General features: G+C 61.1%; 62 protein-coding genes, 1 tRNA gene and 2 pseudogenes (2 of these 65 cut by a window edge). 32 read left to right on the plus strand and 33 right to left on the minus strand.

What is annotated here, in order from left to right:
- From ACEXP3_RS06025 to ACEXP3_RS06045, 5 genes are all read left to right on the plus strand, one after another.
- Positions 1-600, plus strand: the end of a protein-coding gene (locus ACEXP3_RS06025) for a circularly permuted type 2 ATP-grasp protein (protein WP_210104334.1). The gene continues 810 nt to the left of window position 1, outside the view; the window shows 600 of its 1,410 coding nt (coding positions 811-1,410); its start codon lies off the left edge, out of view; it ends in the stop codon at positions 598-600.
- A 12-nt stretch (positions 601-612) separates the two neighbouring features.
- Positions 613-1,554: an alpha-E domain-containing protein gene (locus ACEXP3_RS06030; protein WP_377296441.1), complete on the plus strand. Its 942-nt coding sequence runs from the start codon at positions 613-615 to the stop codon at positions 1,552-1,554.
- Between the two features lie 24 nt (positions 1,555-1,578).
- On the plus strand, positions 1,579-2,445 hold the full coding sequence (locus ACEXP3_RS06035) for a transglutaminase family protein (protein WP_377296442.1): 867 nt from the start codon (positions 1,579-1,581) through the stop codon (positions 2,443-2,445).
- Between the two features lie 172 nt (positions 2,446-2,617).
- Positions 2,618-3,088 (plus strand): hypothetical protein, encoded by a 471-nt coding sequence (locus ACEXP3_RS06040; RefSeq protein ID WP_377296443.1) that lies wholly within the window; start codon positions 2,618-2,620, stop codon positions 3,086-3,088.
- A gap of 215 nt (positions 3,089-3,303) precedes the next feature.
- Positions 3,304-3,380 (plus strand) — tRNA-Arg (locus ACEXP3_RS06045).
- A gap of 266 nt (positions 3,381-3,646) precedes the next feature.
- Here the strand turns inward: ACEXP3_RS06045 and ACEXP3_RS06050 are convergent.
- Positions 3,647-3,847: a hypothetical protein gene (locus tag ACEXP3_RS06050; RefSeq protein WP_377296444.1), complete on the minus strand. Its 201-nt coding sequence runs from the start codon at positions 3,845-3,847 to the stop codon at positions 3,647-3,649.
- A gap of 300 nt (positions 3,848-4,147) precedes the next feature.
- On the opposite strand from ACEXP3_RS06050, the gene ACEXP3_RS06055 reads away from it, so the two are divergent.
- Positions 4,148-4,717 (plus strand): peroxiredoxin, encoded by a 570-nt coding sequence (locus tag ACEXP3_RS06055; protein WP_377296445.1) that lies wholly within the window; start codon positions 4,148-4,150, stop codon positions 4,715-4,717.
- 467 nt (positions 4,718-5,184) lie between these two features.
- Here the strand turns inward: ACEXP3_RS06055 and ACEXP3_RS06060 are convergent, their stop codons facing one another.
- Positions 5,185-5,781, minus strand: coding sequence for a hypothetical protein (locus tag ACEXP3_RS06060; protein ID WP_377296446.1), 597 nt, complete (start codon positions 5,779-5,781; stop codon positions 5,185-5,187).
- Between the two features lie 176 nt (positions 5,782-5,957).
- Here ACEXP3_RS06060 and ACEXP3_RS06065 point away from each other — a divergent pair, with 176 nt between their 5' ends.
- Positions 5,958-6,698 (plus strand): DUF7946 domain-containing protein, encoded by a 741-nt coding sequence (locus tag ACEXP3_RS06065; RefSeq protein WP_377296447.1) that lies wholly within the window; start codon positions 5,958-5,960, stop codon positions 6,696-6,698.
- Between the two features lie 97 nt (positions 6,699-6,795).
- On the opposite strand, the pseudogene ACEXP3_RS06070 reads toward ACEXP3_RS06065, so the two are convergent.
- Positions 6,796-6,915: pseudogene (locus tag ACEXP3_RS06070) on the minus strand (transposase domain-containing protein); the annotation flags it as partial.
- An 84-nt stretch (positions 6,916-6,999) separates the two neighbouring features.
- On the opposite strand from ACEXP3_RS06070, the gene ACEXP3_RS06075 reads away from it, so the two are divergent.
- The 3 genes from ACEXP3_RS06075 to ACEXP3_RS06085 all read left to right on the plus strand — a co-directional run bounded on the left by ACEXP3_RS06075 (position 7,000) and on the right by ACEXP3_RS06085 (position 10,205).
- On the plus strand, positions 7,000-8,217 hold the full coding sequence (locus tag ACEXP3_RS06075) for a DUF3644 domain-containing protein (protein ID WP_377296448.1): 1,218 nt from the start codon (positions 7,000-7,002) through the stop codon (positions 8,215-8,217).
- A 137-nt stretch (positions 8,218-8,354) separates the two neighbouring features.
- Positions 8,355-9,442 (plus strand): IS3 family transposase gene (locus ACEXP3_RS06080; RefSeq protein WP_377296449.1). Its coding sequence is split into 2 segments (ribosomal slippage): positions 8,355-8,616 and positions 8,616-9,442, totalling 1,089 coding nucleotides; the frame shifts between segments, so codons are not numbered across the junction.
- A gap of 25 nt (positions 9,443-9,467) precedes the next feature.
- Entirely contained in the window at positions 9,468-10,205 is a 738-nt protein-coding gene (locus ACEXP3_RS06085; RefSeq protein ID WP_377296450.1) for a hypothetical protein, read from the plus strand.
- A gap of 208 nt (positions 10,206-10,413) precedes the next feature.
- Here ACEXP3_RS06085 and ACEXP3_RS06090 read toward each other — a convergent pair whose 3' ends face one another.
- Entirely contained in the window at positions 10,414-11,316 is a 903-nt protein-coding gene (locus ACEXP3_RS06090; protein WP_377296451.1) for a LysR substrate-binding domain-containing protein, read from the minus strand.
- 107 nt (positions 11,317-11,423) lie between these two features.
- On the opposite strand from ACEXP3_RS06090, the gene ACEXP3_RS06095 reads away from it, so the two are divergent.
- The 3 genes from ACEXP3_RS06095 to ACEXP3_RS06105 are packed head-to-tail and all read left to right on the plus strand — an operon-like array spanning position 11,424 to position 12,819.
- Positions 11,424-11,828 carry a tautomerase family protein gene (locus tag ACEXP3_RS06095; RefSeq protein WP_377296452.1) on the plus strand — a complete coding sequence of 135 codons (405 nt, stop codon included), beginning with the start codon at positions 11,424-11,426 and terminating at the stop codon, positions 11,826-11,828.
- Positions 11,825-12,259 (plus strand): cupin domain-containing protein, encoded by a 435-nt coding sequence (locus ACEXP3_RS06100; protein WP_377296453.1) that lies wholly within the window; start codon positions 11,825-11,827, stop codon positions 12,257-12,259. Before ACEXP3_RS06095 ends, ACEXP3_RS06100 begins: the two co-directional genes overlap by 4 nt.
- On the plus strand, positions 12,256-12,819 hold the full coding sequence (locus ACEXP3_RS06105) for a DUF4865 family protein (protein ID WP_377296454.1): 564 nt from the start codon (positions 12,256-12,258) through the stop codon (positions 12,817-12,819). The genes ACEXP3_RS06100 and ACEXP3_RS06105 overlap by 4 nt, the downstream gene beginning before the upstream one ends.
- A gap of 210 nt (positions 12,820-13,029) precedes the next feature.
- Here the strand turns inward: ACEXP3_RS06105 and ACEXP3_RS06110 are convergent, their stop codons facing one another.
- The gene (locus ACEXP3_RS06110) at positions 13,030-14,220 is read right to left on the minus strand and encodes an MFS transporter (RefSeq protein WP_377296455.1); all 1,191 of its coding nucleotides are present in this window, start codon (positions 14,218-14,220) and stop codon (positions 13,030-13,032) included.
- A gap of 48 nt (positions 14,221-14,268) precedes the next feature.
- Positions 14,269-14,919, minus strand: coding sequence for a TetR/AcrR family transcriptional regulator (locus ACEXP3_RS06115; RefSeq protein WP_377296456.1), 651 nt, complete (start codon positions 14,917-14,919; stop codon positions 14,269-14,271).
- 224 nt (positions 14,920-15,143) lie between these two features.
- Between ACEXP3_RS06115 and ACEXP3_RS06120 the strand changes: the two genes are divergently transcribed.
- Genes ACEXP3_RS06120 through ACEXP3_RS06130 form a run of 3 tightly spaced genes read left to right on the plus strand, consistent with a single transcriptional unit; the run spans position 15,144 to position 16,764 of the window.
- Positions 15,144-15,299, plus strand: coding sequence for a DUF2256 domain-containing protein (locus tag ACEXP3_RS06120; protein ID WP_210104329.1), 156 nt, complete (start codon positions 15,144-15,146; stop codon positions 15,297-15,299).
- A complete protein-coding gene (locus ACEXP3_RS06125; protein ID WP_377296457.1) occupies positions 15,296-16,345 on the plus strand; it encodes an NAD(P)/FAD-dependent oxidoreductase in 1,050 nt (349 codons plus the stop codon). The genes ACEXP3_RS06120 and ACEXP3_RS06125 overlap by 4 nt, the downstream gene beginning before the upstream one ends.
- Positions 16,345-16,764, plus strand: a complete 420-nt coding sequence (locus tag ACEXP3_RS06130; protein WP_377296458.1) for a DUF3429 domain-containing protein — start codon at positions 16,345-16,347, stop codon at positions 16,762-16,764. Before ACEXP3_RS06125 ends, ACEXP3_RS06130 begins: the two co-directional genes overlap by 1 nt.
- 15 nt (positions 16,765-16,779) lie before the next feature.
- On the opposite strand, the gene ACEXP3_RS06135 is transcribed toward ACEXP3_RS06130, so the two are convergent.
- The 5 genes and pseudogenes from ACEXP3_RS06135 to ACEXP3_RS06155 all read right to left on the minus strand — a co-directional run.
- Complete coding sequence (locus ACEXP3_RS06135; protein ID WP_377296459.1) at positions 16,780-17,469, minus strand: SDR family NAD(P)-dependent oxidoreductase; 690 nt, start codon at positions 17,467-17,469, stop codon at positions 16,780-16,782.
- 78 nt (positions 17,470-17,547) lie between these two features.
- On the minus strand, positions 17,548-19,086 hold the full coding sequence (locus ACEXP3_RS06140) for a cryptochrome/photolyase family protein (RefSeq protein WP_377296460.1): 1,539 nt from the start codon (positions 19,084-19,086) through the stop codon (positions 17,548-17,550).
- 102 nt (positions 19,087-19,188) lie between these two features.
- Positions 19,189-19,545 carry a hypothetical protein gene (locus tag ACEXP3_RS06145; RefSeq protein WP_377296461.1) on the minus strand — a complete coding sequence of 119 codons (357 nt, stop codon included), beginning with the start codon at positions 19,543-19,545 and terminating at the stop codon, positions 19,189-19,191.
- Positions 19,546-19,676: 131 nt separating this feature from the next.
- Positions 19,677-19,913 (minus strand): hypothetical protein, encoded by a 237-nt coding sequence (locus ACEXP3_RS06150; protein ID WP_377296462.1) that lies wholly within the window; start codon positions 19,911-19,913, stop codon positions 19,677-19,679.
- Positions 19,910-20,227: pseudogene (locus ACEXP3_RS06155) on the minus strand (DUF2325 domain-containing protein); the annotation flags it as partial. The gene ACEXP3_RS06150 and the pseudogene ACEXP3_RS06155, both read right to left, overlap by 4 nt.
- 340 nt (positions 20,228-20,567) lie before the next feature.
- On the opposite strand from ACEXP3_RS06155, the gene ACEXP3_RS06160 reads away from it, so the two are divergent.
- The 5 genes from ACEXP3_RS06160 (at position 20,568) to ACEXP3_RS06180 (ending at position 24,420) form a co-directional block, all read left to right on the plus strand.
- A complete protein-coding gene (locus ACEXP3_RS06160; protein ID WP_377296463.1) occupies positions 20,568-21,929 on the plus strand; it encodes an NAD(P)-dependent oxidoreductase in 1,362 nt (453 codons plus the stop codon).
- An 18-nt stretch (positions 21,930-21,947) separates the two neighbouring features.
- Positions 21,948-23,261: an NAD-dependent dihydropyrimidine dehydrogenase subunit PreA gene (preA, locus tag ACEXP3_RS06165; RefSeq protein ID WP_377296464.1), complete on the plus strand. Its 1,314-nt coding sequence runs from the start codon at positions 21,948-21,950 to the stop codon at positions 23,259-23,261.
- Between the two features lie 232 nt (positions 23,262-23,493).
- Positions 23,494-23,694, plus strand: a complete 201-nt coding sequence (locus ACEXP3_RS06170; RefSeq protein ID WP_377296465.1) for a type II toxin-antitoxin system VapB family antitoxin — start codon at positions 23,494-23,496, stop codon at positions 23,692-23,694.
- Positions 23,691-24,074, plus strand: coding sequence for a type II toxin-antitoxin system VapC family toxin (locus tag ACEXP3_RS06175; RefSeq protein ID WP_377296466.1), 384 nt, complete (start codon positions 23,691-23,693; stop codon positions 24,072-24,074). Before ACEXP3_RS06170 ends, ACEXP3_RS06175 begins: the two co-directional genes overlap by 4 nt.
- Positions 24,075-24,219: 145 nt before the next feature.
- Positions 24,220-24,420 carry a hypothetical protein gene (locus ACEXP3_RS06180; protein WP_377296467.1) on the plus strand — a complete coding sequence of 67 codons (201 nt, stop codon included), beginning with the start codon at positions 24,220-24,222 and terminating at the stop codon, positions 24,418-24,420.
- A gap of 4 nt (positions 24,421-24,424) precedes the next feature.
- On the opposite strand, the gene ACEXP3_RS06185 is transcribed toward ACEXP3_RS06180, so the two are convergent.
- Positions 24,425-25,066, minus strand: a complete 642-nt coding sequence (locus tag ACEXP3_RS06185; protein WP_377296468.1) for a TetR family transcriptional regulator C-terminal domain-containing protein — start codon at positions 25,064-25,066, stop codon at positions 24,425-24,427.
- 290 nt (positions 25,067-25,356) lie between these two features.
- On the opposite strand from ACEXP3_RS06185, the gene ACEXP3_RS06190 reads away from it, so the two are divergent.
- From ACEXP3_RS06190 to ACEXP3_RS06225, 8 genes are all read left to right on the plus strand, one after another.
- A complete protein-coding gene (locus ACEXP3_RS06190; protein WP_377296469.1) occupies positions 25,357-26,610 on the plus strand; it encodes a Zn-dependent hydrolase in 1,254 nt (417 codons plus the stop codon).
- 40 nt (positions 26,611-26,650) lie between these two features.
- Positions 26,651-26,878, plus strand: coding sequence for a hypothetical protein (locus ACEXP3_RS06195; protein WP_377296470.1), 228 nt, complete (start codon positions 26,651-26,653; stop codon positions 26,876-26,878).
- Positions 26,879-26,980: 102 nt separating this feature from the next.
- Positions 26,981-28,435: a dihydropyrimidinase gene (gene hydA / locus ACEXP3_RS06200; RefSeq protein ID WP_377296471.1), complete on the plus strand. Its 1,455-nt coding sequence runs from the start codon at positions 26,981-26,983 to the stop codon at positions 28,433-28,435.
- Positions 28,436-28,525: 90 nt separating this feature from the next.
- On the plus strand, positions 28,526-29,317 hold the full coding sequence (locus ACEXP3_RS06205) for an ABC transporter ATP-binding protein (protein WP_377296472.1): 792 nt from the start codon (positions 28,526-28,528) through the stop codon (positions 29,315-29,317).
- Positions 29,318-29,777: 460 nt separating this feature from the next.
- On the plus strand, positions 29,778-30,161 hold the full coding sequence (locus tag ACEXP3_RS06210) for an endonuclease domain-containing protein (protein WP_377296473.1): 384 nt from the start codon (positions 29,778-29,780) through the stop codon (positions 30,159-30,161).
- Positions 30,158-31,036, plus strand: a complete 879-nt coding sequence (locus ACEXP3_RS06215; protein ID WP_377296474.1) for an ABC transporter permease — start codon at positions 30,158-30,160, stop codon at positions 31,034-31,036. The genes ACEXP3_RS06210 and ACEXP3_RS06215 overlap by 4 nt, the downstream gene beginning before the upstream one ends.
- Positions 31,033-31,899: an ABC transporter permease gene (locus ACEXP3_RS06220; protein WP_210104311.1), complete on the plus strand. Its 867-nt coding sequence runs from the start codon at positions 31,033-31,035 to the stop codon at positions 31,897-31,899. The genes ACEXP3_RS06215 and ACEXP3_RS06220 overlap by 4 nt, the downstream gene beginning before the upstream one ends.
- Before the next feature lie 38 nt (positions 31,900-31,937).
- Positions 31,938-32,930, plus strand: coding sequence for an ABC transporter substrate-binding protein (locus tag ACEXP3_RS06225; RefSeq protein ID WP_377296475.1), 993 nt, complete (start codon positions 31,938-31,940; stop codon positions 32,928-32,930).
- 17 nt (positions 32,931-32,947) lie between these two features.
- Here ACEXP3_RS06225 and ACEXP3_RS06230 read toward each other — a convergent pair whose 3' ends face one another.
- Positions 32,948-33,214: a hypothetical protein gene (locus ACEXP3_RS06230; RefSeq protein ID WP_377296476.1), complete on the minus strand. Its 267-nt coding sequence runs from the start codon at positions 33,212-33,214 to the stop codon at positions 32,948-32,950.
- A gap of 71 nt (positions 33,215-33,285) precedes the next feature.
- On the opposite strand from ACEXP3_RS06230, the gene ACEXP3_RS06235 reads away from it, so the two are divergent.
- The 3 genes from ACEXP3_RS06235 to ACEXP3_RS06245 all read left to right on the plus strand — a co-directional run bounded on the left by ACEXP3_RS06235 (position 33,286) and on the right by ACEXP3_RS06245 (position 38,658).
- Positions 33,286-34,500 carry an efflux RND transporter periplasmic adaptor subunit gene (locus ACEXP3_RS06235; RefSeq protein ID WP_377296477.1) on the plus strand — a complete coding sequence of 405 codons (1,215 nt, stop codon included), beginning with the start codon at positions 33,286-33,288 and terminating at the stop codon, positions 34,498-34,500.
- Entirely contained in the window at positions 34,497-37,820 is a 3,324-nt protein-coding gene (locus ACEXP3_RS06240; RefSeq protein WP_377296478.1) for an efflux RND transporter permease subunit, read from the plus strand. Before ACEXP3_RS06235 ends, ACEXP3_RS06240 begins: the two co-directional genes overlap by 4 nt.
- 151 nt (positions 37,821-37,971) lie before the next feature.
- Positions 37,972-38,658 (plus strand): Crp/Fnr family transcriptional regulator, encoded by a 687-nt coding sequence (locus tag ACEXP3_RS06245; protein WP_377296479.1) that lies wholly within the window; start codon positions 37,972-37,974, stop codon positions 38,656-38,658.
- A gap of 49 nt (positions 38,659-38,707) precedes the next feature.
- Here the strand turns inward: ACEXP3_RS06245 and aidB are convergent, their stop codons facing one another.
- The 20 genes from aidB to urtA form a co-directional block, all read right to left on the minus strand.
- Positions 38,708-39,523: an AidB family quorum-quenching N-acyl homoserine lactonase gene (aidB, locus tag ACEXP3_RS06250; RefSeq protein WP_377296480.1), complete on the minus strand. Its 816-nt coding sequence runs from the start codon at positions 39,521-39,523 to the stop codon at positions 38,708-38,710.
- A 48-nt stretch (positions 39,524-39,571) separates the two neighbouring features.
- A complete protein-coding gene (gene ureG, locus ACEXP3_RS06255; protein WP_210104305.1) occupies positions 39,572-40,189 on the minus strand; it encodes an urease accessory protein UreG in 618 nt (205 codons plus the stop codon).
- 70 nt (positions 40,190-40,259) lie between these two features.
- Positions 40,260-40,943: an urease accessory protein UreF gene (locus ACEXP3_RS06260; protein WP_377296481.1), complete on the minus strand. Its 684-nt coding sequence runs from the start codon at positions 40,941-40,943 to the stop codon at positions 40,260-40,262.
- A gap of 6 nt (positions 40,944-40,949) precedes the next feature.
- Positions 40,950-41,486 (minus strand): urease accessory protein UreE, encoded by a 537-nt coding sequence (gene ureE, locus ACEXP3_RS06265; protein WP_210104303.1) that lies wholly within the window; start codon positions 41,484-41,486, stop codon positions 40,950-40,952.
- Positions 41,487-41,629: 143 nt separating this feature from the next.
- The gene (locus tag ACEXP3_RS06270; protein WP_210104694.1) at positions 41,630-42,166 is read right to left on the minus strand and encodes a peroxiredoxin; all 537 of its coding nucleotides are present in this window, start codon (positions 42,164-42,166) and stop codon (positions 41,630-41,632) included.
- A 139-nt stretch (positions 42,167-42,305) separates the two neighbouring features.
- Positions 42,306-42,986, minus strand: a complete 681-nt coding sequence (locus tag ACEXP3_RS06275) for a TIGR02117 family protein (RefSeq protein ID WP_377296482.1) — start codon at positions 42,984-42,986, stop codon at positions 42,306-42,308.
- 57 nt (positions 42,987-43,043) lie between these two features.
- Positions 43,044-43,286: a hypothetical protein gene (locus ACEXP3_RS06280; protein WP_377296483.1), complete on the minus strand. Its 243-nt coding sequence runs from the start codon at positions 43,284-43,286 to the stop codon at positions 43,044-43,046.
- A gap of 53 nt (positions 43,287-43,339) precedes the next feature.
- Positions 43,340-43,783 carry a GNAT family N-acetyltransferase gene (locus tag ACEXP3_RS06285; protein WP_377296484.1) on the minus strand — a complete coding sequence of 148 codons (444 nt, stop codon included), beginning with the start codon at positions 43,781-43,783 and terminating at the stop codon, positions 43,340-43,342.
- A 10-nt stretch (positions 43,784-43,793) separates the two neighbouring features.
- The gene (gene ureC, locus ACEXP3_RS06290; protein ID WP_377296485.1) at positions 43,794-45,506 is read right to left on the minus strand and encodes an urease subunit alpha; all 1,713 of its coding nucleotides are present in this window, start codon (positions 45,504-45,506) and stop codon (positions 43,794-43,796) included.
- A gap of 64 nt (positions 45,507-45,570) precedes the next feature.
- A complete protein-coding gene (locus ACEXP3_RS06295; protein ID WP_377296486.1) occupies positions 45,571-46,002 on the minus strand; it encodes a lysozyme inhibitor LprI family protein in 432 nt (143 codons plus the stop codon).
- On the minus strand, positions 46,002-46,307 hold the full coding sequence (locus ACEXP3_RS06300; protein WP_210104297.1) for an urease subunit beta: 306 nt from the start codon (positions 46,305-46,307) through the stop codon (positions 46,002-46,004). Before ACEXP3_RS06300 ends, ACEXP3_RS06295 begins: the two co-directional genes overlap by 1 nt.
- Positions 46,308-46,346: 39 nt before the next feature.
- A complete protein-coding gene (locus ACEXP3_RS06305; RefSeq protein WP_377296487.1) occupies positions 46,347-46,601 on the minus strand; it encodes a DUF1272 domain-containing protein in 255 nt (84 codons plus the stop codon).
- Between the two features lie 5 nt (positions 46,602-46,606).
- The gene (locus ACEXP3_RS06310; RefSeq protein WP_210104295.1) at positions 46,607-46,909 is read right to left on the minus strand and encodes an urease subunit gamma; all 303 of its coding nucleotides are present in this window, start codon (positions 46,907-46,909) and stop codon (positions 46,607-46,609) included.
- Between the two features lie 19 nt (positions 46,910-46,928).
- The gene (locus ACEXP3_RS06315) at positions 46,929-47,753 is read right to left on the minus strand and encodes an urease accessory protein UreD (RefSeq protein ID WP_377296488.1); all 825 of its coding nucleotides are present in this window, start codon (positions 47,751-47,753) and stop codon (positions 46,929-46,931) included.
- Complete coding sequence (locus ACEXP3_RS06320) at positions 47,690-48,895, minus strand: CE1 family esterase (RefSeq protein WP_377296489.1); 1,206 nt, start codon at positions 48,893-48,895, stop codon at positions 47,690-47,692. Before ACEXP3_RS06320 ends, ACEXP3_RS06315 begins: the two co-directional genes overlap by 64 nt.
- Positions 48,896-49,025: 130 nt before the next feature.
- A complete protein-coding gene (gene urtE, locus ACEXP3_RS06325; RefSeq protein ID WP_377296490.1) occupies positions 49,026-49,721 on the minus strand; it encodes an urea ABC transporter ATP-binding subunit UrtE in 696 nt (231 codons plus the stop codon).
- Between the two features lie 188 nt (positions 49,722-49,909).
- Positions 49,910-50,674 carry an urea ABC transporter ATP-binding protein UrtD gene (urtD, locus tag ACEXP3_RS06330; RefSeq protein ID WP_377296491.1) on the minus strand — a complete coding sequence of 255 codons (765 nt, stop codon included), beginning with the start codon at positions 50,672-50,674 and terminating at the stop codon, positions 49,910-49,912.
- Between the two features lie 4 nt (positions 50,675-50,678).
- Positions 50,679-51,848, minus strand: coding sequence for an urea ABC transporter permease subunit UrtC (gene urtC / locus ACEXP3_RS06335; protein WP_377296493.1), 1,170 nt, complete (start codon positions 51,846-51,848; stop codon positions 50,679-50,681).
- The gene (gene urtB, locus ACEXP3_RS06340; RefSeq protein WP_377296604.1) at positions 51,845-53,452 is read right to left on the minus strand and encodes an urea ABC transporter permease subunit UrtB; all 1,608 of its coding nucleotides are present in this window, start codon (positions 53,450-53,452) and stop codon (positions 51,845-51,847) included. Before urtB ends, urtC begins: the two co-directional genes overlap by 4 nt.
- 187 nt (positions 53,453-53,639) lie before the next feature.
- On the minus strand, positions 53,640-54,374 hold the 3' portion of the coding sequence (urtA, locus tag ACEXP3_RS06345) for an urea ABC transporter substrate-binding protein (protein WP_210104288.1). Its footprint extends 555 nt past the window's final position; the window shows 735 of its 1,290 coding nt (coding positions 556-1,290); its start codon lies beyond the right edge, outside the window; the stop codon is at positions 53,640-53,642.

Raw genomic sequence — 54,374 nt, forward strand, 5'->3', positions numbered from 1 at the left:
CGCGTCGACGACGACTATCTCGATCCCTTGACCTTCCGGCCGGATTCGGCGCTCGGCATTCCCGGCATCATGGATGTCTATCGCTCCGGCAATATCACCATTGCCAATGCGCCGGGCACCGGCATCTGCGACGACAAGGCGATCTATTCCTACATGCCGGAAATCGTCGAATTCTATACCGGCCGCAAGGCGCTTCTGGAAAACGTGCCGACCTGGCGCTGTTCGGAAGCGGCAAGCCTCAAATACGTGCTGGAGCATCTGGAAGAGCTGGTGGTGAAGGAAGTGCACGGTTCGGGCGGCTATGGCATGCTGGTCGGCCCGACGGCCTCGAAGAAGGAGCGCGCCGATTTTGCCGAAAAGCTGAAGGCACGGCCCTCCAATTACATCGCCCAGCCGACACTCTCTCTGTCGACCGTGCCGATCCTCGTCAACAAGGGCATTGCGCCCCGCCACGTGGATCTGCGCCCTTATGTGCTGGTGTCTGACAAGGTGAAGATCATTCCGGGCGGGTTGACCCGCGTGGCGCTGAAGCAGGGCTCGCTGGTGGTCAATTCCAGCCAGGGCGGCGGCACCAAGGACACCTGGGTACTGGAAGATTGAGGGCGTAGAGCAATGCTGGGAAGAACTGCAAACGGCCTCTACTGGATGTTCCGTTACATCGAGCGCGCCGAAAACATCGCCCGCCTAGTCGATGCGGGGCTTCGTGTCTCGCTGACCCGGGCCGGCTCCTCCGACGAGGATTGGGACGGCGTGCTGCAAAGCGCCGGTGTGCGCGACGCCTATGCGAGCGTGCATGATACGCTGACGGCGGCAAACGCCATCGATTACCTGCTGCGCGACACGTCCAACCCGTCGAGCGTCATGTCCTGCATCGAATCGGGTCGCAACAATGCCCGCATGGTGCGCACGGCGCTGACGCGCGAGACCTGGGAAGCCACCAACGAGTGCTGGATCGAGCTGAAGCAGCTCCTGTCGCGCAAGGTGAAAGCGGCCGACCTGCCGGAAGTCATCGACGTGATCAAGCGGCGCGCCGGCCTCATCCGTGGTGCCTTTCACGGCTCGATGCTGCGCAACGATCTCTACAATTTCTCGCGCATCGGCACCTTCATCGAGCGGGCGGACAATACGAGCCGCATTCTCGACGTGAAATATTACGTGCTTCTGCCGGCTGTCAGCCAGGTCGGCTCCTCGCTGGATAATTTCCAGTGGGAATCCATCCTGCGCTCGGTTTCGGCGCACCGTTCCTATGGCTGGGTCTATGATGGCGAATACAAGCCGTCGAGCATCGCCGATTTCCTGATCCTCAACGTGCGCATGCCGCGCTCGCTTGCCTATTGCTACGAAAAGATCGTCAGCAATCTGCATTATCTGGAGGAGGAATACGGCGAGCGGCACAAGGCGCATGATACGGCGGCCACGATCAAGGCCATGCTGAAGCGCGGTTCCATTTCCGACGTGATGGACCAGGGCCTGCACGAGTTCCTGGAGGATTTCATCAACCGGAACAACCAATTGAGCGCCGAAATATCAGAAGGCTACCGCTTCTATCGATAGACGGCGCCGGGGGACGACAAGGTCATGCGTTTAAAAATTTCCCACACCACGGAATATCTCTACGACGAGCCGGTGGCCTATGCGCTGCAGCGCTTGCGCCTCAAGCCGCTCGATGGCTCGACGCAGAAGGTCATCAACTGGGCGATCAGCGTCGATGGCGCCAAGGTGGAGGCCGGCTATGCCGACCAGTTCGGCAACCATGTGGAGCTTGTGTCCATCGAAGGCGGCGAGCGCACCATCCGCATCACCGCGGCAGGCGAGGTGGACACCATCGACAAGGCGGGCGTGGTTGGCCCCCATACCGGCTTCGTTCCGCTCTGGCTGTACTTGCGCGACACACCGCGCACCAAGCCCGGCAAGCTGCTTCGGGAACTCGCCCGATCGCTGAAAGGCGACAGCGAGCTTGCGCAGATGCACACGCTGATGGAGACGATCCACGAGACGGTGGCCTATCTGCCCGGCGCGACCGACGCGGAAACGACGGCGGAAGAGGCGCTGGAGGCCAAATCCGGCGTCTGCCAGGATCACGCCCATATCTTCGTGGCGGCGGCACGCCTGGCGAAGCTTCCCGCCCGCTATGTCTCCGGCTACCTGATGATGGAAGGTCAAGTCGAACAGGTGGCGACCCATGCCTGGGCGGAGGCGCATATTCCGGGTCTCGGCTGGGTGGGGTTTGACGCTGCCAACAAGATCTGCCCGGATGACCGCTATGTGCGGCTTGCAACAGGCCTCTGCTATCACGACTGCGCCCCCGTCTCCGGCATGCGCGTCGGGACCCACGGCGAAAGCCTGACAGTGTCGCTGACCGTGCAGCCCGCCAACGGCCAGATGCAGAGCCAGACTTCCGGCCCGCCCGGCTCGGAAGCGGGTCAAGGTCAGGCCCAGGCCTGATCCGAAAACCGCCTGACCGCATCACGTTCAGCCGCGCGCTTCTCGCCGCGCCCCTGCCCCTGACTTGGCCACCACAAGCCCCGCACCATATCCGCATGATCGGATAGGCGCACAGGGGATTGGGCTGGACAAGGGCCGAAAGATCAGGGGCCGGGAGATCAGGAACCAGGAGATGCTGTTCGGACGATCGGTCTTCCAGACCATACTGACCCGCCTGGACGTGGAGGCGCCGGACGACACGCCGGCCCCCTCACCCTCTTATCGCGTGGCAGGCCTCACCAGTGGCTTCGTCATGGCTGCGGGTGCCGCGCCGGATGCCGAGGCGGCAGGCTTTGACGACCCGTATCGCTCCGCCCTCGACGGCTTTGCCGAGGAGGTGCGACAACAGCCGGGGGACCGCCCCGAACCTCTGCCCCCTGTCATGCCGGCTGAGCTTGCACGCCTTTCGGAACAGGAGGTGGCGGAGGATCTTGGCATCCTGCCGACCGATAGCCACGAAACCCTTGCCGAACGCCGCCGCACATTTGCCCGCCACAACCACCCCGACAGCGTCGACGCGCTGTTTCGCGACAGGGCCAATACCCGCATGATGCTGGCCAACATGCTGATCGACCGCGCCCAGCGCCTCACGGCGCTCCGCTGACCGCCCCCCTCGCCCAGCCTCGGCCTGATTGCCATCACCTACTGCCTACTGGCTATTCGCTACCGGCTACTTGCTCCTCGCCCCTGCCCCCGCCACAATCCGCAATCTTTCCGCCCCACACGACATTTTCTATGTTTTGCCGATTGCTGCCGACCCTGACCTTTGTTATGAACCCTTCACCGGCAACAACAGTGCGTCACGCATCTGTTTCAAAAGCACCCGTAGCTCAGCTGGATAGAGTGTTGGATTCCGATTCCAAAGGTCACAGGTTCGAATCCTGTCGGGTGCGCCATTTATGAAAATAGTTGAAATTTCAAGATTTTATCTTCATCAGTGATTGCGCTCCCTTGGTTCGTCGCTATGAGCGCTGGCGTAGGCTATACGCTCCGAAAGAAATTTCCGAGTTGCGGATCACATAGCCCGTGAGGCTGACGACTTCGTTACATTTTGGGCACATGGTTGTTTGCTGACTGCCCAGTCCAGCGGTACTTCGTAGATGGTGGCGTTGAAATCCGGGGCCAGGTCGGAATAGCCGAAGGGGGATAATGGCCTTGCTTGCTACCCGATCAGCGCTGAGAACGACGTGACGAGAACGCCCGCTTTCGGCAAGCCGATCACCTTGATGCCGTTGGAAAGCGTAGCGCGATAGTCCTGGTGAAGGTGACCATGCACAATGATCTTTACCCCCAGCACCTCCGCGAGGTCATCGATTTCAGTGTGCCCATATTTATGGGTCGACGGTGCTTCATGCGTGACCAAGATGTCAGCTTCAAGCGCGGCCAGGGAGTTGAAGTCCTCAGGGAATATTGTCGACCGATGACGGAGGGGCAGCCCATCGCGCCATGTCGATATTGAATGGGCGCTGAGATACTCGCTCCGTGTACTGAACTGTAAGCGGTGTTTATCCTCGCATGTTGACCATGCTCGATTGGCCATGACGAAAAATGCCGCCACAACATTGATTGCAAGAATGCGCCAATTGGAGACATTGTAGTGGCACGATAATTGTCTAGCGTCAGCGGCTGATGACGGCGTGTGTAAACGAAAAACGAGACACCAATGAGTGAATTCGGGAACGATGGGGCTGAATTGATCCCCCAAGACGATGGAGTGGCTACGCATCTGCTTGGAATGGAAGTGCCAAACATTGCTTTGCAGGCCACCGATGGGACAATCGTGGACCTGTGCAGTCCCGGCTTATCTGTAGTCTACGCGTATCCTCGGACAAGCCCGCCCGGAGGCAAAGCTATCGACGGCTGGGATGCAATTCCCGGCGCGAGAGGATGCACACCGCAGTCCTGCGCATTCCGGGATCATTTCGCAGAGTTAAAGGAGCTAGGCGCGAGCCATTTATTTGGCCTCTCGACCCAGACAACGGAATACCAACGTGAGGCTGCGGAACGGCTTCACCTCCCGTTCCCGCTTCTCTCCGATCACTCGCTCCTCCTCGCGTCGGCCCTCAGCTTACCAATGTTCCAAGCCGGGGGCATGACTTTGTTAAAAAGGCTGACGATGATCATAGAAGCAGGTGTTATCAAACATGTCTTTTATCCCGTACATCCTCCGGAAAAGAATGCAGATGCAGTGATCGGCTGGATGAAGGCCAACCGCATTTCCGGAACAGGTTGATGACCGATTTTGGCCACCAGCGTGCTCCCGCTTTGCGCCAATAGGAGACATGAATTGTTTCTAGGTACGAGGCTGAAATGGGGCCGGAAGCGGGATGGCGGGTTTTAGCGTCGAAGATGGCGGATGCGGTCGTTGTGCCCGCTGAAGAGCAATACAAGATGCCTTGGTCGGCCCGGAGAGAGCGCCCACCATCGCTCAAAAGCGTCAGAAACCGGGCTTTCAGGGATGGCTAGGGGGACACAATGTCTCCCTTTTGTGTCTTTGCATTGCACAGGATCGGTGAGCAAGCAACAGGCATTAGTGTCAGACACGGAGATGCCGACATACAAAACCCGATGCTAATGGACTGGGTGAAATGGTGCCACTTGCAGGAAAAGGGACACCGCAGATTTTATCCAATAAAAACAGTAAAATAACAAGCATTCCGTTTCGGTGGTGTACCAGTACGGTGCCCCAAAAAAGCTTGATCAGCGCTTTTTGATTGGGTCTGTATTCACTTGCGTTTGTGAGTTCACAGTCTCCTTGGAGGTTGAGGCGTAATCAAAGGACAGCAACCCAACGGCAGACGCGAGAATGACCAAAAGCAAAGCTTTTGTAATTCTAAAGGTTGGCTCACCTCGTTTAACTCGCTGCCACTCGTATTTAAGCAGGTTCTTGCAAGCCAAAAGAAAATCAAGCTCGACGCGTTTAACATTTTCCCGTGTAAGCCCGTTCGGGCGACTTGCCATTTCTTCAAAGGCTTTCATACAAGCCAAAAGTCCTTTTGAATTTTTCTCATGGGGGTTTAACCGCAACGTTATGAAGAAATTGGCATTATTCAAACTCGAATAAAGTGGGCTAAGTGATTTTACTTTCTCCACTTGATCTTTGTAGGGCAAGTAGGTCGCGTCAACTATCGCGTTCATGCTTGTAAGGTATAACGTTACTTCCGAGCGAAGGGAATCTATCCACGCTTGGCGAAAATCTGACACTTTTTGCTCTTTGGCAACAATCAACCCTATCAGCGAAATTGCCGCTGTAATCATCGCCGCGCCAATAGCACCGACACTAATATCCTGAAACACAAGAAAACCTTATCGGAGAAGTTGCCTTAATCCACACGTTAACCGCTAATCCACATTCCACAACTAATTTTTTTGATGATAGTTGTCGCGATGTTGCGCAAATATTGATTGCGTGTTTGAGGGCCTTTGAGTGGCAGAGCAAATTCCTTTTCGACTGCGGTCGCTATGACGGCTATATGGCCCTTGCCGGATTTGCGTGGGCGCTTTCACTCATCTCCAATTATGCAGATACCGGTGAGATACGGCAGCGAGGCGACTTCAACGGGCGTCATGCCGTGCGAGCAAGAGCACCGGTTGAGGGAAGCGTCATTGCGGAATTTGTCGTCTATATGCAGAACAATCCGCAGACCGTTTTCGGAATTGCCGCTGGTGGGCTGGGTGCGCCTGCTTTCCTCTACGCGCTCGCAAACCGTGTAATTAACCGAAACCTTGGAGAAGCCAATACCGCCACGGATCAAACTCTAGCGCCGTTGATTGCTCGGCGTGGCGGCGATATCGAGGCGCTTGTTGCAATCAGCGAACCGCCTATTCGCCAAGCTCATGGGGTAATCGGAAACGGCGCGAACAAGATTGAAATTTCAGGCGGTTTCAACATTCTCAACACCTTCAACGAACAAACTCGTGACTATGTGAAGCTCAATGTTGAGGACAACAACGAGCAGACCAAGGCGGTAAGCGTTTCTGCATTTAACGCAAACTCGGGATATGGAAGCGTTTTCGATGGGGATTTGGGTCACGTTGTGCCGTTCAGCATGTCCCGCGAAACTTTAAGACGCCATAAGGCTGTGTTCTCTTGGGGACTAGATCAGTACGTGCAGGGTACTGGTCGCAAAATCGAGCTGAAGTTCACCCGGATACTAGCTATGGACAGTCGTGCGAAAAGGTACGTTGTACTTAGCGCCGCTCGGGGCGCTTAAGAGCGAAGCCACGGTGGGCCGAAAGATTTGCAGAGTGTGTTGCGGCGATCAGTTGAAACCACCCCCAATAGGAGACTTTAGCTCTTTGACCGCGCGAATAATTCAACGGCATCAGCTCCTCGATCTGGCTCTGCTTGTGGCCGATGACGATGGCAGTCAGTGTGGCGCTCAGATATGCCAATGGATCGACCGCGTTGAGCTTGCAGGACTCGACGATCTCCAGAGCATCTTATGGCTAAATTAAAGGTTGCGACTCGCTGCCGTTTCTAGTCGTATCCTGGTACTCATCTGGGGGATGGATTTGGCGAAGAAACTTCGGCTACCGCTTGAGAGATGGGAAATCGCTTTGGTCAAGGCGATGCTTGCCCGGGGCGGCTATAGCGATCAGGAAATCCTTGCGTACTTCACACGGCCGACCCGGTCCGTGAACCATCGCGTCATTTCCGAAGTCAGAACGGAGGCCAAGCATAAGGCTATTAAGGCCGCAACAGCCGACGACTTGAGCGATTATCTCGCGACCTGGCCGGACATCGATCCGGCGACTGGTTTGAGCGTGCGCGGCGACGAATTGTTGATCAAAGCTCGCGAGGCGATGATCGCGGCCGTTCACACTTTCAATGGCGCAGGTCTTACCTTCCGCGCTGAACTGTTCATCGTCACAGGCGTCATCGCATGGACATATTTGTTGCATGCCTTTTACCGGCGTGAAGGGATCGATTATCGCTACAAAAACGCGGACGGCACTGTCAAAAAGACGACCTCTGGAGAGGATTGCTATTGGGAATTGGGCATGTGCCTCAGGCATGGAAGATGCCCTATACCAGGTGGTGCTGTGAAGAACCTGGAATTCCTGATCATGATCCGCCACGAGATTGAGCATCGCATGACCAGCCGGATTGACGACGCGGTCAGTGCAAAGATGCAGGCGTGCTGCATAAATTTCAATGAAGCGATCAAAAAGCTATTCGGTGGCCAGTACGGCCTCGAACGTCGCCTACCCATTGCCCTGCAGTTCGTCACGTTCAGTTCTGACCAGCGCTCGATCCTGAAGAAGGCAAGTTCTCTTCCGCCGCACATCGAGACCCTGATGGATGAATTCCATAGGGGGCTCTCAGATGAGCAGATGGCCGACCCAGATTTCGCATACCGCGTGGTATTTGTACCGAAGCTTGCGAACCGAAAGTCCGCTGCCGACCTCGCCGTTGAGTTCGTGAAGCCCGGGTCGGAAGAAGCCGCTGAGATCAACCGCGTGTTGCTCAAGGAGGTCGAAAAGAAAAGATTCCTCGGCAAGCAGATTATTGAGATCATGCAAGCAGAGGGCTATCCCAAGTTCAAACAGGGAAGTCACACGGCTCTATGGCACGCGCTGGATGCTAAAAATCCGGCCAATAACTTCGGTCGTGATGGTGAATACAAGGGAATGTGGGTCTGGTACGAGAGCTGGCTTCAGCGCGTGCGCGCCCATTGCCAGGAGCATGCGGCAGATTACCAACATGTCGCCGTCGACCTTCACGCTTGACACCGTTAGGCAACGCTGCCTGCTTGCTTTCGTCTCAATACAAACCCCCGCCACCTGATTTGCCGTGGTAATCCCCCCGATAAATAACGGGCTTCAAAAGTAGAATTTTCTCGGGCTTTATGATCGAGGAGATTTTGATGAAGACGAGCAGATTTACCGAACCACAAATCCTTGCCATCCTGCGCCAGGCAGAAGGCGGCGTTCCGGTGCCGGAGTTATGCCGGGAACACGGGATGAGCACCGCCTCCTTTTACAAGTGGCGTTCGAAGTATGGCGGTATGGACGCCTCGATGATCAGCCAGATGAAGGCTCTGGAGGATGAGAACCGGCGGCTGAAGAAGATGTATGCCGAGATGAGCATACAGGCAGAACTGCTGAAGGAAGCCTTAGGAAAAAAATAACACGGCCGTCTCAACGCCGAGAGATGGCCGGGAAAGCAGTGGCGTTGCACGGGGTGAGCATTGCGCTTGCCTGCCGGACCTTTGAGGTCAGCGAGACCTGCTATCGTTACAGCGCCAAGCTGAACGACGAGAACGAGCAGATCGCCGATCTCCTCATCGGACTGACGCGGGCAAAGAAGACCTGGGGCTTTGGCCTGTGCTTCCTTTACCTGCGGAATGTCCGAGGACATCGCTGGAACCACAAGCGCGTATACCGCATCTACCGCGAGTTGGAGTTGAACCTCAGGATCAAGCCACGCAAGCGTTTGAAGCGGGACAAGCCCGACACGCTGACCGTCCCGGATCAATCGAACATGGTCTGGTCAATGGATTTCATGGCGGATCGTTTGGAGGATGGCCGGCAATTCCGACTGTTGAATGTCTTGGACGACTTCAACCGCGAGGGGTTGGGCATCGAGGTGGACTTTTCGCTGCCTGCTGAACGTGTCATCCGCAGCCTGAACCAGATCATCGAATGGCGAGGCAGACCATTTGCCATTCGTGTGGATAACGGACCTGAGTATGTCAGTGGCAAGCTGATGGAATGGGCAGCAACGCAAGGAATTGCCTTGAGCCACATCCAGCCCGGAAAGCCGCAGCAGAATGCCTATGTCGAGCGTTACAACCGCACCGTCCGACATGAATGGCTCGACCAATACATCATTGAAAGCATCGAGGAGGCGCAGGAATTCGCCACGCAGTGGCTATGGACCTACAACAACGAACGACCCAATATGGGCATCGGTGGCATAACGCCCGCACAGAAGCTGAAAATGGCCGCGTGAATTCTACTGCGGAGCCCCGTTCAAAATGGGGGGATTACCAGACCTCGGCACCCATCTTGACCGCGTGCGGGAAATACTGGACGCAAATCTTCTGGTTCGAGTGGAAGCTCCCCAGGATGGAACCCGCATTTATTCGCGCGTACGTCGTTCTGATTTCGAAGCCTTCAAAAATCGTCTGGATGCACCCATGGCAACGCCGACAGAGATCGAGGTGTTGGTTCCTATTGGTCGTGCCACGCAGATTTTGTTCTGTACCATTGTCGATATCATTGCACTCGTTTGCAGCGGAAAACTCACCAGTCTTCGCCGCCTAAGTCATGATGGCACCATCTCAGGACTTGGATTGGATTTGGCGGAACTTCAGCCTCTTGTCGAAAAACGGCAAAAGTCGACAGTGGTCCCAACGTTGCCGATCTTCGATCCGGCTGACCCGGCATGTGGTTTGATGAACACGAGGCAAGCACGAGAAAAGCTGGCAACGGCACCCAACACCGTAGCGGAGCTGTTGAACCTCGGTTTCCTTAAACAAGTAAAAGGCTTTAATCCGAAGACGCAGCGAGTGCGCGACTACATTTGCTCGAAGTCCGTTGAGAGCTTCATGGAAAATTACATTTCGCTGGCCCACTTGGCAGAGCGGAGAGGAATGTTCGGAGTCACCGTCCGCGACAAGGTCGCAGAAAAAGGTATCAAATCCCTGTTCGAACCTACCGGCCGGAATTCGCGCTATTACCTGAAACAAGACGCTCTCAACCTCGATTTCTGACCCGATATCGATCAAACAGATTTTGAAAGGTCCGCTTCGGCGGGCCTTTTTTATGCCTTCAATTCTGGGAAGGACAAAGCTATCGGATCGAGACACCTATACCTTTGCGATGGTGGCTGTGAAACAGCAGTGAAATCAACGACGCTTTTACGGCTTGCGACGAACCAAGGGAGCGCAATCAATCAGGACATTTGAGTGCTTGCACGCATTACGCCGCTAAGACCCATGCCTCCGGTAGACTACCCCATAATGTCTGACGAATGATGGTAGCGAGATGTGCGCTAATCTGATTATCCCGCGTGCCCGAGCTTAGAAGGCTCAATCCGAGCGAGGGCAGGCTGGGCAGGTTATGTTCGGCTGCATCCAGGACTCGCACGCTCGACGGCCGGCCGACGGGCGTGCGAAGCGCGATGCCGAGGCCGGCGGCGGTCGCAGCCCAGAGGCCCGCCAAGCTCGGACTGATAAAGGCGATGCGCCAGGCAATCCCCGCTTGGTCGAGATGACTACACGCGAGGTTACGTAAGATGCAGGGGGCTTCCAGTGAGGCTAGCGGCAGCGGCTCGCCCGCGTTCATTTGCCATAATGGCTCCTCGTCCGCAGGGCCGAGCCAGCAAAGCGGCAGGGAGGCGATTCTGTCGGCCCGCGTTGCCGTGCCGTCATCCCAGGCCAGCGCCAGGTCGAGATGGCCGGCAGCAACCTTCTCCCGCAATTCGACATTGCGGCCGATGCGTCCCTCGATTCGAACCTTGGGATGGGCTCGGGCGAAGCGACCGAGCACCTGCGGCAGAACGCTCTCGCCAAAGTCCTCCTGGATGCCGAGACGCACCCAACCTTCCAGTTCCGGCCCATGGATAGCACTCACCGCTTCGTCATTGAGATTCAAAAGCCGCCGAGCATAGGATAGGAACACCTCGCCGCCCTCGGTCAGCGCAAGCCCACGACCGGCTCTCTGCACCAGCTTCGTGGCGGTCTGGTCTTCAAGTTTCTTCAGTTGCGCGCTGACCGCGGAGGTGGACCGACCTAGCCGATCGGCCGCCAGCGCGAAGGAGCCGGCCTCGATACCGGCCACAAAACTCCGCAATGCGTCCATGTCCAGATTGGTGAAACGCACGTATATTGTCCTCAAAATCAGGATATTCAATCCTGAATAATCTGATTATCAGGATCATCGTGCCGCGGCATACTCCGTCTGTCAATCGTTTTCGACGGAGCACAGATATGCCATTCACCCGTATTTCAATGCTGGCGGGTAAATCCGCGGGCCACCTTGCGGCAGTTTTCGATAGTCTGGACCGCGCATTGGTCGATTGTTTCGAAGTGCCCGAAGGGGACAGGTTCGTCGCGATCCACCAGCACCAGACGGGCGAACTGATCTTCGATCGGAGTTATCGCGGCGGCCCGCGCTCTGACGACTATGTCTTCTTCCACATCACGACCGGCAAAGCGCGCTCGGCGCAGACCAAGGCACGGTTTTACCGCAGGCTGGTCGACAATCTCGCGGTTTCTCCCGGTCTCCGACCGGAGGATGTCATGGTTACCATCGTCAACTCAACCTTCGAGGACTGGTCTTTTGCCTACGGTATTTCCGCCTTAGCGCCCCTTAACAAGGAGCAGGCGCGATGAGCGATGTTTTCGATATGCTGGAGGCTTGCCCCTCCGTAATGACCATACTTCGCGCTGGCGAGGGGATTGCCGCCGCGCCTGAAGGTGTCTCAAGTGGCCCATTTCTCGTCCAGATGATCCTGTCCAGCCGCGCCGAGAGCGAGATGACGGCGATGCGCGCCTTTGTCCCGCCGGGCGTTGTCACTCATTGGCATAGCCATCCCCGTGGCCAGATTCTCTTCGTTCTCGATGGCCTCGGCTTTGTACAGCGCGAGGGCGACGAGGCAATCCAAGTTCGCGCAGGCGACGCGGTCTGGTTCGCACCGGACGAGCGCCATTGGCATGGCGCAACGCCCTCAAGTCCTTTCAGCTATCTCAGTGTCCAACCCGTGAAGAACAGCACGGCGGTCGCGTGGTTCGGCCCCGTCGATGAGGAAGGTTTCGTGCGATGATCGCGATGCAATATAGCTTCACCCTGCCGGCAGACTACGACATGACGATCATTGATCGGCGGGTCAGGGAAAAAGGGCCGCTGCTCGACGGCTTTCCGCGACTGCGCTTCAAGGCATATCTGTCGGCGAGGAAGCAAGACGACGGCTTCTCAAGCACCGAAAACCTCTATGCGCCCTTCTATCTCTGGGACGAGCCGGAGGGGATCGAGAGTTTTCTGACCAGTCCTGGCTTTGCCGCGTTGACGCGCGACTTCGGCTGGCCGTCGGTGCAGGTTTGGCAGGTTTGGCAGACGCAGTTGACATCAGATCTCGGTGCCGCCCGATATGCAATCCGTCGCATTCAGCCAATCGCACCCTATTCCAATCTTGCGGAAGAACGTGAAAAGGCAACTGCAAAGGCAGAATCGAACATGAAGGCAGGCGCGCTTGCAACGGTATACGCGTTTGATCCGACAGCGTGGCGGCGGTTGGAGTTCAGCCTTTGGACAGCCGTTCCCGATGCCGTCGAAAGCGGCCAGACCTACGCGGTCGGTCACGTGTCGCTCTCAGCAATGCCGTGAATGGGTGCTGTTCGGATTGCCGGAGTGTGGAGCGGCGGGGCTAAACGAGGGCCATAGCGTAGACATAGTTGTCGTCTTCGCCCGACGTGGTGCGCCATTTCCCTTCTGTCGCTGATTAAACCACTCGGAACACACCTGTATTCGCTTCGGTGTGCAATCGTGCGTGTCCACGCGATTGCGCTCGGTCAGGAAAGCGGTTGACGTTCCGGCTTATTCCGACAGGGCATAGACCAGTGCAACAAGCGGAAGCGAAAAGCCGATCCAGGAGGTGAGCGTCCATCCGCCTTGCGCATAGGCCCAACCGCCGAGAGCGGATCCAATGGCTCCGCCGACGAAGAACGTCGCCATGTAGAGCCCGTTGAGGCGGCTTCGAAACTCGGGCCCCAAGGCAAAGATCGCCCTCTGGCCGAGCGTCATGTTGGCGGAAACGCCAAAATCGAGCACGATCGCCGCGATGACCAGCAGTGCGAGGGACCACGGCGAGCCAAGGGGCGCGAGATGCGTCATCAGGAAGGCGATCGCCACGGCCAGCATTGCAAAGAATGTTGCAAGCCGTGTCCAGCCACGATCGGCAACGCGTCCGGCGATCGGCGCTGCGACGGCGCCGGCGACACCCGCCAGCGCAAACAGCGCGATGCCGCCCTGCGACAGGCCAAATGCCGGCCCGGCCAGCAGCAGCGGCGTCGTCGTCCAGAACAGGCTGAACGCGGCAAACAGGCAGGCATGATAGAGCGCACGCCGTTGCAGGATCGGCGTCGTGGCTGCCAGCCGCGCCATCGACGCCAGCAATTGGCCGTAGCGCAATTTGGAGGTCGGCGCGCGCTGGGGCAGCGCCCGTGCGAGAACCAGGGAGAGCGCGATCATCGCGGCAGCCGATGCCAGAAACACCGCATGCCAAGAGGACAGTTCGGCGATGAAGCTGGAAACCGGGCGGGCCAGCATGATGCCGAGCATAAGGCCGCTCATGACATTGCCGACGACACGACCTCTGATCGCTTCGGGCGCCAGATGCGCAGCATAGGGAACAAGCACCTGCACGGCGACGGAGCCAAGGCCAATCAGCAGGGATGCGGCGAGGAATGGGCCAGCACTCGGCGAAAGCGCTGCTCCGAGAAGGCCGACCGTCGCAATGCCGATCATCACGAGCGCAAGCTTGCGGTTCTCGACGAGATCTCCGAGCGGCACGACGAACAGGAGGCCGGCGCCATATCCGATCTGCGTCAGGGTGACGATCAATCCCGCCGCCTGCGGCGAGAGCCCAAGGGCGGCGCTGATCGGTCCCGCCAGAGGTTGCGCATAATAGATGTTGGCGGCGACGAGGCCGCAGGCGGCGGCGAGCAGAAAGGTCATTCCGGCGGAAACTCTGGCTGTGTCCGGTCGATGTTCGGTGGCGTAGGTCATAGGGGCCTCAAATTAGGAAATGAATGTTTTCTATTTGGGTAAAAAAAATTAGCTGAGCGTGCGCATGGCAACCTCCATCACGGCTGCCATTTCGGCGCGCGTGCGCCCTGTCTTGCCGACGACCCGCATGCCCTGAAGCAGGCAGAGCATCAGCCGGGCCGTGGCCTTGCTGTCGATCCTGGCGGGAATGGAGCCGTCCGCTCGGCCCTCTTCGATCAACTCTTCCATCAGCTTCTCATTCCGATCGAAGGACGCCTCGATCCGCTGGGCGACCTCGCTGTCGAAGATCGCAAGTTCCGCTGCACTGCCCACCACGAGGCAACCTTGCAGGCCCTCCGCACCTTGGGACGATTCCACATAGAAGGCGAGCGCATTGCGAACGCGCTCCAGCCCCGTCCTGCCAGGCGCGATGGCGCGGGCAAGCTTCTCGGTGCGAACCAGCTTGTTGCGGTCGAAAGCCGCAAGAAAAACGGCGCGCTTGTCCTTGAAGGCCTTGTAGATGCTACCCTGGGTCAGTTCCATCGCCTCCGTCAGGTCGCCGATCGAGGTGGCGTGATAGCCGCGCTCGCAGAACACCCTGATCGCCTTGTCGAGCGCCTCGTCGATATCGAACTCGCGCGGGCGACCCGGGCTGCGGGCGGTGGGGTAGGATGGTGAAGTCTTGGCCATGCGCGACATATAGAAAACGATCGTTTTCAAATCAAGTGAATTTTACGTCCAGGGGCTCCTGCAATCCCTCCGGCTGTCGGTGATGGGCGAAAGGACGATGAGCTGCAGCTCGACCTGACGACGCCGAAACAGCCGACCATCCAGACTGACACGCATCTTTGCAGTTGTGAGGCGAGATTAAACGTCAGGGCTGCACCGCGCTGATCCGCATGACATCGCCGCGCGTAAACACCCAAAAGTGATGGGGTGCCTCCATGGCGAAGACGGTCAAGAAAAGCGAGCTGCCGAGCAAGATCTGCCCGGCCTGCGCACGGCCGTTTTCCTGGCGGCGCAAGTGGGTGCGGGATTGGCCAGCGGTGGTGTATTGCTCCGAGCGGTGTCGGCGGACCAAGGGAGACAGGGCACGATGAGACAGCCTTCCATAGCCATCATCGGGGCGGGTATTGCCGGTCTTGCGCTGGCACATCAGCTTTCGGCGCATGCGCGGGTCACGCTCTTCGACAAAAGCCGGGGCCTTGGCGGACGGCTTGCCACGCGCCGCCAGGGTGAAACCGGCTTTGATCACGGAGCACAATATTTTACCGTGCGGGATGCCCGTTTCCATGCGGCGCTGGAACCGTTTCTCGAGGCGGGCCATGTCGAGGCGTGGAACGCGCCCCTGATGCGGCTGAACGCTGACCGGACGCTGGAGCGGCTCGTCGATCGCGCCCCGCGCTTCGTCGGCGTGCCGACGATGACCGCTCTTGCCAAGGCGATGGCACGGCCCTTCGAGGTCAGGCTCAACCGGCAGGTGCTTTCGCTTGCCGGCGAACCGGGACACTGGTTTCTGGTGACGCCGGAGGAGCGGTCTGGCCCGTTCGACTGGGTTCTGTCGAGCGCCCCGGCGCCGCAGACCGCCCGCCTTCTGCCGCTTGATGCGGCGGATGCGGCAGCGGTTGCAGAGGTGCGGATGAATGGCTGCTTCACGCTGATGCTGCAGCTGCCACGCGATACCCAGCTTCCCTTCGAAGCCTGCCAGGTGGCGGTGGAAGGAGATGCGGGCGACCCCGTGCCGGTGATCAGCTGGATGGCCGCCAACAACAGCAAGCCGCAGCGCGAGGCAGCCGTCTCGCTGGTCGTTCATGCCGGCAGCGCCTGGTCGGATGCGCATCTGGAGGACGAGCCGGATCAGGTGCGCGAGCGGATGCTCGCGGCCTGCCTCAATCTGTTTCCGACCATCCCCCTCGACGCGGCAAGCGGGATCACCCTGCACCGCTGGCGCTACGCCAATGTGGAACGGCCGCTCGGCCGCCCCTTCATCCTCGACACCAACGGCCGGGTCGGCGCCTGCGGCGACTGGTGCATCGGCAATCGCGTCGAGGCCGGGTTTCTGAGCGGCCATCTGCTCGGGGAAACCCTTAAGGATGTCATGGGCAATCTCCCGGCAAAGCCGCTTTCGCCAAAGCTGGAGGCATGATGCAAAACCCTCAACGCCTGACTGCTCTTCTCACCTACTGCGGTGCCCTGCCCTTTTACCTTGCGCAACTCCCGGTGCTGGACGAGGCCACCCGGCTTTCCGCCTTCCTCTCCTATGGCGCGGTGATCGCCTCCTTCATGGCGGGCACGCTGTGGGGGCTGGTTCAGGCGAGGGAAAAGCCGCCTCTGTCGGCGATTGCCATCAGCAACGGGTTTGCACTCGCCGCCTGGGCCTCGTTGCTGATGCCGGCCGGGCGCCTGGCGCTTGCGGTTCAGGCGATCAGCTTCATCGGGCTTCTGGCCACCGACCGGTCGCTGCTGTCGCGGGCGCTCGAAAAATCCTGGTATTTTGCCTTGCGGCTGCGGGTCACGCTGCTGGTTCTTGCCGCCTATGGACTGGCGCTTCTCACCTTTGCCTGATCAGCCGATCGGTCTCTACCAGTCGATCGGCTGGCCGTCATAGGCGAAGAAGCGTCCGCTTTCCTCCGGCGTCAGGCGGTCGAGCACGCCAAGCATGGCATTGGCGGCAGCACTCGGCTCGCTGCGCTGGTGGCCGCCGGAATATTTCTCCGAAAGCTGCGTGGCAACCGTGCCCGGATGAAGCGGCACCAGCACCGCCATCGGATGGGTGCGGGCAAGCTCGATCGACGCGGTGCGCACGATCTGGTTGAGCCCGGCCTTGGCGGCGCGATAGGAAATCCAGCCGCCCAGCTGATTGTCGCCGATGGAGCCGACGCGGGCCGACAAGAAGGCCATCAGCGACCGCTCCCGCTTGGCAAGGAGCGGCGCAAAGGATTTTATCACCAGCGCGGGCCCGACGGCGTTCAGCTGGAACTGGCGCATCATCGCCTCGGCCGAAATCTGCCGGAGCGATTTTTCCGGCCCGATGCCATCAATGGTAAGGCCGCCGGTTGCACAGAGGATCAGCTGGAATTCGCCCGTGAGCCCTGCCGCTGCGCGCGCCACGCTCAGTTCATCCGTCAGATCCAGCCCGTCGACGCTGCGGGACAGGCGCTTAAGCTCGCCGCAGCGCGGGTCATTGCCGATCGTCCTCGACAGCGCCTCGCCAATGCCGCCGCTCGCGCCGATCACCAGCGCGCGGTAGCCATGTGGAAGGGACGTCATCAGTCCTTCTGTCATCATCGTCTCCACCCGTTCAATCTCCCATGCTCTACGCAGAAACACGGCAAGCGGTTCTTCGCCTCACACGCGTTCCGCCGCATCGAGCTTTTGCAGAAACCGCCGGGCGGAGGCGCGAAAATCTTGGCGCTGCGCATCGCTCATGCGCGACCAGGTGGCATAGGGCTGGGCAAGGCGCCGGTTGCGCGACAGACGCTCTCGGTTGCGATCGAGAAAATCCCAATAGAGCGCGTTGAACGGACAGGCCCCCTCGCCCGTCTTCTTCTTCACGTCGTAGCGGCAGCCCGTGCAGTAATCCGACATCTTGGAAATATAGTTGCCGCTTGCCGCATAGGGCTTGGAGCCCAGAAGCCCGCCATCGGCAAACTGGCTCATGCCGATCACATTGGGCATTTCCACCCATTCATAGGCATCGGCATAGACTTCCAGATACCATTCATGCACGGCATGCGGCGCAAGACCCGCAAGAAGCGCAAAATTGCCGGTAATCATCAGGCGCTGGATGTGATGGGCGTACGCGGTGTCGATCGTGTCGCGGATCACCGTTCGAAGGCAGGCCATATCCGTTTCGGCTGTCCAGAAGAAATCCGGCAGCGGGCGCTTTGCCTCGAAAAAATTGCTCTCGGCATAGTCCGGCATTTTCAGCCAGTAGATGCCGCGCATATATTCGCGCCAGCCGATGATCTGGCGAATAAACCCCTCGACGGCATTGAGCGGCGCATGCCCTTCCAGATAGGCGCGCTCGGCGGCGCGGCAGACGGCCAGCGGATCGAGAAAGCCGATATTGATGTAGAACGACAAAAGCGCGTGGTTGAGGTTCGGGTCGGATGCGAGCATCGCATCCTGCGTCTCGCCAAAAGCCGGCAGAAAATCCGCAATGAAATCGGCAAGCAGCGTTTCGGCATCGGCGCGGGTAACGGCAAAACCAAAACCCTCCACCCGACCGATGTGATCGGCAAAGCGGTCTTCCACCAGAGACAGGACGTCCCGGGTGATCGCGTCCGGTGCAATCTGCCGGCGACGCGGGCGCAACAAATCATGCTGTGCAGGCTTGCGGTTCTCCGCATCGAAATTCCAGCGCCCGCCGACCGGAGCATCCCCTTCCATCAGCAGCCCCGTCTTGCGGCGCATCTCGCGATAGAAGAATTCCATGGTCAGCTCGCGGCGCGTAGCCGCCCAGGCGGCGAATTCCTCGTGCGTGGCAAGGAAGCGGAAGTCGGGGCGGATTTCCACCGGACAGCGGGCAGCGTCGCTCCAGCCGCGCATATCATCAAGCACGCGCCATTCGCCAGGCTCGGTGACGATCACCCGCTGCGGTGCAAGCGCCTCGACGGCGCGCAGCAGTTCACCGCGAAACGAGCCGGCATTGTCCGGAGCGTCAAGGCGGGTGTAGCGCACCGCAAAGCCCGCCGTCTCCAGTTCTTCGGCAAAATGGCGCATGGCCGACAGGATGAAGGCGATCTTGCGCTTGTGATGGCGCACATAGGTCGCCTCTGCCATGACCTCGCACATCAGGATCCCGTCGCAGGCCGGGTCGGCATCGCGAAGGCTTGAGAGGTCGGGTGACAGCTGGTCACCGAGAATGAAGATGAGATTGCGCATCAGCGGCCGGACATCCTGGCGATTAAGGATCGTTCTTGCTCTTACGCGCGCAAGACCGGATCAGATCGCAGGCGGCAGGGCGAGCCGACCGTCAGAGTTCGCTTATGAGCGATAGAGAAGTCCGGCACTCTGCAATTGCCGGGCGCCGTGATGGCTGACCAGAGAGCGGGCCATGGAGCAGAATGCCTGCGGGTTCTGCCCATAGGCGATGGTGCTGGCGGCGACGCGCGCCTCTGCCTGCTGGCGGCTGCGCGTAGCTGACCACTTCATTGCACCACCCAGATTGAACAGTTCGACCTGCAGATTGTCGACGTTGAAATTCAGGCCAAGGCAATTGGCATTTGCGACGACAAAAACCGCATAGTTTTCAAACACTTTCATCGGGTCCTGGGCAGGCTGATCTGCCGCTGCCGCCGTCGAGAAAGCCAGGGATGCAAGAAGAATGGTTTTGCGCAACATGAGACGCCCTCCTGAACGTGACATACCCTCAGCAGGATTTTGCGCAATTGCTACTTTTCACCACTCTAAAATGTTAACCATATGCGGGCCGAAATGACGCCCCCTGTGCTAGGCAGACCCTTGCGCGGTGCTCACGCCCGCCTGAGCGGAATGATTCGGGCCGGTTCCGGCGCCTCGGTTCCCGAGCGGGCAGCGCCCGGCAGACGGGTGCGGCCAATGGGAAACCGCAGGATGCACTCATTCTCCTCCAGCTCGTCCGGGCGACGGGTCAAGAGATCATAAAGCTCCGGCACCAGGCCATCGCCGTTCTGTTGGGCAAGCTTGTGCAGGCCGATCAAAAGGCTCGGGTTGCGGCCGTCGTCACTCATCGCGTCTCTCTCTGTTCACTGCGCTCATGCATGGTCTGAAGCGCCCGCTCGAGCGAGGATTTCGAGCCGTTGCGCAGCGGAATGAAGGCTTTGGAAAACTTTTTGCAGCCGGTCTTTACCCGCAGACAGGCATCATGGCTGATACAGTCGATGGGGCAGAACACGCAGTCGACGGAGGGTAGAAGCGTATCGATGCGTGAGACGGCTTCGCGCAGGCCGCCATCGTGATGGATCAGCTCGGCGCCGAAATTGCTGGCGATCTGGCGCAGATGCGCCACCTGGCAATCGCGCCCGCCCACATAGAGAAAGCTTTTGACGCTGCCTCTGTCCTCGGCCTTTGCCGGCACGTCCTCATCCCGCCCCCGGTTCTCTCCCCTGCGCTTGTCCTTTTTTGCCACGGCTCGTCTTCCTCTTCATCGTCCGAGTCATTTCCCCTGGCGGGGCGCTTGAGCGGCACCATAGATAACATGAGAAAACGAGTAAAGAATAAACTTGACTGTTTGCATCATGATTAGTCTGCCGACGCCAACAATGGCCTGAGCGGCGGGTGATTTGACGAAACGCAGATCCAAAATTTTACCGTTTGATAAAAATTTTGACCGTGTTACGCTTCCTCAGTTGCGTAAGAATTCCATGATAAAAGAGGGATGCAACATGGACAGACTGGGAAGCGGCATTGCAGGCGGCCGGCTGGCGCCCGCAGAATATGACAAGAATTTTTCCGACCTTCATCCACGGTTCGACCGGCACGAAGCGCTTGTCGCGGCCGATCGCTGTTACTTCTGCCACGACGCGCCGTGCATGACGGCCTGTCCCACCGCCATCGATATTCCGCTGTTCATCCGGCAGATCTCGACGGCCAATCCGCTGGGCGCGGCGCGCACCATTTTCTCGCAAAACAGTCTCGGCGGCATGTGCGCCCGCGTCTGTCCCACCGAAACGCTGTGCGAGGAAGCCTGCGTGCGACACACGGCGGAAGACAGACCCGTCGAGATCGGCCGGCTGCAACGCTATGCGACCGACATTGCCATGGAGACCGGCCGGCAGTTTTTTGCCCGCGCGCCAGAAACCGGCAAAACCATCGCCGTGGTCGGCGCCGGCCCGGCGGGCCTCGCCTGCGCGCACCGGGCTGCCCTGCACGGCCACACCGCCATCGTCTTCGACGCCCGCGAAAAACCCGGCGGTCTCAACGAATATGGCATCGCCACCTACAAGGCGACCGACGACTTTGCAAAGCGCGAGGTGGATTATCTTCTCGCCATCGGCGGCATCGAGATCCGCACCGGACAGGCGCTCGGCCGCGATTTCTCGCTGTCGGATCTCGTGCGCGATTATGATGCCGTTTTCCTCGGCCTTGGCCTTGCCGGAGTCAATGCGCTTGGCCTTGAGGGCGAGGATCTTTCCGGCGTCGATGATGCGGTGGATTTCATCGCCGCCCTTCGCCAGGCCAGCGACAAGGCGGACGTGCCGATCGGGCGCCGTGTCGTCGTGCTCGGCGGCGGCATGACGGCTATCGATGCCGCCATCCAGGCAAAGCTGCTCGGCGCCGAAGAGGTGACGATCTGCTACCGGCGCGGCAAGGACCAGATGAACGCCTCCGAATACGAACAGGATCTGGCGGCCTCCAAAGGCGTGCTGATCCGCCACTGGCTGTCGCCGAAGCGCATTCTGGGCCGTGACGGGGCAGTCGCCGGCATCGAACTCGACTATACCGCACTTAGCGATGGCCACCTGACACAGACCGGCGAAATGGGCGTCATCGCCTGCGACCAGGTGCTGAAGGCCATCGGCCAATCGTTTCGGGCAAGCGGGCTTGGGACCCTTGCGATGGAGCGCGGCCGCATTCTCATCGACGAGCACTGTCGAACCTCCGTGGACGGCGTCTATGCGGGGGGCGACTGCACCAACCGCGGCGAGGACCTGACCGTTCAGGCCGTGGCCCATGGCCGCGATGCGGCAGACGCCATTCATCGTCATCTTGCCGCAGCCGGTCAGCCGGCCGTGGCTGTCGCGTGAACAGGGGGAGGATGAACCATGGCTGATCTGCGCAATAATTTCGTCGGCATCAAATCGCCCAATCCCTTCTGGCTCGCATCCGCGCCCCCCACCGACAAGGCCTATAACGTGGAGCGCGCCTTCAAGGCGGGCTGGGGCGGCGTCGTGTGGAAGACGCTGGGATCCGAAGGCCCGCCGGTCGTCAACGTCAATGGCCCGCGCTATGGCGCGATCTGGGGCGCCGACCGCAGGCTTTTGGGTCTCAACAATATCGAACTCATCACCGACCGCGACCTGCAGACGAACCTGCGCGAAATGAAGCAGGTCAAGATGAACTGGCCCGACCGGGCGCTGGTCGCCTCGATCATGGTGCCCTGCGTGGAGGAAGAGTGGCGCGCCATCCTGCCGCTGGTCGAAGAAACCGGCGTCGATGGCATCGAGCTGAATTTCGGCTGTCCGCACGGCATGTCGGAGCGCGGCATGGGATCGGCCGTCGGTCAGGTGCCGGAATACATCGAAATGGTGGTGCGCTGGTGCAAGCAGTACACCCGCATGCCGGTGATCACGAAGCTCACGCCCAACATCACCGATATCCGCCACCCGGCACGCGCGGCCAAGCGCGGCGGCACCGATGCCGTTTCGCTCATCAACACCATATCCTCCATCGTCTCGGTCGATCTCGACACGTTTTCGCCCAATCCCTCGATTGGCGGAAAAGGCAGCCACGGCGGCTATTGCGGCCCGGCGGTCAAGCCGATCGCCCTCAACATGGTGGCCGAAATCGCCCGCGATCCGGAAACCTACCGCATGCCGATCTCCGGCATCGGCGGCGTCACCACCTGGCGCGATGCGGCGGAATTTCTGGCACTGGGCGCCGGCAATGTGCAGGTCTGTACCGCCGCCATGACCTATGGCTTCAAGATCGTTCAAGAGATGATTTCCGGCCTCTCCGACTGGATGGACGAAAAGGGCCACAGGACGCTCGACGACATTACCGGCCGCGCCGTCGGCAATGTCACCGACTGGCAGTATCTCAACCTCAATTATGTGGCCAAAGCCCATATCGACCAGGACGCCTGCATCAAATGCGGCCGCTGCCACATCGCCTGCGAGGACACCTCCCACCAGGCAATCACGCACATGGTCGATGGGGTGCGACATTTCGAGGTGATCGAAGAGGAGTGCGTCGGCTGCAACCTCTGCGTCAATGTCTGCCCGGTGGAAAACTGCATCACCATGGAAACACTGCCGGCCGGCGAACTGGACAAGCGCACCGGCAAGGTGGTGGACCCCACTTACGCCAACTGGACGCAGCATCCCAACAACCCGATGGCACAGGTGGCTGCGGAGTAAGAGGATCTAAGGCAGGCGGGGCGCCGAGGTGCCCCGCTTCTTCGGTTGCTTCTAACCCCCTGAGGCCAAGGCATATCTTCTTCATGCTCAAAACGCGCTTATGGAGCATCTATTGGTTTGATAATCCCTCGCTTCTCTTCGCTGAACGACAAGAGCGCCGTGATAGCGGCTCCTGAGGCGTAGAATTCGGCACCAAATGGCGTTATAATTGATGCTTGAGAGGGCACTTGCCATGCGATCCACCATCAACCTTGATGACCAGCTTCTAGAACGCGCCCGTGCCCTGACCGGCACGAAAGAGACGGTAGCGCTTGTGCGACAGGCGCTGGAAACACTTGTCCGCGTCGAGTCCGGCAAGCGCCTCATCGCGCTGGGAGGCTCCATGCCGGATGCAGAGGCGGCACCTCGCCGCCGAAGTGGCGCCGCTCAATGATCCTGGTCGATACGTCGATCTGGATTGATCACTTCCGATCCCCGGATGATGAGTTGCGGCGGATCATCGAGCAGGACGAACTGCTTTGCCACCCGTTCGTCATCGGCGAACTGGCGCTTGGCAGTCTTCGAAACCGCGACACTGTGCTTGAGCTTTTGGCACAACAGCGGCAGGCTGTCGTCGCGACGCATCAGGAGGTGATGGTTATGATCAACCGCCATTCCATCTTCAGCATGGGGATCGGCTATACAGATGCGCATCTGCTGGCTTCGACCTTGCTCGATCGCCGATCATCTCTGTGGACAAGAGACCGGCGCCTGGCGGCAGCGGCTGAAAAGGCAGGCGTGCGGCTTTGCATGCCCGGGAAGGCGACGAACTGAGTGATCGAGAACGATCCCCTGCCCAACCCACGTTACAAATCAGCACCAATGCGGTAAGGGCTAATCCCACTCTGTGGCGAAAGCCCGCCACCTCCGTGGTATCACCTCACCTTTTCTGCTCTGGAGAAACAACATTATCAAGATCATGGTTTTGCTGCACAGCGCGGTTGGCGCCGGCTGGCAGTCTCCGCCGAAGGGCACCAGCCTGAAGACGCTGGGCGAAGCCGAGGAACAGGGGTTGATCGAGGTGCGCGGCGAGTTCCAGAAGCGGCAGATGCGCCTCACCGAACGCGGCCAGCGGCATCTGGACGAGGACAAGCGGCGGCTTGCCGCGCGCAGGATGTGACGCTTTAAGGCGCTTTTTCCACTTTCAGCCCGCGAAGAAAAAGCTCTTCCAGATAGCGGGCCGCATCCTCGAACCGCCCCTCGCCGGCCTTGTCGCCCAGAACTGCGCGCACCTGCACGTCGAAATCGGCATAATGCTGGGTGGTCGACCAGATCGAAAAGATCAGGTGGTACGGATCGCATCGGACAATCTTGCCGCCCTTGGCCCAGGCTCGGATCACCTGCGCCTTCTCGTCCACCAGCGCCTTCAGCGGACCGGTCAACTCGTCTTCGATATGCGGTGCGCCCTGGAGGATCTCATTGGCAAAGAGCCGGCTTTCGCGGGGAAAATCCCGTGACATTTCAAGCTTGCGGCGAATATAGGAGCGGATTTCGGTTTCCGGATCGCCGTCCGCATCAAAGGCCTTCAGCGGCTCCAGCCAGGTAAACAGCATGCGGTCGAGAAGCGTGCGGTGCACCGCCTCCTTGGTGCGGAAGTAATAGAGCAGATTGGGTTTCGACATGCCAGCGGCCTCGGCGATCTGATCGATCGTTGCACCGCGAAAGCCATAGGCGGAAAAGACGTCCAGCGCCGCTTCGAGGATTTTTTCCTCTTTCTCCTCCTGGATGCGCGTTCGCCGCTGCGTCTTCGCCGCTCTTGGAATCATGGTGTCGTTATCTCCTCTTGCACTGCCCGCGGCAAGACGCAGATGCACAAATTTTACCCCGGAAACCCTGCTGCCGGATTTCTGCTCATTTTTCACGACAGCGGACGATTTTCGACTTGAGTGCACCCACGGAAATTGTAAGGTTTTACCAACCGGTCAATTTATCGGCGACGCACCCGACAAAGGCAAGCCATTGCTTGCTTCGTAACAAGAGGCGCGCGCCGGGACCTTAAGGGAACAGCGGTCGTGCCTCACATAACCGACTGAAACAGACATGAAGGATGACGCAAATGGTGGCGGCACCAGGCGAGAACTTGCGCGTGAACGGCGATCGGCTGTGGGACATGCTGATGGAAATGGCGAAAATCGGTCCCGGCATTGCCGGCGGCAACAATCGCCAGACCCTGACGGATGAAGATTCAGACGGACGGCATCTTTTCAGGCGCTGGTGCGAGGCGGAAGGCCTCAGCATGGGCGTCGACAAGATGGGCACGATGTTTGCCACGCGCGCCGGCACCGATCCGGATGCGCTTCCCGTCTATATCGGCAGCCATCTCGACACGCAGCCGACCGGCGGCAAATATGACGGCGTGCTGGGCGTGCTGGCGGGGCTCGAAGTCGTGCGCACGCTGAACGACCTCAACATCAAGACCAAGCACCCGATCGTCGTCACCAACTGGGCGAACGAGGAAGGCGCGCGCTTTGCCCCGGCCATGCTCGCCTCCGGCGTGTTTGCCGGCGTGCATTCGCTGGACTATGCCTATGGCCGCAAAGACCCCGACGGCAAGACCTATGGCGAGGAGTTGAAGCGCATCGGCTGGCTGGGCGAGGAAGAAGTCGGCGCGCGCAAGATGCACGCCTATTTCGAATACCACATCGAGCAGGGCCCGATTCTCGAAGCGGACGAGAAGCAGATCGGCGTCGTCACCCATTGCCAGGGCCTCTGGTGGCTGGAATTCACGCTGACCGGCCGCGAAGCCCATACGGGCTCCACGCCGATGGCCATGCGGGTGAATGCCGGTCTTGCCCTGTCGCGCATCATCGAGATGGTGCAGGGCGTGGCCATGGAAGAACAACCGGGTGCCGTCGCCGGCGTCGGCCAGGTGTTCTTCTCGCCCAATTCGCGCAACGTTTTGCCGGGCAAGGTGGTGTTCACCGTCGACCTTCGCACGCCGTCCCAGGAAAAGCTGGACCGCATGCGCGCGAAAATCGAGGCGGAAGCGGCAAAGATCTGCGCACCCCTCGGCGTCGGCTGCGCTGTGGAGGCGGTCGGCCATTTCGATCCGGTGACGTTCGATCCGGTTCTGGTGGAACGGGTGCGCTCGGCGGCCGAAAAGCTCGGCTATAGCCACATGGACATCATTTCCGGCGCCGGACACGATGCCTGCTGGGCGGCAAAACTTGCACCATCCACCATGATCTTCTGCCCCTGCGTCGGCGGGCTTTCCCACAACGAAGCGGAAGAGATTTCCAAGGAATGGGCCGCCGCCGGCTGCGACGTGCTGTTTCACGCGGTGGTTGAAACGGCGGAGATTGTGGGGTGATGCAAGATCCTCTACACTCATCGCATGAGAGGATAGTGCCATGTCCGACACGGTCACGAACGAGCTTATCTACGAGACGCTCAAGCGCATGCAGGAAACGCTTTCCCTGCACACGCAATATCACCTTGAAACCAAGGAACGACTTGGATTGCTTGAATACCAGGTTGGCGGCCTCACGGCTCAATATGCCAATCTCTCGCAACGCCTGGATCGCGTGGACCAGCGTATCGCGCGGATTGAAAAACGCCTCGACCTCGTCGAAGCCTGAATGCAGGTATCGCAACCAACCAATGATACGACGATAAACATCGGGCCGCCGGCACCGATGTTGCCGGTGGTCCTCCTATAAAGAAAAGAGGGAACGGGACCCATGAGCACAGTCATCAAAAACGGCACCATCGTCACCGCCGATCTTACCTACAAGGCGGATGTGAAGGTGGACGGCGGAAAGATCGTCGAGATCGGCCCGAACCTGTCCGGCGATACGGTGCTCGATGCGACCGGCTGTTATGTCATGCCGGGCGGCATCGATCCGCATGTGCATCTGGAAATGCCGTTCATGGGCACCTATTCCGCCGATGATTTCGAAAGCGGCACGCGCGCCGGGCTCGCCGGCGGCACCACCATGGTGGTGGATTTCTGTCTGCCCGATCCCGGCCAGTCGCTGATCGATGCGCTGAAACGCTGGGACAACAAGGCGACGCGCGCCAATTGCGACTATTCCTTCCACATGTCGGTCACCTGGTGGGGCGAGCAGGTGTTCAACGACATGAAGACCGTGGTTCAGGAAAAGGGCATCAACACCTTCAAGCACTTCATGGCCTACAAGGGGGCCCTGATGGTGAACGATGACGAGATGTTCGCCTCGTTCTCGCGCTGCGCCGAGCTGGGCGCACTGCCGCTCGTCCACGCCGAAAACGGCGACGTGGTGGCCGCCATGCAGGCCAAACTGATGGATGAAGGCAATAACGGCCCGGAGGCGCATGCCTATTCGAGGCCCGCAACGGTGGAAGGCGAAGCGACCAACCGCGCCATCATCATCGCCGACATGGCGGGCGCGCCGCTTTACGTCGTCCACACCTCCTGCGAACAGGCGCATGAAGCCATCCGCCGCGCCCGCCAGAACGGCATGCGCGTCTATGGCGAGCCACTGATCCAGCACCTGACGCTGGATGAAAGCGAGTATTCGAACCCCGACTGGGACCATGCGGCGCGGCGCGTCATGAGCCCACCGTTCCGCAACAAGCTGCATCAGGATAGCCTCTGGGCCGGCCTGGCCTCTGGCTCCCTGCAGGTGGTGGCGACCGATCACTGCGCCTTCACCACCGACCAGAAGCGATACGGCGTCGGCGATTTCCGAAAGATCCCGAACGGCACCGGCGGTCTGGAAGATCGCATGCCGATGCTGTGGACCTATGGCGTGGCGACCGGCCGCATCACCATGAACGAATTTGTCGCCGTCACCTCCACCAACATCGCGAAAATCCTCAACGTCTATCCGCGGAAGGGCGCAATCCTGGTCGGCGCCGATGCCGATCTCGTCGTCTGGGATCCGGAAAAGGAAAAGACGATCACCGCGAAAAGCCAGCAATCCGCCATCGATTACAACGTCTTCGAGGGCAAGACCGTAAAGGGCCTGCCGCGCTACACCCTGACCCGCGGCGTGGTTGCCATCGAGGACGGCGCCATCAAGACCCGCGAGGGCCACGGCCAGTTCGTCGCCCGCGAACCCTATCCGGCGGTCTCCAAGGCGCTGTCCACCTGGAAGGAACTGACGGCGCCGCGCAAGGTGGAACGCACCGGCATTCCGGCTTCGGGCGTGTGAGGCGCGGATGACCCGATTTTCGACGCGGCGTCCAGTTCCAGAGGGCGGTTTTGGCGCCTGCGCCTCCGTCTTTTTCCACAAGGCTTTTTCATGACTACCTCGCCTTTATCCGTCGTTTCCGCCAAAAACCTTGGTCTCACCTTCGAGACCAATGACGGCCCCGTGCATGCGCTGTCGAATGTCGATCTTGAGATCAACAAAGGCGATTTCGTCTCCTTCATCGGCCCGTCCGGCTGCGGCAAGACGACCTTTCTGCGCGTCATTGCCGATCTCGAAAAGCACACGGCCGGCACCATCACCGTCAATGGCATGACGCCGGAAGAGGCGCGCAAGAGCCGGTCCTATGGCTATGTGTTCCAGGCGGCCGCCCTTTATCCGTGGCGCAGCATCGAAAAAAACATCGCACTGCCGCTCGAAATCATGGGCTATGCGAAATCCGAGCAGGACAAGCGGGTCGCGGCCATGCTCGATCTCGTCAATCTCTCGGGCTTTGGCAAAAAATATCCCTGGCAGCTCTCGGGCGGCATGCAGCAACGCGCCTCGATTGCCCGCGCTCTCGCCTTCGATGCCGACCTTCTCCTGATGGACGAACCCTTTGGCGCACTGGACGAAATCGTGCGCGACCACCTCAACGAACAGTTGCTCAAGCTCTGGGCGGCGACGAAAAAGACCATCTGCTTCGTCACCCACTCCATTCCCGAAGCCGTCTATCTCTCCACCAAGATCGTCGTGATGAGCCCCCGCCCCGGCCGCGTCACCGATGTCATCACATCGACGCTGCCCAAGGAGCGCCCGCTCGACATCCGCGAGACACCGGAATTCCTACAAATCGCCCATCGCGTGCGCCAAGGGCTGAAGGCGGGGCACAGCTATGAGGAATAGCATTCAGGAAAAAACCCCTCCCCAACCCCTCCCCACAAGGGGGAGGGGCTTACGTGCCACAAGCACTCGCCCCACCAGGACGAGATCTTGTGCGCGTTCAGCTCAAACTCTTCAAATTAAACGTGAGGCAGAGAGCACGCCCCTCGCGCTCTCCCCCCTTGTGGGGGAGATGGCCGGCAGGCCAGAGGGGGTGTTGGCGGCGACAACCAACTTTCCAAAAAGGTGCGCGTGGAGCGTGGCGAAAAAGACCCCTCCCCAACCCCTCCCCACAACGGGGAGGGGCTTACCTGCCACAAGCGCCCGCCTCACCAGGACGAGATCTCGTTCGCGTTCAGCTCGAACGTTTAAAGTTGAGATTGGGGCAGTGAGCCCGCCCCACACGGTCTCCCCCCTTGTGGGGGAGATGGCCGGCAGGCCAGAGGGGGTTTGGGCCGCAACGACCTTGAGGAAGGAGTGCCCGATGCCGCATTCCAACATCGACGCCAAGACGCGCGGTCGTGCAAAAACATTGCGACGGGAATTGACCAAGGCAGAACGGCAGATGTGGGATCTGCTGCGAGACCTTCGCTCCCATGGCGCTCGCTTCCGTCGGGAAACGCCGATCGGGCCCTACATCGCCGATTTCGCGTGGCTCTCTGCCCGCATTATCATCGAAGTGGATGGCGACAGCCATGAGACAGAGTTTGGCCGCAAGCACGACGCGCAGCGAGACGCGTTTCTGACGAGGCAAGGTTTTAAGGTCCTGCGCTTCGACAATGCGGACGTGATCGGCTGCCCGGACGCGATCTTCACGATGCTGGAGACGGAGCTTGCCTCCTTTCTGACGGAGGGCGTCACCCCATGACCACCCTCTTCCGAGACCGCATCCTGCCGGTCCTCACCGTCATTGCCGCCATCCTCGTGCTCTGGCATGTCGCCGTCGTTTATCTGAATGCTCCCTTCGTGCGCGATCAGGCTGCACGCGCCGGCGAGAGGGTCACGCTGTCGCAACTGGTGGAGCGCAGCTTCGCGCAGGAGCGGCCGGTTCTGCCCGCACCGCACCAGATCCTCGCGGAGCTTTGGGATACGACCGTCAACAAGGCGGTCACCTCCAAGCGCAGCCTCGTCTATCACGCCTGGGTGACGCTGTCGGCGACGCTTGCGGGCTTCGGCATGGGCACGGTACTGGGCATCGCGCTTGCCATCGGCATCGTTCACAGCCGGGCGATGGATCGCTCGCTGATGCCCTGGGTGATCGCCAGCCAGACCATCCCGATCCTTGCCATTGCGCCGATGATCATCGTGGTCCTGAATTCCATCGGTATTTCCGGGCTGATGCCGAAGGCGCTGATTTCCACCTATCTGTCCTTCTTCCCGATTGTCGTCGGCATGGTGAAGGGCCTGCGCAGTCCCGACGTGCTGCTGATCGATCTCATGCACACCTATCATGCAAGCCCGGCGCAAACCTTCTGGAAACTGCGCTGGCCGGCCTCCATGCCCTATCTCTTCACCTCCCTGAAGGTGGCGATTGCGATTTCGCTGGTCGGCGCCATTGTCGGCGAATTGCCGACCGGGGCCGTGGCGGGGCTTGGCGCGCGCCTGCTGTCCGGCTCCTATTACGGCCAGACGATCCAGATCTGGGCTGCCCTCTTCATGGCCGCCGGCCTTGCCGCCGTGCTCGTTTCCATCGTCGGCTTTGCCCATCACCGCGTGCTGAAGCGCATGGGGGTAAAGCCATGAACGGCACTCTCGTCTTTGCCCTCCTCTTCTGGATCTTTGCCTGGGGGCTGAATGCCTGGCTGGTGAAGCAGAGGCCGAAAAACCTGGCGCTTGCACGCCTGATCGGGATTGCCGTGCCCGTACTGTTCGGCATCACGCTGCTCGTCATCTGGGAATGCGTCGTGCGCGGCTTTGCCATCCCGACGATCCTCCTGCCGCCGCCGTCTATGATCGGCGCGCGCATCCTCTCCTCGACCCCGATCCTCTGGGCGGATTTCCAGCAGACATTTCTGAAATCGGTCATCACCGGCTATGTCGCCGGCTGCGGGCTGGGCTTTGTCGTGGCGATCCTCATCGACCGCTCGCCCTTCCTGCAGAAAGGCCTGCTGCCCATCGGCAATTTCGTCTCGGCGCTGCCGGTCGTCGGCGTCGCCCCGATCATGGTCATGTGGTTCGGCTTCGACTGGCCGTCCAAGGTCGCCGTCGTCGTCATCATGACCTTTTTCCCGATGCTGGTGAACACGGTGCAGGGGCTTTCGGCCTCCAGCCACATGGAACGCGACCTGATGCGCACCTATGCCGCCGGCTGGGGCCAGACGCTCGTCAAGCTTAGGCTTCCGGCCGCCTGGCCGTTCATCTTCAACGCGCTGAAGATCAATTCGACGCTGGCGCTGATCGGTGCCATCGTGGCGGAGTTCTTCGGTACGCCCATTGTCGGCATGGGCTTTCGCATTTCCACGGAAGTCGGGCGCAGCAATGTCGACATGGTCTGGGCCGAAATCGCGGTTGCAGCCGTCGCAGGCTCGGTCTTCTATGGTCTGGTGGCGCTCGGGGAGCGGGCCGTCACCTTCTGGCATCCGTCCGTCCGTGGTGGGCGGGCGTAAGGGTAGAAACGAACACAACAACAAGAGGGAACTGAACCATGACAATCAAACTTGCCTCCCTGCTGCTGGCTGCAGCCGTGTCCCTGACTGCCATGCAGGCCGCTGCCGCCGATAAGGTGACGCTGCAGCTGAAATGGGTGACGCAGGCCCAGTTCGCCGGCTATTACGTTGCCAAGGACAAGGGCTTCTACAAGGAAGAAGGCCTCGACGTCGACATAAAGCCGGGCGGCCCGGACATCGCCCCGCCGCAGGTTCTGGCCGGCGGTGGCGCCGACGTGATCGTCGACTGGATGCCGTCGGCGCTTGCCACGCGCGAAAAGGGCGTGCCGCTCGTCAACATCGCCCAGCCCTTCAAGTCCTCCGGCATGATGTTGACGTGCCTCAAGGAAACCGGCATCACCAAGCCCGCCGATTTCAAGGGCAAGACGCTCGGCGTCTGGTTCTTCGGCAATGAATATCCGTTCCTCTCCTGGATGGCGACGCTCGGCATCAAGACGGATGGGTCCGCCGATGGCGTCAAGGTGCTGAAGCAGGGCTTCAACGTCGATCCGCTTCTGCAGAAGCAGGCCGCCTGCATCTCCACCATGACCTATAATGAATACTGGCAGGTCATCGATGCCGGCATCAAGCCGGAGCAGCTGGTCACCTTCAAGTATGAGACGGAAGGCGTGGCAACGCTCGAAGACGGCCTCTACGTGCTGGAAGACAAGCTGAAGGACCCGGCCTTCAAGGATAAGATGGTCAAGTTCGTCCGCGCCTCGATGAAGGGCTGGAAATGGGCCGAGAAGAACCCGGACGAAGCCGCCGGCATCGTGCTGGATAACGACGCGTCCGGCGCGCAGACCGAAAAGCACCAGAAGCGCATGATGGGCGAAGTCGCCAAGCTGACGGCCGGCTCCAACGGCGCGCTCGACAAGGCCGATTATGATCGCACGGTGAAGACGCTGCTTGGCGGCGGTTCCGATCCGGTCATCACCAAGGAACCGAAGGGCGCCTATACGACCGAAATCACGGCAGCGGCCCTGAAGTAATAAAAAGACATCCCGGACTATACCGGAACATCATCTTGACGCGCGGCCTTGGCCGCGCGTTTTTTATTGTTTTTGGGTGACAGGTTCGCCCTATCGGCGAAGCTCATGCCGCCCTGCAATTGATCCTCCCGACCGTTACGGTTAAGCTGATCATGTTTCAGCACCGGGTGATCTTGCGCAGAATTTTCCGCGTAACCACCTATCAGTCGGCCAGGTGTTCGCGCACCGGCTGCGACACGGACCGGGCGGACGGCGGGGAGGCTGGTCGCATCGGCATACTTCAAATTGCTCTCGGATAAGGCCGCCCCTTGCGACAAGGGAAGCGGCCGCTTGCAGGAACAGGTCCAGACTGCCGATGACACGCCCAATGACGCCGATTGCCGCCCTGACAACCGCCGCCCTGCTGTGGACAACACCATATGGGTCTTATGCCCGTGCCGAAGAGCCGGCGGCACCGGTCGCCACGCGCGCGGCCCTTCCCGCGATTGTCGTCACGGAGGCGATCGCGCGGCCGCTGGTCGATAGCGTGGTGGCGAGCGGCACGATCCGCGCCGTCCAGGAAATCTATGTGCAGCCGCTGGTGGACGGCCTGTCGATCAAGACGCTGGGCGCCGATGTCGGCGACCGCGTCAAGGCGGGCGACGTGATGGCGACGCTGAACGAAGACGCCCTTCTGCTGCAGAAAAGCCAGCAGCAGGCCAACAAGGTCAAGGCAGAGGCAGCGCTTGCGCAGTATCAGGCGCAGGTCATCGAGGCGCAGGCCAATGCCGAGGACGCGGTGCGCCAGCGCAACCGCGCCGAAACCTTGAGCCGCAACGGCACCGTGTCCGCCTCGCAGGTGGAGCAGCTGACCGCCTCTGCCGCCGCCGCCGAAGCCCGCCTCAATGCGGCGCGCCAGGCCGTCAGCGTCGGAGAGGCCGATATCAAGGTGGTCGCCGCCCAGATCGACGACATCGATCTCCGGCTGGAGCGCACCGCCGTCAAGGCGCCCGTCGATGGCGTGGTGTCCGTGCGCAATGCCAAGGTCGGCGCCATTGCCGCAGGGACCGGCTCGCCGCTGTTTACCCTCATTCGCGAGGGCCGCATCGAACTGGTGGCCGACGTTGCCGAAAGCGATGTCCGCCGCATCAAGTCCGGCCAGACGGCGCGGATTGCGGTCAATGGCGGAAGCGATACGCTGTCGGGAACGGTGCGGCTCGTTGCCCCGACCGTCGATCCGGTGACCCGGCTCGGCGCGGTGCATATCACCGTCGATGAAAACAGCGGCGCCAAGGCCGGCATGTATGGTACGGCCGAGATCATCATCACCGAGACCACGGCGCTGACGCTCCCGCAATCGGCCGTCAACACCGACCGCCATGGCTCCATCGCCCGCAAGGTCGAGGATAATGTCGTCAAGCAGGTGACGATCGAAACCGGCATCCAGTCCAAGGGCTTCGTGGAGATCCTGAGCGGTCTTTCCGAAGGAGACGTGGTGGTTGCCAAGGCCGGCGCCTTCGTGCGCGACGGTGACCGCATCACGCCGGTGCGGGCCGCGCCCGTCGCGTCGAACCAGGGGCTCACCCGATGAATTTTTCCGCCTGGTCGATCCGCAACCCGATTGCGCCGCTGCTTGCCTTTGCCCTTCTGATGTTCATGGGCATCCAGGCCTTCAACAAGCTGCCGATCACCCGTTTTCCGAATATAGACGTGCCAGTGGTGTCGATCACCGTCACACAGAGCGGCGCCTCGCCGGCTGAACTCGAAATGCAGGTGACGAAGGAGATCGAGGATGCGGTCGCCTCGATCAGTGGTGTCGACGAGATCTCGTCCACCGTCACCGACGGCCAGTCGCAGACGGTCGTCCTGTTCCGCATCGAAAAGCCGACGGAAGAAGCCGTCCAGGATGCCAAGGACGCCATCGACCGCATTCGGGGCGATCTGCCCGCCTCCGTCGACGAGCCGATCGTCACCAAGGTGGATGTCGAGGGCCAGGCGATCCAGACCTTTGCCGTCTCCTCCCCCAACATGACGATCGAGGAACTCTCGTGGTTCGTCGACGACACGATCAAGCGCGCCCTGCAGGGCCAGCCGGGCATCGGCCGCATCGACCGCTACGGCGGTGCCGATCGGGAAATCCGCATCGCGCTCGATCCGGCAAAGCTGAATTCCTACGGCATCACCGCGCCGCAGGTGAACACGCAGCTGCGCGGCACCAATGTCGATCTGGGCTCCGGCCGGGGACAGGTTGCCGGAAACGAGCAGACGATCCGCACGCTTGGCGATTCGCGCGACGTGGCCGACCTTGCCAACACGACGATTGCGCTTCCGACCGGCAATTTCGTAACGCTGTCGGATCTCGGCAGGGTGACCGATACCTATGAGGAGCCGCGCTCCTTCTCGCGCTTCAACGGCGAGCCGAACGTCACCTTCGCCGTCTTCCGTGCCAAGGGCGCAAGCGAGGTTTCGGTGGCCGAGACGGTGGCGACGCAGCTGGACGAGATCCGCAAGGCCCACCCGAACGTCACCATCCAGATGGTGGACGATTCCGTCTACTTCACCTACGGCAATTACGAAGCGGCGATCCACACGCTGATCGAAGGTGCGCTGCTTGCCGTCGTCGTGGTGCTTCTCTTCCTGCGCAACTGGCGCGCCACGCTGATTTCAGCCCTTGCCTTGCCGCTGTCGGCCATTCCCACCTTCTGGGTGATGGACCTGATGGGCTTTTCGCTGAACCTCGTCAGCTTCCTGGCGCTGACGCTCGCGACCGGCATTCTGGTCGACGATGCCATCGTCGAGGTGGAAAACATTGCCCGCCATATCAAGATGGGCAAGACGCCCTATCGCGCCGCCCTTGAAGCGGCCGATGAAATCGGGCTTGCGGTCATTGCCACCAGCTTCACCATCATTGCCGTCTTCGTGCCGGTCTCCTTCATGCCCGGCATTCCGGGCCAGTATTTCATCCAGTTCGGCCTGACGGTTGCCTTCTCGGTCTTCTTCTCGCTGCTGGTGGCGCGCCTCATCACACCGCTGATGGCCGCCTACCTGATGCGCGCCGAAGACGCGATGGACGACCATCACGACAATGATGGCCGGCTGATGAAGGCCTATACCTGGCTTGTGACCGGAACGACGCGGCGCTGGTACATGCGCTATCTGACGCTGGTCGGTGCCGTCGGCTTTCTCATCGGCTCTATCATGCTTCTGGCCCAGGTACCCGGCAGCTTCCTGCCGCCGGAAGATGCCTCGCGCATCGTCCTGTCCGTCGAACTGCCGCCAAACGCGACGCTGGACGAAACCGCCGCCACCTCCACGGCGATCTACGACACGATCAAGTCACTAGAGGGCGTCGAAAGCGTCTTCGTGCTCGGCGGCGCATCGCCGAAGGGCGACCTGGAGCTTCGGCGCGCCACCGTGCGTGTCATCCTCGGCAAGATCGAGCATTCGCTCGTCAAGACGCTCGTCAACAAGGCGTTCGGCAATTTGCCGCTGATCGGCCCGTACCTGCCAAAAATGCCGGAAAACGGCCGCACCCACCCGCAATGGGAGATCGAGAAGGAGATCTTTGCGAAGGTTGCCTCGATCCCGGATGTGCGCATCACCAAGCTCAACGATCGCGGCGAACGGGAGCTGACCTTCAACTTCCTGTCCACCAGCAGCGACGACCTGAACGATGCGGTGGCGACGCTCGAAAGCCGCCTGCGCGCCTCGCCGATCCTCGCCAATGTGTCCTCCGAAGGCGCCCTGCCCCGACCGGAACTGCAGATCCGCCCGCGCAAGGCAGAAGCCGCACGGCTTGGCATCACCCCGCAGCAGATTTCCGAAACCGTGCGCGTCGCCACCATCGGAGATATTGATGCGGCGCTGCCGAAAATCTCGCTGGATGACAGGCTGATCCCGATCCGCGTGCAGGCCTCGCTCGATCTGCGCCGCGACCTGCAATCCATCCGGGCGCTCAAGATCCGCACGGCAGCGGGAGCCACGGTGCCGCTGTCGAGCGTGGCCGACATCGATTATTCGGAAGGCCCAAGCTCGATCAAGCGCCATTCGCGCCAGCGCGTGGTGGTGATCGGATCGGACGTGCCGCAGGGCACGGCACTCGATACGGCAACGGCGGAATTCCGCCGCATCGTGGAGGAAACAAAGCTGCCGCCGACCGTCCAGCTCGCCGAAAGCGGCGACGCCAAGGTGCAGGGCGAAATGGTGCAGGGTTTTGCCAATGCCATGCTGCTGGGTCTGCTGCTGGTGCTGGTGGTGCTGATCCTGTTGTTCAAGGATGTGATCCAGCCCTTCACCATTCTCTTCTCGCTGCCGCTGGCAATCGGCGGCGTGGCCGTGGCGCTGATCATCACCAACAATGCGCTCTCCATGCCGGTGCTGATCGGCATCCTGATGCTGATGGGGATCGTGACGAAAAACGCCATTCTTCTGGTCGATTTCGCCGTCGAAATGCGCCGCCACGGGCTGGAACGGGTCCATGCCATGGTGGAAGCCGGCCGCAAGCGTGCGCGACCGATCATCATGACCTCGATTGCCATGTCGGCCGGCATGCTGCCATCAGCGCTTGGCGTCGGCGAAGGCGGGTCTTTCCGCTCGCCGATGGCGATTGCGGTGATCGGCGGCATCATCGTGTCCACCGTGCTGAGCCTGCTGGTGGTGCCGGCCTTCTTCCTGATCATGGATGATCTGTCGCGCCTGCTCGGCCGCATCTTCGGCCGCTTCGTCGGCAAGAAGGAAGAGGAGGAAGCCGTGCTGTCAGCCGAACAGCTGAGCGATGCGGTGCGGGCCAATGCGGCACGGCTTGCCGACCTTGAGGGGCGGATACCTGCACCGGTAACCGGCCAGGACAACCGCTCCGGTGCGCCCGCGGCAAACAATGTGCTGCGCCTGCCGCCCCTTGCGGCGGAATAGGCAGGCAGGCGCCAGATTGCGCTTTGCAAGGAAAGAATGCTATTTGTGCGGGCGCCCGGTTTGATCGATGTCAAATCGGGCGTTTCCGCGCAATGCTAGATATTCCCCCGGATGCACGTAAACGCACGAGGACATGCGAAGGGGGCATGACATGCTGGACAAGAGCCACAAAGCCAATATCCGTGAACGCGGTCTTCTGACGAAGACGCCATTCCTGCATTCGCTGACGGGTAATGCGCTGGCGCGGATGCTGGATTCGGCCCATGTCTACAGCATGCCGGCGCGGGCCAATGTGTTTCGCGAGGGCGAACCGGCACTTGCCTTCTACTGCGTGCTTGCCGGCTATGTGAGGCTCTACCGCGTCAGCCGCGACGGGCGGCAGGCCGATATCCGCATATGCGCGCCCGGAGACGTGTTTGCCGAATGCCTGATTTTCGGCGGGGAGAAATACCGGTTCAGCGCCCAGGCGGCTGAAAATGTCAGCCTTGCCCGTTTCGACATGCAGGATGTGCGTGAGCTTGCCGAACAGGATACGCAGGTGGCAAAGGCCATCATGACGGCCCTTTCCGGCCACCTCCTTTCCACCATGGACTGCGTGGTGAACGACCGCCTGCACACGGCCCCCCAGCGTGTGGCCGATTACCTGATCAACCGCTGCCCGACGGCGACCGGAACCGCCTCCATCCGCCTGCCCTTCCAGAAGAACCTGCTCGCCGGCATGCTCGGCCTTGCCCCGGAAGCGCTGTCGCGCGCCTTCTCGTCGCTGCGCCGCACCGGCGTGACCGTGCGCGGACGGGTGATCCAGATCGGTGACGTGGAAGCGTTGAAGCAGATTTGACGCGGGGGCGTTTTTCCGCCCCCTGTCCGACAGGCGCGACGAAGCCCTGTCAGAACAGATCGAGCCGGAAGGCGTGGCCCTCCCGTTCAACCCGGCCATAGCCATCGATATGGCAGCCCGTCACGGCAAAGCCGTCCTCGGCTGCGGCGGCCAGAAGTGCAAGCCGTGTCCTTGCCGCAGCGTCCGCATCAAGATCATAGACCAGGCACAGATCGAGATCCTGCGGCTGGTAAGCGGCCAGATGCAGGGCATCGGCAAAGATCAGCAGACCATCCTTGCCCGCCCCGATGCGATAGCCGGTGTGACCGGGCGTATGGCCCGGCAGGGCAACCGCTTCGATCCCGTCGAGAACCGGTCCGTGCGGGATCGACTGCACCCGCGCGCCATAGGCCTTGATGAGCTGAGCAGCTAGCCCGAAGCCGCTGCGGCGCGCTTCCGGCACGCTCTGGCGCGCCGCCTCGTCCGTAAAGAAGGAAAGCTCAACCTCCGGCACGAGAATTTTCGCGCGCGGAAAATAGGGCGTCTCATCCTCCCATAGGCCGGGCACATGATCGCCGTGCAGATGCGTGACGAGGACGCGGTCGACATCCTGCGGCGCGATGCCTAGATCGGCAAGCGCAAGGCGGGCTTTTCCGAAATCAGCGCCCCAGGCAGTGCCGCAGCCGGCATCGACGAGCGTCACCCCGTTGTCACCCGTCAGGAGGAAACAGTTGACGACGAGCGGAAAGCTGCCGATGCGCGCGCGGGCTTGCGCCAAGGCATCCTCGCCCCGCCGATGGACAAGATGATCGGTGGACGCTTGCACCACGCCATCGCGCAGCATGGTAACGTCATAGGCGCCGAAGCGGCGGGACATGGTCGACATGCGATATTCCTTCAAAGGATCCGGGCGGGCGGTGCAGCGCCAAGCATCTCAGGCCGCAAGTCCGCCATGGGTTTCCAGAAACCGCACCAGATGATCGACGCCTTCGCCGCGCTTCAGGTCGGTAAAGACGAAGGGCATGCCGGCGCGCTGCTTGCTGGCATCGCGGTCCATCACGTCGAGATCGGCCCCGACGTAAGGCGCCAGATCCTTCTTGTTGATCACCAGCATGTCCGAACGGGTAATGCCCGGCCCGCCCTTGCGCGGGATTTCCTCGCCCTGGCAGGTGGAGATGACATAGATGGTAATATCGGCAAGATCCGGTGAGAAGGTGGCCGCCAGATTGTCGCCGCCCGATTCGATGAAGATCAGGTCGAGATCGGGAAATCTCTCGTTGAGGCCTGCAATCGCCTGCAGGTTGATCGTCGCATCCTCGCGGATGGCCGTGTGCGGGCAGCCGCCGGTTTCAACGCCGACGATCCGATCCGAGGACAGGGCCTGCATGCGCACCAGCGCCTCGGCATCTTCCTTGGTATAGATATCGTTGGTGACGACGGCGACGGAATATTTGTCGCGCATCGCCTTGCAGAGCTTTTCCGTCAGCGCCGTCTTGCCGGAGCCGACCGGTCCGCCGATGCCGACGCGCAAGGGTCCGTTTGCCGATTTCATCTCTTTGTTCCCTTCACTTCCCAAAAGTCAGAATAGCGCGCACCCGAAGCGGCGCAAGGCGATGGTCACTCTATGTTCGAAAAAGCCGTGAGGCCTGCGTCTCGTGGCGCAAAGAGGCAATATCGGCCTGTACGGTTGCGGTGCCGAGATCGTCCAGGCTGGCGGTGCTGGCACGCACGGCCATCTCTCCCATCGGCGCCTCGAGCGCGGCAAGGATGGCAACCCCGCCGTGCTGGCCGAGAACGCCGAGCCGGATGCCGGCCGAGACGCCCTGCGACAGGGCCGCATGCAGAAAAGCCGCAAGCGCCGGCACGCAGCTGATGCCATGGGCGGCAGAGACCGCACCGACGGCGACAGGATAGGGACAGTCTGCGGGCAGCACGTCGAACACCGGCTGCGGCCAGGCGATGGCGGCAGCGAGAAAGGCACGCCCCAACGACAGGGTTTCCAGATAGCGCTCGCCGGAGCCTGCCAGCGCAAGGCCAAGCGACGAGAGATCGGCAAGCGCCTCACCATCGCCATTTCGATGCTGAACGGCGCGATGGGCGGCTGAAAACAGCACGGCATCGTTCCAGCCGGTGCCGTGGCGCAACTGCGTTTCCAGCCAGAGCTGCAGGCCCGGCGCATCCGTCACCAGCCCGTCATGCACGGCCCGTTCCAGCCCGCTGGAATAGGCAAAGCCGCCCACCGGAAAGGCCGGCGACAGCCAAGCCATCAGCCGCAGCAGCGCCTGCGTTTCCAGAGCCGCATGCATCAGGCGTCAGTCATGGCTATGATCGTGGCCGCCATGATCATGACCGTGGTGATCGTGCCCGTGGTGGTCATGCCCGTGGTCATGGTTGTGATGATCGTGCCCATGGCTGCCATGCGAATGATAGGCGCCGCGGGCCGGCTGGAACGCTTCCTCGACATCGAGAACCGTAGCGCCCAACCCCTGCAGCATGGAGCGAATGACATGGTCGCGCAGGATGAGGATGCGATCTTCCTCGATCTGCGCCGACAGGTGGCGGTTGCCGAGATGCCAGGCAAGTTCGATGAGGTGCAGCCGGCTCTTGCCGCGCACCTCAAACAGCTTTTCCGCCGCCGCCTTCACTTCCACCGTGTCGCCATTGTCGAGCACCAGCCGGTCGCCGTCGTGAAACAGCACGGCCTCCTTGAGGTCGAGCATGACCATATCGCCATTCGACAGATGCAGAAGCTTGCGGCGCAGATGGCGCAGGTCGTGCGGGAGCGTAACTGTATCGACGGGCGGATCGATCACTTCACCGGCCGGACGATAGGAATGGACATGCTGCATGGGAGATTTCCTGTGATGAGGACCGGCATCATTGCCAAGCCGCGCGCCCATGACAAGCGGATTTTGCTTGGCGTGGCTTTTGATGCCGAGGGCACGCAAGCAGACGGGAGGCGGCGCATCAAACGCACCGCCCCTCAAAAACCTCAGGCGGCTTCCTTGCGGCGCAGGTGTTCCAGAATGTTCTGCGGCGACGACACGCCATAGGGGTCGCTGTCGCAATTGTCCGAAAAACCCTCTTCCTCGAACCACTGCTCGACGAAGCCATCATTGATGATGGCGGCGTAGCGCCAGGAGCGCATGCCGAAGCCGAGATTGTCCTTGGCAACCAGCATGCCCATCTTGCGGGTAAACTCGCCGGAGCCGTCGGGGATCAGCTTTACGTTTTCGAGATTCTGGGTCTTGCCCCAGGCGTTCATCACGAAGGCATCGTTGACGGAGATGCAATAGATCTCATCAATGCCCTCGGCGCGGAAATCGCCGGCGAGCTTTTCGAAATCCGGCAGCTGGAAGGTGGAGCAGGTGGGCGTGAAGGCGCCCGGCAGCGAAAAGAGGATGACCCGCTTGCCGGCAAAATAGTCGCTGGAGGTCATGTCCTGCCAGCGGAAGGGATTGGGGCCACCAACGGCTTCATCGCGCACGCGCGTGCGGAACGTCACATCGGGTACCTTGCGGCCAATCAGCATTCTGTGTCTCCTGTCAAAACCATGGCCGCAGCTTTCTGACAAGCCGCAGCAAAAGCCGACTGGTAGCGGAGATTCGCGTGCAGTGCAGCATGGAAGGCCGATTTCAACAGTCCCGCATGGCCGCTATGCGCCAGGCTCATGGCAAAGGCGCGGAAGATCCATGGAGAGTGAGCGACAGGTCGAGAAGTTGCGGCAGAGGTGTCCACCAGCCGGTGCGAAGTCCACCGGCCCGCAGCATGGCGGCGGTCCAGGTGTTGCAGCCCAAAAGCGCATTGAAGCCTCCATTCGCCTCGAAGAACAGGTCGTTGTCGCCATAGGCGGCATCCGGGACCGACTGCACCCTGCCCTCCTTTTGCAAAAAGCTCGCCTTGATGGCCTTCACCATCTGCCGGTAGCCGGTTTCCGACAGCCTGAGGCTGCGCACCTGCGGCAAGTTACGCGGAATATCTGCGGTCAGATCCACATGCATGACGGAACGATCAACGGTCAGCGCCCGCAACACCGGCATCGGCTTCACATCGCCCCAGGTGGGCGTTTCGATGTAGAACGACCGTCCGCCCCAGCCGATCACAAGATAGACCGCATCCGGCCGGCCGATGGCAAAGCCCACATTCGCAAGCTCTGCAAACTCAGAACGGAGACCCTCATCGAGGCGCAGGGCAATGTCCGTGTGGATCGGATTGTGCAAAAGAAGGATTTCGCGGCTCGGCTGACGATCGTCCGCGGGAGAGACCAACGGACGCGGCACCAGCATGCCGAGGATGAGGATCAGCAAGGGGAGAAGCACGAGCACCAAAGGCAGGCGAAGAGACCTCATGCCGTTCGCCCTGCCGGAATGTTCACGCAGGACAGCCTGACCGGTCCTGACGCCCGATCAATCGACAAGATCAAGCCGGTATTCGATGTGTTGCCCCGTGCCGGCCAGCCGGTCCAGCCTCAGCCCCATCTCTGCCACGCCTTCTGCATCGGCTGCCCGGTTCCGTCGAAGACCGGCAAGCCCCCTCTCGATGCGCGTCAGCCGACTGCCTTGCTCCCGCAGGATATCACGCATGTCGCGCATGTCCGCGCGGACGGCACGCAGATGCTCGAGGACAAGATTGTTGATGTCGTCAGCCATGGTGTCACCCTGAACGTGAGCCCGAAGTCTACACCAAATGCCGGCACCGGCAATCAGAGTGGTTTTCGAAAGTAGACCACCCGTTTTGTTTCCGCAAAACCCCAGGCGGCATGGGCTTGATGGGACGTGATATTGTCGATTTCCGCGTCCGAACAAAGCTCCGCATAGCCCTCTTCCCGAAGCACCGCAGAGATGTGCGACAGCAGCGCGCCACCCGTTCCGGACCTGCGCGCGTCCGGCTCAACCCAAATGCCTTCGAGAAAAGGCACCGGCGTGGCGGTACAGCCATTGGCGTATGCGCGAATGGAGAGCTCGGCAAAACCAAGCGCCCGCCCATCGTCGGCAAGGGCGAGATAGGCCCGGTGATGGTCCTTGCCAAGCTCGGCCATCACCTCGGCCCTGTGGCCGGCAGCATCGAGGCTGCTCCACAGACAGGCGCGCATGCGAACCCATTCGTCGATGTCGCCCACGTCCATCCTGCGGATCTGCGTGGGCATCGCCGCCCGCTCAGAACAGGAAATAGCGCTGCGCCATCGGCAGCACCGTTGCCGGTTCGCAGGTCAGAAGTTCGCCATCGGCGCGCACTTCGTAGGTTTCCGGGTCCACCTCGATATGCGGCGTCAGATCGTTGTGGATCATCGACTTCTTGGAAATGCCGCCGCGGGTGTTTTTCACCGCCACCAGCTGCTTTGCTACGCCGAGCCGGCTGGCAAGCCCCGCATCGAGCGAGGCCTGGGACACGAAGGTGACGGACGAATTGGTGCGGGCCTTGCCGAAGGCGCCGAACATCGGGCGGTAATGCACCGGCTGCGGCGTCGGGATGGAGGCGTTCGGATCGCCCATCGGGGCTGCCGCGATCATGCCGCCAAGCAGAACCATGTCCGGCTTCACGCCGAAGAAGGCCGGGTTCCACATCACGAGATCGGCGCGCTTGCCCACTTCCACCGAGCCGATCTCATGGGAAAGACCATGGGCAATCGCCGGGTTGATCGTGTATTTGGCGATGTAGCGCTTGACGCGGAAATTGTCGTTTTCGCCGGTTTCCTGGGCCAGACGGCCGCGCTGGCGCTTCATCTTGTCGGCCGTCTGCCAGGTGCGGATGGCCACTTCGCCGACGCGGCCCATGGCCTGGCTGTCGGACGAAATGATCGAAAACGCGCCGATATCGTGGAGAATGTCTTCCGCCGCAATCGTTTCCTTGCGGATACGGCTTTCGGCGAACGCAATGTCTTCCGGGATCGACGGCGACAGGTGATGGCAGACCATCAGCATGTCGAGATGCTCGGCGAGCGTATTGACCGTATAGGGGCGCGTCGGATTGGTCGAGGACGGGATGACATTCATCTGACCGCAGATCTTGATGATGTCGGGCGCATGCCCGCCGCCGGCACCTTCGGTGTGGAAGGCGTGGATGGTGCGGCCCTTGATCGCGCCGATCGTATCTTCGACGAAGCCGCTTTCGTTCAGCGTATCGGTGTGGATCATCACCTGCACGTCGTATTCATCGGCAACCGAGAGGCAGCAATCGATGGCGCCGGGGGTCGTGCCCCAGTCCTCGTGCAGCTTCAGCGAGGTGGCGCCGCCGAGCACCATTTCTTCGAGCGCGCCCGGAAGCGAGGCATTGCCCTTGCCGGCAAAGGCAAGGTTCATCGGGAAGGCGTCGGCTGCCTCGATCATGCGGGCGATATGCCAGGGGCCGGGCGTGCAGGTGGTGGCAAGCGTGCCATGCGCCGGGCCCGTGCCGCCGCCCAGCATGCAGGTGAGGCCCGACATCAGCGCTTCCTCGATCTGCTGCGGGCAGATGAAGTGGATATGTGCATCCATGCCGCCGGCGGTGATGATCTTGCCTTCGGCGGCAATCGCCTCCGTGCCCGGGCCGACGATGATGTTGACGCCCGGCTGTGTATCGGGATTGCCGGCCTTGCCGATCGCCACGATCCGCCCATCCTTCAGGCCGATATCGGCCTTGATGATCCCGGAATGATCGACGATGACGGCATTGGTGATGACGGTATCGACGGCGCCATTGGCGCGCGTCACCTGGCTCTGGCCCATGCCATCGCGGATGACCTTGCCGCCCCCGAACTTCACCTCTTCGCCATAGGTGGTGAAATCCTTCTCCACCTCGATGAACAGTTCGGTATCGGCAAGGCGCACCTTGTCGCCAATGGTGGGGCCGAACATCGAGGCATAGGCCGCGCGGGACATCTTGTAAGGCATGGGCTTTCTCGCTTTAGAACTCTTGCTTGGACGAACCGGCGCCCCTCGCGCCGATCCAGCCGGTTCATTCTTGGCCGATGGTCTCGGCGAGTGTCTTCAATTCTTCGGTGCGAACCTTGCTGATTTCAGCCTTGCAGGACATCAGCAGCATGGGTTCGAGCGTGCCGCCGCGGGCGGCGAAGGCTTCCGATTCGCACTGGCCGTCGCGGTATTCGAGCCAGGCCCGCTGGCCTTTCAGAAGCGCTTTTTCGGCGCCCCGTTCTGCGGCTCCGAGCTGCCTGTCGAAATCCGCCATCACCTTGCGGGTGGCTTTCCACTGGGCGTTCAGGTCGGCGTCGGCTGCCTGGAAATCGCGTTCGGCGCAGTAGTTCAGTTCCTTCTGCACCTCGGCCTTGTCGCAATCCACCTGCGGCTCTTCCTCGGCCAGGGCGGCCCCGGCACAGAGAAAAGCCGCAAGGCTGAAGGCGGATGGCAGCAGACGGCGGGCAAATGGCATCACAGCGCGCCCATCACCTTTTGGCGGAAACCATAGACCTCGCGCTTGCCGGAGAGCGGAATGAGCGTCACCTCGCGCGTCTGGCCGGGCTCGAAGCGCACGGCCGTGCCGGCGGGAATATCGAGCCGCATGCCGCGTGCCTTGTCGCGTTCGAAGGACAGGCCGGCATTGGTTTCGAAGAAATGGTAGTGGCTGCCCACCTGCACCGGCCGGTCGCCGGTGTTGGATACGTCCAGCGTTACCGTCGGCTGGCCGGCATTCAGCTCGATCTCGCCCTCTGCGGCAATGATTTCACCCGGTATCATCTTTGCTCTTCCTCTGTGCGGCCCCTGTGGGTGGCCGTCTCATGCAGCATGTGTCGGCAAACAACCTTCAGCCTTCAGCACACGTTTCGTGGAGGCCGGATTGTTGATGAGCTTGGCCGCCGGGCGTACCGGCCGGCGCACCAGTTCGCCCCCGCAATTGGGGCAGATGCCGGAAAGCGTGTTTTCGGCGCAGTCGGCGCAATAGGTGCATTCGAAGCTGCACATCATGGCGTCCAGACTGTCCGCAGGTAGATCGCGATCGCAGCATTCGCAGTTGGGGCGCAGCTCCAGCATGGCGTTTACCGGATCGGTTCGTGGACGGTCACCAGCTTGGTGCCGTCCGGAAAGGTCGCTTCCACCTGGATGTCGTGGATCATCTCGGCAATTCCCTCCATCACCTGGTCGCGGGTGATGACATGAGCGCCCGCTTCCATGAGGTCTGCCACGGCGCGGCCGTCGCGTGCGCCTTCCACGACGAAATCGGTAATCAGGGCGATGGCTTCCGGATGGTTCAGTTTCACACCGCGCTCCAGCCTGCGACGCGCAACCATTGCCGCCATCGAAATCAGGAGCTTGTCTTTTTCTCTTGGACTGAGGTTCATGGGTTCCCCGAATTTATGCTCAGATGTTCCAGACTTTCGGCACTGGCGCGCCGTTTCGCAAGAGCGAAATGACGGGAACCAGAATTTTTCTCAAGGCAAAGCCATCGGCGGCCGCAATGCGCACCACAAGCTTGTCCTGCCAATGGCTTGCACCGGAATAGCCGTCCGCCAAAAGCGCGCGCAGGCGCGGCAGGAACGCCTCGGCACGAGGGCCGGCATAGAACACCGTGGCAAAGGCAACGCGGCCGGAGAGAACGGCGGACCTTTGCCCGAGAGCGGAAATTTCGCCGACCAGGCGTACGTCTTCGGCATGGATCAGGCGGCCTTCGCGGCGAATGCGCCAGCGATCGCGAAACAGGCCGCGGTCGGCGCTTTCGCCCATGGCGGTGCGGCCGAGAATGATGGCTTCGACGGCGAGAAATTCCGCATCATGCGCCAGATCCACCTCCAGCTGACGGGTCAGCGAGGCGCGGTCGAAGAGGATGCTTTCCTGCGGCAGCCAGGCGACGCGGGCGCCGGCGCCGGCCTCAATACGGCTCGACAGAAGGGCCGTATCGGCAGACGCCTTGTAGATCTTTTCATTCGCCTGGGTGGTGACGGTCACATCCGTGCCGGGACCGGCTTTCAGCGACCAGGAGAGCCGGTCGCCGCCGGTCAGTCCGCCGGAGCTGTTGATCAGGACCGCCTCGAGTGCGGGGGTAAAACTTTCCGGCAGGCGGATCTTTGCGCAGCCGTCCTGATAGAGTTCGGCGAGCCGTGAACGGCCCGCCAGATGTTTGGTTACAAGGCGCCCTTCGCCCCGAGCCCGCTGCGGCGCTGGTCTGTTGGCTGGCTGTTGCTGCACGTCGCTCCCTCGGCCGACATACCCTCGGCATTGCTGGAGGCCGACGCACCGGCGCAGACGGCAACCGTGCCCACTTTTGCGGTGGGTTGAACGGCAGTCGCCACGACATCGGTCATATCGGCCTTTCGGAAGAAGTCCCACATCCGCGCGGCCGGATCAATATTGGGATCGAAGCTTTGCTTCTTGCCCGCAGAAACCTTGACGACACCCGACTGCGTCTCAACGGCGGCGGCGATCACATTGGCCTTGGCAGACGGACGCGGCCAATCGTGGTTTCCCTCGGCAAATTCATAGGTCGCAATGCGCGCACCGCTCATGCAGGTGTCGAACAGGCTGAACGTGACGCCGTCGATGCTGGCGGAGGTGCCGTTGCCCTTGCAGCCATCAAGTTCGGTCCAGCGCTGCAGCGCCGTCTTGAAGCCATATTGCCAGTAGGGCTTGCCGCCACCGGCATAAGGATTTGCCTCGTCCTTGACGCCGGCAAAGGCCATGATGGACACCGGGCGCGCCGGCTTGCAGGTCGCCGGATCCGGACCCCATTTTCCGTCGCGCCGCTCGACGGGCAAGCCGACGCGCAGCGAGTTGACGAAACCGGCCGCGGCGAAATCCGAAGCCCCGGAGCAAAGATAGGCCGACAGCATGCGCCCGCCGCCGGAATAGCCGGAGGCGTAGATGCGCGCCGGATCAACGCAGTAATCCTGCTTCACCGTCTCGACGGCCGCCTTGATGAAGGAGATTTCATCAAGACCACCGGCTTGCGTCGTCACACCGGGGACGTTCCAGGCATGGGTGCCCGGCGGCTTGCCATCCAGGCTCCCCTGCGGGGCAAGCACGATAAAGCCTTCGCGCTCCGCCACCTTGTCCCAGGAACTGCGGCGCATCTGGGCGCGTGGATAGCTGTTGCTGCCGTGGAAATCGAACACGACAGCCAGCTTGTCCGTGCCGGTATAGGCCGATGGCACATAGGAGACAGCCTGACGGGAAACGCCGTCTACGGTGATGTCGATATCATGGTAACCGGCCTCGACGGCCACGCCGCAACCGGCACTGGCCGAAGTCGCGCCAAGCAGGAGGGCGCCGGCAGCGGCCAGGCCGCCAAAGACTCGGGAAAGGAAGATGCCGGAGCGTAGTCCAGATGCCATCAAGCGCCTCATCAAACGGGAGTGCGTGAAAACGGAGTATGTATTGGATTAAACCGGGCTCTGGTTAGCATATTAGAATTCACTATGAAACTCCCCTCCGACAGAAGAGCAGCTATGCGATAAAATGGCATCACACGGTGAGGTGGCGCCTTGCTTCCGCCGTGTCCAGCGTTTCGGCCGCCCCTTCATGCACGATTTCGCCACGATCCATGATATAGACGTGATCGGCAAGCTCCCGGCAGAAATCCAGATACTGTTCCACAAGAAGAATGGCCATGCCGGTCGAATCGCGCAGATACCGGATGGCGCGGCCGATATCCTTGATGATCGAGGGCTGGATGCCTTCGGTCGGCTCGTCCAAGACGAGGATCTTTGGACGCGTGACCATGGCACGGCCGATGGCGAGCTGCTGCTGCTGGCCGCCGGACAGATCGCCGCCGCGCCGAGACAGCATGGAATTCAACACCGGAAACAGCGCAAAGATGTCGTCGGGGATGAATTTTTCCTTGCGCGACAGCGGCGCAAAGCCGGTCTCGAGATTTTCCTTCACCGTCAGCAGCGGAAAGATTTCCCGTCCCTGCGGCACATAGCCGATGCCGTGCTTGGCGCGGGCGTAAGGGGCAAGGCCGTTGAGCGTGGCGCCATTGAAGGCAATCGCCCCGGCGCTCACCGCCTGCTGGCCGGTGATGGCGCGCAACAACGAGGACTTGCCCACGCCGTTTCGCCCCAGAACGCAGGTGATCTTGCCCATCGGCGCGGTGATGGAAACGCCGCGCAGCGCCTGGGCGGCACCGTAATGCAGGTTGATGTTATCGACTGTCAGCATGGGGGCCTCCGTGAATTCAGTACAGGATAAAACCCCCTCTGGCCTGCCGGCCATCTCCCCCACAAGGGGGGAGAAAACTCGCGGCACCGCCTTGCCATACGGGAGAAAGGTCGAGCTAGGTTAAGCCCTCCCCCTTGTGGGGAGGGTGGGGAGGGGATTTTTGGGGATGCGCAGGTCTGCATAAAACCTCACCGCCCCAGATAGTTCTCGATCACCTTCGGATCGCTGGAGACGAAATCGATAGAACCTTCCGCCAGCACCGAGCCTTCCGCCAGACACGTCACCTTCACCCCGAGATCGCGGATAAAGCCCATGTCGTGCTCCACCACCACGACGGAGCGGGTCTTGGCGATTTCGCGCAGGAGAATGGCGGTCTCGGCGGTTTCGGCATCGGTCATGCCGGCAACCGGTTCATCGACCAACAGGAGTTTCGGCTCCTGCGCCAGAAGCATGCCGATTTCCAGCCATTGCTTCTGGCCATGGGAGAGATTGGCGGCCAGTTCGTCGCGGCGATGCGTCAGGCGGATCGTCGTCAGGATTTCGTCGATGCGCGCCTTGTCCTGCTGCGTCAGGCGATAGAACAGCGTGGCAAAGACGCCGCGCTTGCGGTTCAGCGCCAGTTCCAGATTGTCCCAAACCGTATGGCTCTCGAACACCGTCGGCTTCTGGAATTTTCGGCCGATGCCGAGCTGGGCGATGTCGGCCTCGTCCTTGCGGGTAAGGTCAATCGTGTCCTCGAACAGCACGGTGCCGCTGTCGGGCCGCGTCTTGCCGGTGATGATATCCATCATCGTCGTCTTGCCCGCACCGTTCGGGCCGATGATGGCACGCAATTCCCCCGGCTCCACCACGAAGGACAGGGAGTTCAGCGCCTTGAAGCCATCGAAGGAGACGGAGACACCATCGAGATAAAGGAGCGAGGCAGGACGGGTTTCGCTGACGAGCTGGCTCATGGGTTCACTCCGCTGCCTGGATCTGGTTCGCCGCTGCCGTGTCGGCAGCGCTCTTTTCGGCCTCGTCCGCTGCCTTTGCGGCCCGGCGCCCGGCAAAGCGGTGCTGGATCGTGCCGACGATACCCTTGGGCAGGAACAGCGTGACGCCGATGAACAGCGCGCCCAGTGCATAAAGCCAGGCTTCCGGGAAGGCGCCGGTGAAGAAGCTCTTGCCGCCGTTGACGAGGATCGCACCGATGATCGGCCCGATCAGCGTGCCGCGCCCGCCGACCGCCGTCCACACCACCACTTCGATGGAATTGGCCGGCGCGAATTCACCCGGGTTGATGATGCCGACCTGCGGCACGAAGAGCGCACCGGCAATGCCCGCCATCATCGCCGAGACGACGAAGGTGAAGAGTTTGATGTTTTCGACGCGGAAGCCAAGGAAGCGCACGCGGCTTTCGGCATCACGAACGCCGACCAGAACCTTGCCGAACTTGGAGCGGACGATGCCTGAGGAAATGATGAGGCAGAGCGACAGCATGATGGCCGAGAGCGCAAAGAGCACGGCGCGCGTGCCATCCGCCTGCACGGAAAAGCCGAGGATTTCCTTATAGTCGGTGAGCCCGTTATTGCCGCCAAAGCCCATGTCGTTGCGGAAGAAGGCGAGCAGCAGCGCATAGGTCATCGCCTGCGTGATGATCGACAGATAGACGCCGTTGACGCGGGAGCGGAAGGCAAACCAGCCGAAGATGAAGGCCAGAAGGCCCGGCACTACCAGCACCATCAGCATGGCAAACCAGAACATGTCCATGCCATGCCAGAACCACGGCAGTTCCTTCCAGTTGAGGAAGACCATGAAATCGGGCAGATCCGGATTGCCGTAGACGCCGCGCGAGCCGATCTGGCGCATCAGATACATGCCCATGGCATAGCCGCCGAGCGCAAAGAAGGCGCCGTGGCCGAGCGAGAGAATGCCGCAATAACCCCAGACCAGATCGAGCGCGAGTGCCAGAAGCGCGTAGCAGAGATATTTGCCCATCAGCGAGACGGCATAGGTCGGGATGTGCAGCGCGCTGTCGGGCGCGGTCAGGAGATTGGCGGCGGGCACCAGCAGGGCCACGGCGAGAAGCACCGCGACGGCTGCAAGGATTCGGCCCTCGAGGGCGCGCAGAAAAAAGCTCGAAATCATGCTTCGATCGCCCTTCCCTTGAGTGCGAAGAGACCGCGCGGCCGCTTCTGGATGAAAAGGATGATGAGGACGAGCACCAGGATCTTGCCGAGCACGGCACCGACCGAGGGCTCGAGGAACTTGTTGAGAACGCCGAGCGATAAGGCCCCGACCAGCGTTCCCCAGAGATTGCCGACGCCGCCGAAGACCACGACCATGAAACTGTCGATGATGTAGGATTGGCCGAGATTGGGCGAGACGTTATCGATCTGGGAGAGCGCCACGCCAGCGATGCCGGCAATGCCGGAGCCGAGGGCAAAGGTGAAGGCATCGACCCAGGCGGTGCGGATGCCCATGGAGGAGGCCATGCGGCGGTTCTGGGTGACGGCACGCATCTGCAGGCCGAAGGCGGAGCGCTTCATCAGGATGAGCAGGCCGAAGAAGATCGACAGCGAGAAGGCCACGATCCACAGCCGGTTCCAGGTGATCGACAGGCCGCCGAGCGGGAACGAACCGGACATCCAGGACGGATTGCCCACTTCGCGGTTGGTCGGCCCGAAGATGCTGCGCACCGTCTGCTGCAGGATGAGCGACACACCCCAGGTGGCAAGCAGTGTTTCGAGCGGCCGGCCATAGAGGAAGCGGATGACGCCGCGTTCGATGACGAGCCCGATGGCACCGGTGACGAGGAAGGCGACCGGCACGGCAATCGCCAGCGACCAGTCAAACAGCTGCGGCGCCGAGGTGCGGATCACCTCCTGCACCATGAAGGTGGCATAGGCGCCGATCATCACCATTTCGCCATGGGCCATGTTGATGATGCCCATCACGCCGAAGGTGATGGCAAGCCCGATGGCGGCCAGCAGCAGCACCGAGCCGAGCGAAATGCCGTACCAGACATTCTGCCCGAGATCCCAGAAGGCAAGCGAGCTCTGGATCTTCGAAATCGCACGGTCGACATCCGGCTTCAGCGCGGCATCGAGCGAGGCGGACGCGCTCATCAGGATGCTGATCGCATCGCGCCCGCCGATGCTGCCGATGGTCTCGATGGCAGCGCGCTTCTGGTCGACGGGGCGATCGGAGGAGAGAACGGAGGCGGCGCGCGCCTCTTCCATGCGCGCCTTCACATCGCGGTCGGTTTCCTTGGCAAGGGCCGCCTCGACCAGTTCGAGGTTTTCGGCGCTTGGCGAACGCAACACCGCCTCGGCAGCCGAGAGGCGCACGTTGCGGTCGGGGCTCAAGAGCGTGAGGCCGCCAAGCGCCGAGCGAAGGACGCGGCGAAGGCTGTTGTTGATCTTGAGCTTTGTCATGGCACCCTTCGGTGCCTCGCCGGCTGTGGCGCCAGACAGAGGATCGATGAGCGCCAGATTGGCGCCGGATGCCCTGGTGATGAACACCGTGCCATCGGACTTGCGGACGTAAAGATCGCCGTCATTGAAGGCTTCGAGCGCCGGCACGACCCGCGGATCGGCCGAGGCGGCAATCTGGCCGAGCAGGTCTTCTGCCTGCTTGAAATCTGCCTTGCCGAGCGCATCGATCAACGCCTTGGGATCGGATTGCGCCACGGATTGGGTGGCAAGCGCCAGGATCATCAAAAGAATGGAGAGAAAAAATCGCAGCATGATGTCAGCCCCTCATCCGCCGGTCTGCGCCGCCCGCCCCTTCGGGCTTCGGCGCACCGGCGCCTGCCCGGCCCCCGATGGCCTGGACATTGTGCCAAAGGCACGTTGCCTCCCCCCGCCTGACGCGGGGAGAGGTCTTGTTCACAGGGGGCGTCACGCACCCCTTCGCAACAGACCGGAAGCAGGCCGATCAGCTGCCCTTGCCACCGCACTTGCCGGTTGCGACGTTGAAGTTACCGCAGGACATCGGCTTGCGCCAATCGGAGATCAGGTTCTTGGAATCCGGCAGGTAATCGGACCATTCGTCACCGACCACGGACGGGGTCTGCTGGACGATTTCGAACTGACCGTTGGACTGGATTTCGCCGATCAGGACCGGCTTGGTGATGTGGTGGTTCGGCATGACGGTGGAGGTGCCGCCCGACAGGTTCGGCACGGAAACGCCGATGATGCTGTCGAGAACCTTGTCCGTATCCGTGGTGCCGGCGGCTTCCACAGCCTTCACCCAGGCATTGAAGCCGATATAGGCGGCTTCCATCGGGTCGTTGGTCACGCGCTTGTCGTTCTTGGTGAACGCATGCCATTCCTTGATGAACTCGGCATTGACGGGCGCATCGACGGACTGGAAGTAGTTCCAGGCGGCCAGATGCCCAACCAGCGGCGTGGTGTCGAGACCGGCCAGTTCCTCTTCACCGACCGAGAAGGCGACGACCGGAATGTCTTCCGCCTTGATGCCCTGGTTGGCCAGTTCCTTGTAGAAGGGAACGTTGGCGTCACCATTGATGGTGGAGACGACGGCGGTCTTCTTGCCGGCCGAGCCGAACTTCTTGATGTCGGTGACGATCGTCTGCCAGTCGGAATGACCGAAGGGCGTGTAGTTGATCATGATGTCCTCGGCCTTGACGCCCTTCGACATCAGGTAGGC

Origin of the sequence: Neorhizobium fuzhouense (assembly GCF_042611105.1) — a bacterium.
GTDB classification, from domain to species: Bacteria; Pseudomonadota; Alphaproteobacteria; order Rhizobiales; family Rhizobiaceae; genus Neorhizobium; species Neorhizobium galegae_A.

Bases quoted from the DNA above. Each gene is read 5' to 3' on its own strand.
- ACEXP3_RS06030 (WP_377296441.1), top strand. From the start codon at position 613: ATGCTGGGAAGAACTGCAAACGGCCTCTACTGGATGTTCCGTTACATC.
- ACEXP3_RS06035 (WP_377296442.1), top strand. From the start codon at position 1,579: ATGCGTTTAAAAATTTCCCACACCACGGAATATCTCTACGACGAGCCG.
- ACEXP3_RS06040 (WP_377296443.1), top strand. From the start codon at position 2,618: ATGCTGTTCGGACGATCGGTCTTCCAGACCATACTGACCCGCCTGGAC.
- ACEXP3_RS06055 (WP_377296445.1), top strand. From the start codon at position 4,148: ATGAGTGAATTCGGGAACGATGGGGCTGAATTGATCCCCCAAGACGAT.
- ACEXP3_RS06065 (WP_377296447.1), top strand. From the start codon at position 5,958: ATGGCCCTTGCCGGATTTGCGTGGGCGCTTTCACTCATCTCCAATTAT.
- ACEXP3_RS06085 (WP_377296450.1), top strand. From the start codon at position 9,468: ATGGGGGGATTACCAGACCTCGGCACCCATCTTGACCGCGTGCGGGAA.
- ACEXP3_RS06095 (WP_377296452.1), top strand. From the start codon at position 11,424: ATGCCATTCACCCGTATTTCAATGCTGGCGGGTAAATCCGCGGGCCAC.
- ACEXP3_RS06100 (WP_377296453.1), top strand. From the start codon at position 11,825: ATGAGCGATGTTTTCGATATGCTGGAGGCTTGCCCCTCCGTAATGACC.
- ACEXP3_RS06105 (WP_377296454.1), top strand. From the start codon at position 12,256: ATGATCGCGATGCAATATAGCTTCACCCTGCCGGCAGACTACGACATG.
- ACEXP3_RS06110 (WP_377296455.1), bottom strand. From the start codon at position 14,220: ATGACCTACGCCACCGAACATCGACCGGACACAGCCAGAGTTTCCGCC.
- ACEXP3_RS06120 (WP_210104329.1), top strand. From the start codon at position 15,144: ATGGCGAAGACGGTCAAGAAAAGCGAGCTGCCGAGCAAGATCTGCCCG.
- ACEXP3_RS06125 (WP_377296457.1), top strand. From the start codon at position 15,296: ATGAGACAGCCTTCCATAGCCATCATCGGGGCGGGTATTGCCGGTCTT.
- ACEXP3_RS06130 (WP_377296458.1), top strand. From the start codon at position 16,345: ATGCAAAACCCTCAACGCCTGACTGCTCTTCTCACCTACTGCGGTGCC.
- ACEXP3_RS06135 (WP_377296459.1), bottom strand. From the start codon at position 17,469: ATGACGTCCCTTCCACATGGCTACCGCGCGCTGGTGATCGGCGCGAGC.
- ACEXP3_RS06140 (WP_377296460.1), bottom strand. From the start codon at position 19,086: ATGCGCAATCTCATCTTCATTCTCGGTGACCAGCTGTCACCCGACCTC.
- ACEXP3_RS06145 (WP_377296461.1), bottom strand. From the start codon at position 19,545: ATGTTGCGCAAAACCATTCTTCTTGCATCCCTGGCTTTCTCGACGGCG.
- ACEXP3_RS06150 (WP_377296462.1), bottom strand. From the start codon at position 19,913: ATGAGTGACGACGGCCGCAACCCGAGCCTTTTGATCGGCCTGCACAAG.
- ACEXP3_RS06160 (WP_377296463.1), top strand. From the start codon at position 20,568: ATGGACAGACTGGGAAGCGGCATTGCAGGCGGCCGGCTGGCGCCCGCA.
- preA (WP_377296464.1), top strand. From the start codon at position 21,948: ATGGCTGATCTGCGCAATAATTTCGTCGGCATCAAATCGCCCAATCCC.
- ACEXP3_RS06170 (WP_377296465.1), top strand. From the start codon at position 23,494: ATGCGATCCACCATCAACCTTGATGACCAGCTTCTAGAACGCGCCCGT.
- ACEXP3_RS06175 (WP_377296466.1), top strand. From the start codon at position 23,691: ATGATCCTGGTCGATACGTCGATCTGGATTGATCACTTCCGATCCCCG.
- ACEXP3_RS06180 (WP_377296467.1), top strand. From the start codon at position 24,220: ATGGTTTTGCTGCACAGCGCGGTTGGCGCCGGCTGGCAGTCTCCGCCG.
- ACEXP3_RS06185 (WP_377296468.1), bottom strand. From the start codon at position 25,066: ATGATTCCAAGAGCGGCGAAGACGCAGCGGCGAACGCGCATCCAGGAG.
- ACEXP3_RS06190 (WP_377296469.1), top strand. From the start codon at position 25,357: ATGGTGGCGGCACCAGGCGAGAACTTGCGCGTGAACGGCGATCGGCTG.
- ACEXP3_RS06195 (WP_377296470.1), top strand. From the start codon at position 26,651: ATGTCCGACACGGTCACGAACGAGCTTATCTACGAGACGCTCAAGCGC.
- hydA (WP_377296471.1), top strand. From the start codon at position 26,981: ATGAGCACAGTCATCAAAAACGGCACCATCGTCACCGCCGATCTTACC.
- ACEXP3_RS06205 (WP_377296472.1), top strand. From the start codon at position 28,526: ATGACTACCTCGCCTTTATCCGTCGTTTCCGCCAAAAACCTTGGTCTC.
- ACEXP3_RS06210 (WP_377296473.1), top strand. From the start codon at position 29,778: ATGCCGCATTCCAACATCGACGCCAAGACGCGCGGTCGTGCAAAAACA.
- ACEXP3_RS06215 (WP_377296474.1), top strand. From the start codon at position 30,158: ATGACCACCCTCTTCCGAGACCGCATCCTGCCGGTCCTCACCGTCATT.
- ACEXP3_RS06220 (WP_210104311.1), top strand. From the start codon at position 31,033: ATGAACGGCACTCTCGTCTTTGCCCTCCTCTTCTGGATCTTTGCCTGG.
- ACEXP3_RS06225 (WP_377296475.1), top strand. From the start codon at position 31,938: ATGACAATCAAACTTGCCTCCCTGCTGCTGGCTGCAGCCGTGTCCCTG.
- ACEXP3_RS06235 (WP_377296477.1), top strand. From the start codon at position 33,286: ATGACACGCCCAATGACGCCGATTGCCGCCCTGACAACCGCCGCCCTG.
- ACEXP3_RS06240 (WP_377296478.1), top strand. From the start codon at position 34,497: ATGAATTTTTCCGCCTGGTCGATCCGCAACCCGATTGCGCCGCTGCTT.
- ACEXP3_RS06245 (WP_377296479.1), top strand. From the start codon at position 37,972: ATGCTGGACAAGAGCCACAAAGCCAATATCCGTGAACGCGGTCTTCTG.
- aidB (WP_377296480.1), bottom strand. From the start codon at position 39,523: ATGTCGACCATGTCCCGCCGCTTCGGCGCCTATGACGTTACCATGCTG.
- ureG (WP_210104305.1), bottom strand. From the start codon at position 40,189: ATGAAATCGGCAAACGGACCCTTGCGCGTCGGCATCGGCGGACCGGTC.
- ACEXP3_RS06260 (WP_377296481.1), bottom strand. From the start codon at position 40,943: ATGCATGCGGCTCTGGAAACGCAGGCGCTGCTGCGGCTGATGGCTTGG.
- ureE (WP_210104303.1), bottom strand. From the start codon at position 41,486: ATGCAGCATGTCCATTCCTATCGTCCGGCCGGTGAAGTGATCGATCCG.
- ACEXP3_RS06275 (WP_377296482.1), bottom strand. From the start codon at position 42,986: ATGAGGTCTCTTCGCCTGCCTTTGGTGCTCGTGCTTCTCCCCTTGCTG.
- ACEXP3_RS06280 (WP_377296483.1), bottom strand. From the start codon at position 43,286: ATGGCTGACGACATCAACAATCTTGTCCTCGAGCATCTGCGTGCCGTC.
- ACEXP3_RS06285 (WP_377296484.1), bottom strand. From the start codon at position 43,783: ATGCCCACGCAGATCCGCAGGATGGACGTGGGCGACATCGACGAATGG.
- ureC (WP_377296485.1), bottom strand. From the start codon at position 45,506: ATGCCTTACAAGATGTCCCGCGCGGCCTATGCCTCGATGTTCGGCCCC.
- ACEXP3_RS06295 (WP_377296486.1), bottom strand. From the start codon at position 46,002: ATGCCATTTGCCCGCCGTCTGCTGCCATCCGCCTTCAGCCTTGCGGCT.
- ACEXP3_RS06300 (WP_210104297.1), bottom strand. From the start codon at position 46,307: ATGATACCGGGTGAAATCATTGCCGCAGAGGGCGAGATCGAGCTGAAT.
- ACEXP3_RS06305 (WP_377296487.1), bottom strand. From the start codon at position 46,601: ATGCTGGAGCTGCGCCCCAACTGCGAATGCTGCGATCGCGATCTACCT.
- ACEXP3_RS06310 (WP_210104295.1), bottom strand. From the start codon at position 46,909: ATGAACCTCAGTCCAAGAGAAAAAGACAAGCTCCTGATTTCGATGGCG.
- ACEXP3_RS06320 (WP_377296489.1), bottom strand. From the start codon at position 48,895: ATGGCATCTGGACTACGCTCCGGCATCTTCCTTTCCCGAGTCTTTGGC.
- urtE (WP_377296490.1), bottom strand. From the start codon at position 49,721: ATGCTGACAGTCGATAACATCAACCTGCATTACGGTGCCGCCCAGGCG.
- urtD (WP_377296491.1), bottom strand. From the start codon at position 50,674: ATGAGCCAGCTCGTCAGCGAAACCCGTCCTGCCTCGCTCCTTTATCTC.
- urtC (WP_377296493.1), bottom strand. From the start codon at position 51,848: ATGATTTCGAGCTTTTTTCTGCGCGCCCTCGAGGGCCGAATCCTTGCA.